Annotated in this window: 59 protein-coding genes, 21 tRNA genes, 1 rRNA gene, 1 riboswitch and 1 other annotated feature (1 of these 83 running past the window's edge); of the genes, 21 read left to right on the top strand and 60 right to left on the bottom strand. The window is 42.0% G+C overall.

The window, feature by feature from the left end:
- From AAZR19_RS03560 to AAZR19_RS03535, 6 genes are all read right to left on the bottom strand, one after another.
- A protein-coding gene (locus tag AAZR19_RS03560; protein WP_434702326.1) for an extracellular solute-binding protein crosses the window boundary here: on the bottom strand, positions 1–1379 show its 5' portion. Its footprint begins 121 nt before the window's first position; 1379 of the gene's 1500 nt are visible here — the first part of the coding sequence; the start codon lies at positions 1377–1379; its stop codon lies beyond the left edge, outside the window.
- Positions 1380–1404: 25 nt separating this feature from the next.
- Positions 1405–2265 carry a carbohydrate ABC transporter permease gene (locus AAZR19_RS03555; protein ID WP_087976618.1) on the bottom strand — a complete coding sequence of 287 codons (861 nt, stop codon included), beginning with the start codon at positions 2263–2265 and terminating at the stop codon, positions 1405–1407.
- 219 nt (positions 2266–2484) lie between these two features.
- Positions 2485–3237 carry an NAD-dependent epimerase/dehydratase family protein gene (locus tag AAZR19_RS03550; protein ID WP_041107341.1) on the bottom strand — a complete coding sequence of 251 codons (753 nt, stop codon included), beginning with the start codon at positions 3235–3237 and terminating at the stop codon, positions 2485–2487.
- A 47-nt stretch (positions 3238–3284) separates the two neighbouring features.
- Positions 3285–4187 carry a dienelactone hydrolase family protein gene (locus tag AAZR19_RS03545; protein WP_076839312.1) on the bottom strand — a complete coding sequence of 301 codons (903 nt, stop codon included), beginning with the start codon at positions 4185–4187 and terminating at the stop codon, positions 3285–3287.
- 130 nt (positions 4188–4317) lie between these two features.
- The gene (gene leuS / locus AAZR19_RS03540; protein ID WP_024424893.1) at positions 4318–6732 is read right to left on the bottom strand and encodes a leucine--tRNA ligase; all 2415 of its coding nucleotides are present in this window, start codon (positions 6730–6732) and stop codon (positions 4318–4320) included.
- A gap of 97 nt (positions 6733–6829) precedes the next feature.
- Positions 6830–7051: a binding site (T-box leader), on the bottom strand.
- Between the two features lie 103 nt (positions 7052–7154).
- Entirely contained in the window at positions 7155–7484 is a 330-nt protein-coding gene (locus tag AAZR19_RS03535) for a DUF4257 domain-containing protein (protein WP_008343006.1), read from the bottom strand.
- Between the two features lie 422 nt (positions 7485–7906).
- Here AAZR19_RS03535 and AAZR19_RS03530 point away from each other — a divergent pair, with 422 nt between their 5' ends.
- Together AAZR19_RS03530 and AAZR19_RS03525 are read left to right on the top strand one after the other, a co-directional pair.
- The gene (locus AAZR19_RS03530; protein ID WP_087976494.1) at positions 7907–8710 is read left to right on the top strand and encodes a PAS domain-containing protein; all 804 of its coding nucleotides are present in this window, start codon (positions 7907–7909) and stop codon (positions 8708–8710) included.
- An 86-nt stretch (positions 8711–8796) separates the two neighbouring features.
- Positions 8797–9495, top strand: coding sequence for a sunset domain-containing protein (locus AAZR19_RS03525; RefSeq protein ID WP_087976493.1), 699 nt, complete (start codon positions 8797–8799; stop codon positions 9493–9495).
- 67 nt (positions 9496–9562) lie between these two features.
- Here AAZR19_RS03525 and AAZR19_RS03520 read toward each other — a convergent pair whose 3' ends face one another.
- The 7 genes from AAZR19_RS03520 to AAZR19_RS03490 form a co-directional block, all read right to left on the bottom strand.
- Positions 9563–10873: an ABC transporter permease gene (locus AAZR19_RS03520; protein WP_087976492.1), complete on the bottom strand. Its 1311-nt coding sequence runs from the start codon at positions 10871–10873 to the stop codon at positions 9563–9565.
- A complete protein-coding gene (locus AAZR19_RS03515) occupies positions 10863–11561 on the bottom strand; it encodes an ABC transporter ATP-binding protein (protein ID WP_024424897.1) in 699 nt (232 codons plus the stop codon). The genes AAZR19_RS03520 and AAZR19_RS03515 overlap by 11 nt, the downstream gene beginning before the upstream one ends.
- 21 nt (positions 11562–11582) lie before the next feature.
- Entirely contained in the window at positions 11583–12569 is a 987-nt protein-coding gene (locus tag AAZR19_RS03510) for an ABC transporter permease subunit (protein WP_434702321.1), read from the bottom strand.
- Complete coding sequence (locus AAZR19_RS03505; protein WP_024424899.1) at positions 12563–13441, bottom strand: ATP-binding cassette domain-containing protein; 879 nt, start codon at positions 13439–13441, stop codon at positions 12563–12565. The genes AAZR19_RS03510 and AAZR19_RS03505 overlap by 7 nt, the downstream gene beginning before the upstream one ends.
- Positions 13434–13826, bottom strand: coding sequence for a GntR family transcriptional regulator (locus AAZR19_RS03500; RefSeq protein ID WP_019743690.1), 393 nt, complete (start codon positions 13824–13826; stop codon positions 13434–13436). Before AAZR19_RS03500 ends, AAZR19_RS03505 begins: the two co-directional genes overlap by 8 nt.
- Before the next feature lie 17 nt (positions 13827–13843).
- Positions 13844–14023 carry a hypothetical protein gene (locus tag AAZR19_RS03495; RefSeq protein WP_024424901.1) on the bottom strand — a complete coding sequence of 60 codons (180 nt, stop codon included), beginning with the start codon at positions 14021–14023 and terminating at the stop codon, positions 13844–13846.
- A 142-nt stretch (positions 14024–14165) separates the two neighbouring features.
- Positions 14166–14441: a YtzC family protein gene (locus AAZR19_RS03490; RefSeq protein ID WP_024424902.1), complete on the bottom strand. Its 276-nt coding sequence runs from the start codon at positions 14439–14441 to the stop codon at positions 14166–14168.
- 152 nt (positions 14442–14593) lie between these two features.
- On the opposite strand from AAZR19_RS03490, the gene AAZR19_RS03485 reads away from it, so the two are divergent.
- Both AAZR19_RS03485 and AAZR19_RS03480 read left to right on the top strand, forming a co-directional pair.
- A complete protein-coding gene (locus tag AAZR19_RS03485) occupies positions 14594–15559 on the top strand; it encodes a TIGR01212 family radical SAM protein (RefSeq protein WP_017358356.1) in 966 nt (321 codons plus the stop codon).
- The gene (locus AAZR19_RS03480) at positions 15556–16131 is read left to right on the top strand and encodes a class I SAM-dependent methyltransferase (protein ID WP_434702317.1); all 576 of its coding nucleotides are present in this window, start codon (positions 15556–15558) and stop codon (positions 16129–16131) included. Before AAZR19_RS03485 ends, AAZR19_RS03480 begins: the two co-directional genes overlap by 4 nt.
- 15 nt (positions 16132–16146) lie before the next feature.
- Here AAZR19_RS03480 and AAZR19_RS03475 read toward each other — a convergent pair whose 3' ends face one another.
- Both AAZR19_RS03475 and AAZR19_RS03470 read right to left on the bottom strand, forming a co-directional pair.
- Positions 16147–17226, bottom strand: a complete 1080-nt coding sequence (locus AAZR19_RS03475; protein ID WP_087976488.1) for a tetraprenyl-beta-curcumene synthase family protein — start codon at positions 17224–17226, stop codon at positions 16147–16149.
- Positions 17227–17256: 30 nt separating this feature from the next.
- Positions 17257–18036: an alpha/beta hydrolase gene (locus AAZR19_RS03470; RefSeq protein WP_087976487.1), complete on the bottom strand. Its 780-nt coding sequence runs from the start codon at positions 18034–18036 to the stop codon at positions 17257–17259.
- On the opposite strand from AAZR19_RS03470, the gene AAZR19_RS03465 reads away from it, so the two are divergent.
- Positions 18022–18597, top strand: coding sequence for a gamma carbonic anhydrase (locus AAZR19_RS03465; RefSeq protein ID WP_264082779.1), 576 nt, complete (start codon positions 18022–18024; stop codon positions 18595–18597). The two genes, AAZR19_RS03470 and AAZR19_RS03465, sit on opposite strands and share 15 nt — an antisense overlap.
- Positions 18598–18739: 142 nt before the next feature.
- Here the strand turns inward: AAZR19_RS03465 and asnB are convergent, their stop codons facing one another.
- Both asnB and metK read right to left on the bottom strand, forming a co-directional pair.
- A complete protein-coding gene (gene asnB / locus AAZR19_RS03460) occupies positions 18740–20638 on the bottom strand; it encodes an asparagine synthase (glutamine-hydrolyzing) (RefSeq protein WP_041107362.1) in 1899 nt (632 codons plus the stop codon).
- 148 nt (positions 20639–20786) lie between these two features.
- On the bottom strand, positions 20787–21989 hold the full coding sequence (metK, locus tag AAZR19_RS03455; RefSeq protein WP_024424909.1) for a methionine adenosyltransferase: 1203 nt from the start codon (positions 21987–21989) through the stop codon (positions 20787–20789).
- A 195-nt stretch (positions 21990–22184) separates the two neighbouring features.
- Positions 22185–22319, bottom strand: a riboswitch (SAM riboswitch).
- Between the two features lie 226 nt (positions 22320–22545).
- Between metK and pckA the strand changes: the two genes are divergently transcribed.
- Positions 22546–24132, top strand: a complete 1587-nt coding sequence (pckA, locus tag AAZR19_RS03450) for a phosphoenolpyruvate carboxykinase (ATP) (RefSeq protein WP_056768315.1) — start codon at positions 22546–22548, stop codon at positions 24130–24132.
- Positions 24133–24174: 42 nt separating this feature from the next.
- Here pckA and AAZR19_RS03445 read toward each other — a convergent pair whose 3' ends face one another.
- From AAZR19_RS03445 to AAZR19_RS03420, 6 genes are read right to left on the bottom strand one after another with little or no spacing between them, the layout of a single operon-like run.
- A complete protein-coding gene (locus AAZR19_RS03445) occupies positions 24175–24417 on the bottom strand; it encodes a DUF2584 domain-containing protein (RefSeq protein WP_025092385.1) in 243 nt (80 codons plus the stop codon).
- A 39-nt stretch (positions 24418–24456) separates the two neighbouring features.
- Entirely contained in the window at positions 24457–25251 is a 795-nt protein-coding gene (locus tag AAZR19_RS03440) for an alpha/beta hydrolase family protein (RefSeq protein ID WP_041107366.1), read from the bottom strand.
- Positions 25252–25277: 26 nt separating this feature from the next.
- Positions 25278–26759, bottom strand: coding sequence for a phytoene desaturase family protein (locus AAZR19_RS03435; protein ID WP_076839322.1), 1482 nt, complete (start codon positions 26757–26759; stop codon positions 25278–25280).
- The gene (locus AAZR19_RS03430; RefSeq protein ID WP_218677081.1) at positions 26756–27883 is read right to left on the bottom strand and encodes a glycosyltransferase; all 1128 of its coding nucleotides are present in this window, start codon (positions 27881–27883) and stop codon (positions 26756–26758) included. Before AAZR19_RS03430 ends, AAZR19_RS03435 begins: the two co-directional genes overlap by 4 nt.
- Positions 27868–28614 (bottom strand): lysophospholipid acyltransferase family protein, encoded by a 747-nt coding sequence (locus AAZR19_RS03425; protein ID WP_218677080.1) that lies wholly within the window; start codon positions 28612–28614, stop codon positions 27868–27870. The genes AAZR19_RS03430 and AAZR19_RS03425 overlap by 16 nt, the downstream gene beginning before the upstream one ends.
- Complete coding sequence (locus AAZR19_RS03420; RefSeq protein WP_218677079.1) at positions 28583–29311, bottom strand: carotenoid biosynthesis protein; 729 nt, start codon at positions 29309–29311, stop codon at positions 28583–28585. The genes AAZR19_RS03425 and AAZR19_RS03420 overlap by 32 nt, the downstream gene beginning before the upstream one ends.
- A 174-nt stretch (positions 29312–29485) precedes the next feature.
- On the opposite strand from AAZR19_RS03420, the gene AAZR19_RS03415 reads away from it, so the two are divergent.
- The 3 genes from AAZR19_RS03415 to AAZR19_RS03405 are packed head-to-tail and all read left to right on the top strand — an operon-like array spanning position 29486 to position 32054.
- Positions 29486–30487: an ABC transporter substrate-binding protein gene (locus AAZR19_RS03415; RefSeq protein WP_076839328.1), complete on the top strand. Its 1002-nt coding sequence runs from the start codon at positions 29486–29488 to the stop codon at positions 30485–30487.
- Positions 30488–30502: 15 nt separating this feature from the next.
- Positions 30503–31273, top strand: coding sequence for an ABC transporter ATP-binding protein (locus AAZR19_RS03410; protein ID WP_076839330.1), 771 nt, complete (start codon positions 30503–30505; stop codon positions 31271–31273).
- Positions 31274–31307: 34 nt separating this feature from the next.
- Positions 31308–32054 (top strand): ABC transporter permease, encoded by a 747-nt coding sequence (locus AAZR19_RS03405; RefSeq protein WP_370880888.1) that lies wholly within the window; start codon positions 31308–31310, stop codon positions 32052–32054.
- 31 nt (positions 32055–32085) lie between these two features.
- Here the strand turns inward: AAZR19_RS03405 and ytkD are convergent, their stop codons facing one another.
- The gene (ytkD, locus tag AAZR19_RS03400) at positions 32086–32562 is read right to left on the bottom strand and encodes an RNA deprotection pyrophosphohydrolase (RefSeq protein WP_025093666.1); all 477 of its coding nucleotides are present in this window, start codon (positions 32560–32562) and stop codon (positions 32086–32088) included.
- A 248-nt stretch (positions 32563–32810) separates the two neighbouring features.
- Between ytkD and AAZR19_RS03395 the strand changes: the two genes are divergently transcribed.
- Together AAZR19_RS03395 and AAZR19_RS03390 are read left to right on the top strand one after the other, a co-directional pair.
- Complete coding sequence (locus tag AAZR19_RS03395; protein ID WP_076839332.1) at positions 32811–33422, top strand: TerD family protein; 612 nt, start codon at positions 32811–32813, stop codon at positions 33420–33422.
- Between the two features lie 22 nt (positions 33423–33444).
- Positions 33445–34230 carry an AIM24 family protein gene (locus tag AAZR19_RS03390; RefSeq protein WP_024424922.1) on the top strand — a complete coding sequence of 262 codons (786 nt, stop codon included), beginning with the start codon at positions 33445–33447 and terminating at the stop codon, positions 34228–34230.
- Between the two features lie 28 nt (positions 34231–34258).
- Here the strand turns inward: AAZR19_RS03390 and AAZR19_RS03385 are convergent, their stop codons facing one another.
- The 4 genes from AAZR19_RS03385 to AAZR19_RS03370 form a co-directional block, all read right to left on the bottom strand.
- Positions 34259–34567, bottom strand: a complete 309-nt coding sequence (locus AAZR19_RS03385) for a hypothetical protein (protein ID WP_041107377.1) — start codon at positions 34565–34567, stop codon at positions 34259–34261.
- A 43-nt stretch (positions 34568–34610) separates the two neighbouring features.
- Positions 34611–35015 (bottom strand): phage holin family protein, encoded by a 405-nt coding sequence (locus AAZR19_RS03380; protein ID WP_076839335.1) that lies wholly within the window; start codon positions 35013–35015, stop codon positions 34611–34613.
- A gap of 351 nt (positions 35016–35366) precedes the next feature.
- Positions 35367–35558, bottom strand: a complete 192-nt coding sequence (locus AAZR19_RS03375; protein ID WP_024424925.1) for a hypothetical protein — start codon at positions 35556–35558, stop codon at positions 35367–35369.
- A gap of 127 nt (positions 35559–35685) precedes the next feature.
- Positions 35686–36123, bottom strand: a complete 438-nt coding sequence (locus tag AAZR19_RS03370; RefSeq protein ID WP_024424926.1) for a Dps family protein — start codon at positions 36121–36123, stop codon at positions 35686–35688.
- Between the two features lie 131 nt (positions 36124–36254).
- Between AAZR19_RS03370 and ytzI the strand changes: the two genes are divergently transcribed.
- Positions 36255–36401, top strand: coding sequence for a YtzI protein (ytzI, locus tag AAZR19_RS03365; RefSeq protein ID WP_003217544.1), 147 nt, complete (start codon positions 36255–36257; stop codon positions 36399–36401).
- An 8-nt stretch (positions 36402–36409) separates the two neighbouring features.
- On the opposite strand, the gene AAZR19_RS03360 is transcribed toward ytzI, so the two are convergent.
- Together AAZR19_RS03360 and AAZR19_RS03355 are read right to left on the bottom strand one after the other, a co-directional pair.
- A complete protein-coding gene (locus tag AAZR19_RS03360) occupies positions 36410–36847 on the bottom strand; it encodes a FixH family protein (protein ID WP_024424927.1) in 438 nt (145 codons plus the stop codon).
- Between the two features lie 118 nt (positions 36848–36965).
- Positions 36966–37439 carry an S-ribosylhomocysteine lyase gene (locus tag AAZR19_RS03355; RefSeq protein ID WP_003217624.1) on the bottom strand — a complete coding sequence of 158 codons (474 nt, stop codon included), beginning with the start codon at positions 37437–37439 and terminating at the stop codon, positions 36966–36968.
- 126 nt (positions 37440–37565) lie between these two features.
- On the opposite strand from AAZR19_RS03355, the gene yidD reads away from it, so the two are divergent.
- Positions 37566–37790 (top strand): membrane protein insertion efficiency factor YidD, encoded by a 225-nt coding sequence (yidD, locus tag AAZR19_RS03350; RefSeq protein WP_041107381.1) that lies wholly within the window; start codon positions 37566–37568, stop codon positions 37788–37790.
- A gap of 1 nt (position 37791) precedes the next feature.
- Here the strand turns inward: yidD and AAZR19_RS03345 are convergent, their stop codons facing one another.
- On the bottom strand, positions 37792–38358 hold the full coding sequence (locus AAZR19_RS03345; RefSeq protein ID WP_024424929.1) for a beta-class carbonic anhydrase: 567 nt from the start codon (positions 38356–38358) through the stop codon (positions 37792–37794).
- Between the two features lie 214 nt (positions 38359–38572).
- On the opposite strand from AAZR19_RS03345, the gene AAZR19_RS03340 reads away from it, so the two are divergent.
- Positions 38573–39562, top strand: coding sequence for a metal ABC transporter solute-binding protein, Zn/Mn family (locus tag AAZR19_RS03340; protein ID WP_434702304.1), 990 nt, complete (start codon positions 38573–38575; stop codon positions 39560–39562).
- Positions 39563–39639: 77 nt separating this feature from the next.
- On the opposite strand, the gene AAZR19_RS03335 is transcribed toward AAZR19_RS03340, so the two are convergent.
- The gene (locus AAZR19_RS03335) at positions 39640–39882 is read right to left on the bottom strand and encodes a type B 50S ribosomal protein L31 (protein ID WP_076839339.1); all 243 of its coding nucleotides are present in this window, start codon (positions 39880–39882) and stop codon (positions 39640–39642) included.
- Between the two features lie 176 nt (positions 39883–40058).
- Here AAZR19_RS03335 and AAZR19_RS03330 point away from each other — a divergent pair, with 176 nt between their 5' ends.
- The 4 genes from AAZR19_RS03330 to AAZR19_RS03315 all read left to right on the top strand — a co-directional run bounded on the left by AAZR19_RS03330 (position 40059) and on the right by AAZR19_RS03315 (position 42903).
- Positions 40059–41390 (top strand): cytochrome ubiquinol oxidase subunit I, encoded by a 1332-nt coding sequence (locus tag AAZR19_RS03330; RefSeq protein ID WP_024425783.1) that lies wholly within the window; start codon positions 40059–40061, stop codon positions 41388–41390.
- A 22-nt stretch (positions 41391–41412) separates the two neighbouring features.
- The gene (locus AAZR19_RS03325; RefSeq protein WP_170871266.1) at positions 41413–42459 is read left to right on the top strand and encodes a cytochrome d ubiquinol oxidase subunit II; all 1047 of its coding nucleotides are present in this window, start codon (positions 41413–41415) and stop codon (positions 42457–42459) included.
- 68 nt (positions 42460–42527) lie between these two features.
- Positions 42528–42686 (top strand): DUF1540 domain-containing protein, encoded by a 159-nt coding sequence (locus AAZR19_RS03320; RefSeq protein WP_008360682.1) that lies wholly within the window; start codon positions 42528–42530, stop codon positions 42684–42686.
- Positions 42687–42711: 25 nt separating this feature from the next.
- Positions 42712–42903, top strand: coding sequence for a hypothetical protein (locus tag AAZR19_RS03315; RefSeq protein ID WP_076839341.1), 192 nt, complete (start codon positions 42712–42714; stop codon positions 42901–42903).
- Between the two features lie 106 nt (positions 42904–43009).
- Here the strand turns inward: AAZR19_RS03315 and menC are convergent, their stop codons facing one another.
- The 6 genes from menC to AAZR19_RS03285 form a co-directional block, all read right to left on the bottom strand.
- Positions 43010–44134 (bottom strand): o-succinylbenzoate synthase, encoded by a 1125-nt coding sequence (gene menC, locus AAZR19_RS03310; RefSeq protein WP_024425781.1) that lies wholly within the window; start codon positions 44132–44134, stop codon positions 43010–43012.
- Positions 44121–45581, bottom strand: a complete 1461-nt coding sequence (locus AAZR19_RS03305) for an o-succinylbenzoate--CoA ligase (protein WP_076839342.1) — start codon at positions 45579–45581, stop codon at positions 44121–44123. Before AAZR19_RS03305 ends, menC begins: the two co-directional genes overlap by 14 nt.
- A gap of 70 nt (positions 45582–45651) precedes the next feature.
- Entirely contained in the window at positions 45652–46470 is an 819-nt protein-coding gene (gene menB, locus AAZR19_RS03300) for a 1,4-dihydroxy-2-naphthoyl-CoA synthase (protein ID WP_041107389.1), read from the bottom strand.
- Positions 46471–46484: 14 nt separating this feature from the next.
- Entirely contained in the window at positions 46485–47312 is an 828-nt protein-coding gene (menH, locus tag AAZR19_RS03295) for a 2-succinyl-6-hydroxy-2,4-cyclohexadiene-1-carboxylate synthase (RefSeq protein ID WP_076839344.1), read from the bottom strand.
- Positions 47294–49039, bottom strand: a complete 1746-nt coding sequence (gene menD / locus AAZR19_RS03290; RefSeq protein ID WP_076839346.1) for a 2-succinyl-5-enolpyruvyl-6-hydroxy-3-cyclohexene-1-carboxylic-acid synthase — start codon at positions 49037–49039, stop codon at positions 47294–47296. The genes menH and menD overlap by 19 nt, the downstream gene beginning before the upstream one ends.
- Positions 49032–50450: an isochorismate synthase gene (locus tag AAZR19_RS03285; protein WP_076839347.1), complete on the bottom strand. Its 1419-nt coding sequence runs from the start codon at positions 50448–50450 to the stop codon at positions 49032–49034. Before AAZR19_RS03285 ends, menD begins: the two co-directional genes overlap by 8 nt.
- Before the next feature lie 381 nt (positions 50451–50831).
- On the opposite strand from AAZR19_RS03285, the gene AAZR19_RS03280 reads away from it, so the two are divergent.
- From AAZR19_RS03280 to AAZR19_RS03270, 3 genes are all read left to right on the top strand, one after another.
- Positions 50832–51770, top strand: a complete 939-nt coding sequence (locus AAZR19_RS03280) for a 1,4-dihydroxy-2-naphthoate polyprenyltransferase (protein ID WP_076839349.1) — start codon at positions 50832–50834, stop codon at positions 51768–51770.
- Positions 51771–51888: 118 nt separating this feature from the next.
- Positions 51889–52623: a TraR/DksA C4-type zinc finger protein gene (locus tag AAZR19_RS03275; protein ID WP_326349504.1), complete on the top strand. Its 735-nt coding sequence runs from the start codon at positions 51889–51891 to the stop codon at positions 52621–52623.
- A gap of 86 nt (positions 52624–52709) precedes the next feature.
- Positions 52710–53186: a TspO/MBR family protein gene (locus AAZR19_RS03270; RefSeq protein ID WP_024424942.1), complete on the top strand. Its 477-nt coding sequence runs from the start codon at positions 52710–52712 to the stop codon at positions 53184–53186.
- A 76-nt stretch (positions 53187–53262) separates the two neighbouring features.
- Here the strand turns inward: AAZR19_RS03270 and AAZR19_RS03265 are convergent.
- From AAZR19_RS03265 to rrf, 22 genes are all read right to left on the bottom strand, one after another.
- A tRNA-Glu gene (locus AAZR19_RS03265) sits at positions 53263–53334 on the bottom strand.
- A gap of 7 nt (positions 53335–53341) precedes the next feature.
- Positions 53342–53432, bottom strand: a tRNA-Ser gene (locus tag AAZR19_RS03260).
- 3 nt (positions 53433–53435) lie between these two features.
- Positions 53436–53510: transfer RNA gene (locus AAZR19_RS03255), tRNA-Asn, on the bottom strand.
- A gap of 6 nt (positions 53511–53516) precedes the next feature.
- Positions 53517–53593, bottom strand: a tRNA-Ile gene (locus tag AAZR19_RS03250).
- 17 nt (positions 53594–53610) lie between these two features.
- A tRNA-Gly gene (locus AAZR19_RS03245) sits at positions 53611–53684 on the bottom strand.
- Between the two features lie 11 nt (positions 53685–53695).
- Positions 53696–53771, bottom strand: a tRNA-His gene (locus tag AAZR19_RS03240).
- A 27-nt stretch (positions 53772–53798) separates the two neighbouring features.
- Positions 53799–53871 (bottom strand) — tRNA-Phe (locus tag AAZR19_RS03235).
- Positions 53872–53889: 18 nt separating this feature from the next.
- Positions 53890–53966 (bottom strand) — tRNA-Asp (locus AAZR19_RS03230).
- A 4-nt stretch (positions 53967–53970) separates the two neighbouring features.
- A tRNA-Met gene (locus AAZR19_RS03225) sits at positions 53971–54047 on the bottom strand.
- A 21-nt stretch (positions 54048–54068) separates the two neighbouring features.
- Positions 54069–54161 (bottom strand) — tRNA-Ser (locus AAZR19_RS03220).
- A 7-nt stretch (positions 54162–54168) separates the two neighbouring features.
- A tRNA-Ile gene (locus AAZR19_RS03215) sits at positions 54169–54245 on the bottom strand.
- A gap of 4 nt (positions 54246–54249) precedes the next feature.
- Positions 54250–54323: transfer RNA gene (locus AAZR19_RS03210), tRNA-Met, on the bottom strand.
- Positions 54324–54348: 25 nt separating this feature from the next.
- Positions 54349–54421: transfer RNA gene (locus tag AAZR19_RS03205), tRNA-Ala, on the bottom strand.
- Between the two features lie 8 nt (positions 54422–54429).
- Positions 54430–54506 (bottom strand) — tRNA-Pro (locus tag AAZR19_RS03200).
- Positions 54507–54513: 7 nt separating this feature from the next.
- Positions 54514–54590 (bottom strand) — tRNA-Arg (locus AAZR19_RS03195).
- 10 nt (positions 54591–54600) lie between these two features.
- Positions 54601–54686 (bottom strand) — tRNA-Leu (locus tag AAZR19_RS03190).
- Between the two features lie 12 nt (positions 54687–54698).
- Positions 54699–54770: transfer RNA gene (locus tag AAZR19_RS03185), tRNA-Gly, on the bottom strand.
- Positions 54771–54800: 30 nt separating this feature from the next.
- A tRNA-Leu gene (locus AAZR19_RS03180) sits at positions 54801–54883 on the bottom strand.
- 8 nt (positions 54884–54891) lie between these two features.
- Positions 54892–54967, bottom strand: a tRNA-Lys gene (locus AAZR19_RS03175).
- Between the two features lie 37 nt (positions 54968–55004).
- A tRNA-Thr gene (locus AAZR19_RS03170) sits at positions 55005–55080 on the bottom strand.
- A 33-nt stretch (positions 55081–55113) separates the two neighbouring features.
- Positions 55114–55189, bottom strand: a tRNA-Val gene (locus AAZR19_RS03165).
- A gap of 520 nt (positions 55190–55709) precedes the next feature.
- Positions 55710–55825: ribosomal RNA gene (gene rrf / locus AAZR19_RS03160) — 5S ribosomal RNA — on the bottom strand.
- Between the last annotated feature and the right edge of the window lie 139 nt (positions 55826–55964).

Here is a 55964-nt window from a genome sequence, read left to right as displayed (position 1 = left end):
TACGTCGCATCATCGATGATTTTCTTCAATTCGTTTCCACGCTCTGATGCTGTTTCTGAATAAAGGCTTTCAGCAGGGTTGGCAACAATGATGTTTTGATTGTCTTCTTCTAGCTCTTCATATTTAGAACGAACTGCATCCCCTTTATTTTTCAAGTAACGTTTATCAATTCCTACAAGACTGACAAGCGGCTGTACATCTGTCTGCCAGTCTTTCACTTGGCTTTCTTCCCTGACAAATGTATTTCCTTCTTCTTTCTTATAATGCTTGCCATCTATACCGTACGTCATGAGACCATATACATCTTCTTCGGCAATACGGTCAAAGAAGGCCAAAATCCGCTTTAATTCCGCCTCTGATTTCACGCTTGTTTTAGGGAATGCGAAGATGCCATTATGCCCCCCTGATGCCCACACACGTTCTTTGCCATCTGGGCCTTTGATTCGGTTGATAATATCTACTTTCATGTTTTTATCTGTCGCATCATCTCTCAGGTTCACGGCATCTACCATATTTCCAACATAGATACCTGCTTTTCCTTGTGAGAATAATTCCTGCTGCTGTGTTTTGCTTGTCACTGGGAAGTCTTTGTTGATATAGCCATTGTCGCGCAGCTTTTTCATGTATTTCATTGTATTCATGTACTCATCTGTCATAAAGTCCGGCGTGAATTTCCCGTTTTCTTCTTTCCAGTCTGTCGGCATTCCTTCATATGAACCAAGTGTTTTAAATGCGCCATAAATTAAATCGTTACGATCCGTAAAGCCAATTGTATCGGCTTTTCCGTTTTGATTCGGGTCTTTTTCCGTAAAGGCTTTGGCTACTTCATACAAATCATCCAATGTTTTTGGTGTATCCAAATTTAAATTTTCAAGCCAATCCTTTCGAATGACAATCCCTTGTCTTGAAAGTGGTCTTTCTCTATAGATGCCATAAAGCTTACCGTCTATAGAGGCGTTTTTATTAATCAGTTCGTTCATCTTACTTAAATTTGGATAATCCTTTAAATACGGACCGACTTCCCAAAACATGCCTGATCTGAACGCATTAATCGCAGACGAATTTTTAATGTCTTGAATCGTCACAATTTGCGGCAAATTCCCTGCTGCAAGTGCGGAGTTTAAACGATCTTCCTTCACTGCATCAGGCACCCATGTAATATCAAGCTCTGTATTTGTGAGCTTCTCAATCTCTTTTAAAACGGAATCCTTCGGTGGCTGCTGATGATACAAAATCGCCATCCATGTCAGCTTTACCTTTTTGTCTAAATCAACCTTCTCATCTGATGAGTTTGCCCCTTTACTTGAACAGGCTGACAGAATACCGCTTGCTGCAAATAACAGGACAAACGCAATCAGCCATAATTTCTTTCTCCCCATAAGATCCCTCCGTTGTTCCATCTTTTTAACCCTTTACAGAACCTAGTAATGCCCCTTTGTTGAAATGCTTTTGAATAAATGGATAGACAAGCAGAACCGGAATGGTTGCCACAACAATGACAGCCATTTTAATCGTCTGGTCTGGCGGTGGTGTGGATGAGCCCATATCCGACATATCTCCCTGCATTCCGCTTGAGACAATGACAATCTGTCTCAGCAGCACCTGAATCGGCCACTTCACTGAATCATTTAAATACAAAATGGCGGTCATGTACGTATTCCAATACGTCACAGCATAAAAAAGTGAAATGGTTGCAATGGCAGGCAAAGAAAGTGGGAGCACAATTTTAAAGAAAATCCCTAAATCGTTACAACCGTCCATCTTCGCTGATTCCTCAAGGCTTGCCGGTATGTTTTGAAAGAAGTTTTTCAAAATGATTAAGTTGAACGCATTGATTGCAACCGGAAGAATAAGTGACCAATAGGTATCAAGCAGACCAAGTGTTTTCACCACAATAAACGTCGGAATCATACCCCCGCTAAACAGCATCGTGAAAACAACGAGAAACATCAGTGTTCTCCGGCCTTTTAGCTCCTGGCGAGACAGACCGTATGCCATAAGCGAGGACAAAAACATGCTGACAGCTGTTCCAACAAGCGTCACAAGAATGGACACAATGAGGCTGCGATACACAATATCTGTAGAAAAAATATATCGATATGCCTCTAAAGAAAACGTCGTCGGGAACAAGATAAACTTCTTCGTGATGACCTCTTCTACTGTTGCAAAAGAGGCAGCAATGACATGGATGAACGGAAGCACACATATTAATGCGAACATGAGTAGAAAAGAGTAATTAAATAAATTGAACAATCGGCCTTTAATAGAACGATCTATGTTCATCACGCCCTTTCCTTGAAAGCGTTATCATTTCATCTGAAAGTAAGCTGCAGCCTGTGACGATATCGTGATTAAAATGTAACAAACGGGGGAAGAAAGCGTCTATAATCATTTTGACAGACCAACTGGATAGATCATATCAGCCGTGCTTTTGTGCTCATGAAACAAAAGAATAAGATCATTAACTCATGACATGATTATGCCTTATGCTCGATCATTTTCTTCGAGGATTTCCGTCGTATTGACATCTGGTTCATAGCCTAACTCCAGCTTCGTTTTCTCAGTAGACCACGGCTTTTCTTCATTCTCTGATACAGCATAATAGGTCCCAAAGGGAATATCCGATTCAATCGCTGCCTTTATCATACCTGTAAGATCCTCATGTGACAGCAGAGTTCTTTTTGTTCTTTGCTTTTTATGCAATGCCTTCATCTCATCTGTTACAACTGTTCCAATTCTTAAATTGATGACAGACATTCCCGATTGATCGTGGAACAAACGTCCCAGCTGTTCGGAAGCAAACTTTAAAATGCCATAGACATTTTTAGTCGCAGGCACATCGTCAGTTGTAATCTGCCGTCCAAGTAAGGAGCGTCCATCCTCTTCATAACGATCCGTCACATGGTTGCTGCTTGCAAAAATGACTTTTCGTATGCCATGCCGGGCGGCTGAACGAAACATATAATAGGTACTCCTCCAAAAAATATCAGTCATTTTTGCAAATTCTTCATGATCCATCACATCATGCGTCATGTCCATGTTTAGAAGATGCAAAATGACATCTGTATCCCGCGGAATTGCCTCATATACATTCTGTTCATTCGCTGCATCGGCTAAAATGACTCCTTCTACACAGCTCGTTAGATCAATAATCGTGACGCTGTACTCAGTAGAGAGCACTTTTGTTAAAATACGTCCAATCACACCGCATCCGCCAATGATGGTGATTTTTTTCATCTAGTCTCCTCCTTTCTTTTGACGTAGTATGTCCAAGCGTTTCTTGATTACAGCCACTTTTTCAAAAATCGTGTCGCCTCGTGACGCATAGCGGCTGTTTCAAAATGACCTGCATGAAGACGGGTAAGCTGATATCGTTCTTTCAATGAAGCAGCTTCATAGGTTTGACTCAATACCTTTTGAATCCTTCCAACGCCTTCAGCAGGCGTGAGCTGATCAAGTTTTCCAACTAAGCTTAAATGCGGTCTTGGAAAAATCATTTCTTGAATGTCCGCTGCTGTAAAATGCTTCGCCAAACTCGGTACATAGTAATAAAAGCCATGTCTGTCCAAATTGTTCGTTTCAATTAATGTATGATGGTCCACCTGTGCGCAAAGATCAATACACACACTGACCCTCTCATCAAGTGCAGCCGTCCACCAGGAAAGAAGACCGCCCATTGACATCCCAAAGACAGCTAACCTGTCCGCCAGCACATCAGATCGAGACAGCAAATAATCAATCGCACACATACTTTCATACAGCATCATGCCCCACATCACTTTTCCTGTTAAAAGCATTTCCTTAAAAATTTCACTTTCTGTTCTTCCTCTTCTCTCACCAAACCCTGCATGATCAATGGCCAGTACACTATATCCTTTTGATGTAAACTCTTTTGCATATGAAGGCTCTTGCAAATAATGGGCACCCTTTAACAGCTCTTCCTTCCCATTCACGTAATTCCCGCCATGAGAGTGCTGGAACAGCACAACGGGTCTTTTTTTCACTGTATCCTTCGGTTTCACGAAATAAGCAGGTACTTCCTCTACACCATTCATGGAGAGAATGAGTGTTTCCACTACATATGATTCACGTTCCTCCATTTTTAACGTATAAGCCTCCACGCGATGACGTTCTGGCATTTCTCCTAACAGACTGAGCAGTTGTTCACGTTTGCTTTCCTTTTCCATTGACGTCACTCCTCATTTTCTTGATCACCTGTTAAAATACGAGACCGATGCGGGAATCACCTTGTTTTCGACAAAATTATGTCCCGGGAAATAAAGAACACCCATCGGTTCATACCGATGGGTGTCATCATTAGTTCGCAACAATATTGACAAGCTTCCCAGGAACTGCAATCACTTTACGAATGGTTTTCCCTTCAAGCTGTTCTTTTACACGTGCATCATTTTTCGCGAGCTCTTCTAACTGCTCCCTTGTTGCATCAGCAGGAACGGTTAATTTTGCTTTTACTTTACCGTTAAGCTGTACGACAATTTCTACTTCATCGTCGACAAGCTTTGACTCATCATATTGAGGCCATGCTTCATAAGAAATAGATCCTTCATGACCAAGTTTATTCCAAAGCTCTTCTGCTAAATGCGGTGCAATTGGAGAAAGAAGCTTTACAAAGCCTTCTGCATATTCTTTCGGCAGTGTATCCGCCTTATAGGCATCGTTGATAAACACCATTAATTGTGAAATGCCTGTATTGAAACGCAAGCCTTCATAATGATCCGTTACCTTCATGACTGTTTCATGATAGCTGCGTTCTAATGCGCCGCCAGATTGCTCTGTCACTTTATCACTGAGTGAGCCATCTTCATTTGTAAAGAGACGCCATACACGATCAAGGAAACGACGAGCGCCATCAAGTCCTGTTTCAGACCAAGCAATTGACGCATCTAAAGGTCCCATGAACATTTCATAAAGTCGTAATGTATCCGCACCATGAGATTCTACGATATCATCTGGGTTGACCACATTTCCTTTTGATTTACTCATTTTTTCATTGTTTTCCCCAAGAATCATACCTTGGTTGAACAATTTCATGAAAGGTTCTTTTGTTGGAACAACACCGATATCATACAAGAACTTATGCCAGAAGCGTGCATATAGAAGATGCAGTACAGCGTGTTCTGCTCCGCCGATATACACATCAACTGGAAGCCATTTCTTCAGCTTCTCAGGAGAGGCAAGCTCTTCTGTGTTATGAGGATCAATATAACGTAAGAAATACCAGCAGCTGCCTGCCCATTGCGGCATTGTATTCGTTTCGCGGCGGCCTTTTTTACCTGTAACAGGATCTACAACCTCAACCCAGTCTTTAATATTGGCTAATGGTGATTCACCTGTACCACTTGGCTTAATCTCTGTCGTCTTAGGCAAGATCAGTGGAAGCTCTTCTTCTGAAACAGCTGAAGATGTTCCGTCCTCCCAATGAATGATTGGAATCGGCTCACCCCAGTAGCGCTGACGGCTGAACAGCCAGTCTCTTAAACGATATGTGACTTTCTTTTCACCTTTTTGATGTTCTTCAAGCCATGCAATCGCTTTTTCAATCGCTTCTTCTTTTCCTAAGCCATTTAGGAAATCAGAGTTAATGTGCTTTCCATCACCTGTGTAGGCTTCTTTTTCAATGTCTCCGCCTTCTACAACTTCTTTAATTGGAAGATCAAAGGTTTTGGCGAATTCATAGTCACGTTCATCATGGGCAGGAACCGCCATAATGGCTCCAGTTCCATAAGTCGCCAGCACGTAATCGGCAATCCAGATCGGCATCTTTTCACCATTTAAAGGATTGATGGCATACGCTCCAGTGAAAATACCTGTCTTCGTTTTAGCAAGATCTGTCCGCTCTAAGTCACTCTTTGATTGAATCTCTTTGATATACGCTTTGACAGCTTCTTTTTGAGCATCTGATGTAATTTTTTCAACAAGTGCATGCTCTGGTGCAAGCACTGCATATGTTGCGCCAAATAGTGTATCAGGACGCGTTGTGAAAACCGTAAACTGTTCGTCATGTCCTTCTACTTCAAAATGAACGTGCGCACCTTCAGAGCGTCCGATCCAGTTACGCTGCATATCTTTGATGCTTTCAGGCCAATCAATGTCCTCTAAATCTTCTAACAGCCTGTCCGCATATGCTGTAATCTTTAGCATCCACTGCTTCATAGGACGTCTTTCAACAGGATGGCCTCCGCGTTCACTTTTTCCATCAATGACTTCTTCATTTGCAAGCACTGTGCCAAGCGCTGGGCACCAGTTCACTGGTACTTCATCAATATAGGCCAATCCTTTTTCGTACAATTTTAAGAAAATCCATTGTGTCCATTTGTAGTAATTCGGATCTGTCGTGTTAATTTCTCGATCCCAATCATACGAGAACCCTAGTGATTGAATTTGGCGGCGGAAGTTATTGATGTTCTCTTCTGTAAAGGCCGCCGGGTCATTTCCTGTATCAAGTGCATACTGTTCTGCGGGGAGACCAAATGCGTCCCATCCCATTGGATGAAGAACATCATATCCCTGCATACGTTTCATGCGTGATAGAATATCCGTTGCTGTATAGCCCTCAGGGTGCCCGACATGAAGCCCTGCTCCTGATGGATATGGAAACATATCAAGTGCATAAAACTTCGGTTTATCTTCCGAGTCAGATGTGGCGAATGTTTTATGTGTCAGCCAATAATCCTGCCACTTCTTTTCAATTTCCCGATGCTGAAAACTCAATGTGAAAACCTCCTTTAATATGTACGGCTTTATCTGCTTAGATGACCACTGCAAGAATTCAGATTTTTCTAAAATCAACAAAAAACCCTCATCCCTGGAAAGGGACGAGAGATTTTTTGGTTCCCGCGGTACCACCCTTGTTAGCGTAACATGCTGTTCGTACGCTCACTTAATATCTTTAACGCAGACATGCGACAGAAGCTTTAACGCAACTGCAACTCTGAGGCGAGTTCAGAAGCAGATTTGATTGACTTTCACCAGCCGTCAATTCTCTAAAGACAAATACTGCTTTCCTACTACTCCTCTTCACTGTTCTTATCGTAACCGTCATCTAAGTAGTATTTTATAGAATTATGATCATAAGTGCAAGCAGGTTTGTATACAATGGAAATGTACCCTAGACTAGGGTAAAGTAGAGGATATTATTCGTGTGGAGATCGGTTATGACGGTTGGAGCCTGCATCCTGTGAACGTTCTTCTCTCACAAAATCGAAGCTTCGCAGAACTGCTTCTCCTCCGTAACCTGAAATAATGGATAAGATGATCAAGTGCAGACTAGATTCGGGATTTGAGGATAAGACAAGCAGTGTAGCGGCAATCATCCCAACGAGCCAATCTTCAATAAACCCTAAGTAAATAAACTTTTTTGTCATTCTGGGCTTCTCTAGCCTGCCTTTTTTCTTTACGTGACCGAGAATGCCCATGACCCCTCCAATGGCGCAAGCAATAATGACTTGTTGCAGCATTTTCATCACCTTCCTAAAGCCCTTAGAATAGTAAAGCGACTTCAGGCTGTCCAGCCCCCTGTAATGCCATTCTGCTGTTCCGTCATAATCCATGTAAAAGGTCTATTCTCTCTAACGAAGAAAAAAAGCTTGTTTCTTCCATTATATGTGAATGACCTAAAAACAATCTTGATGCATTGGAATCATTTTTACCTAATCCATATTAACTATTTTTGTCATTTTATGAATGATGAGTAATTGATCCCTTCTTTTTCTAATGAAAAGTCTCCTTACTTACTCTATTCTAATGGAGGACAAACTATGATGACAAATTTAACAAAGCGTTTGCAATCGTTGAAACAGAACATATGTTATGTTACGTTTAAAAGGATTCGTTTGGTTGAAAAGACAACCATTTGATATGTCTTATAGCAGCAAAGGAGGGTAATATGGTCAGCTCGAACATTTTCGGCTTGCAAAAACAGCTTGAACTCATCAAAAAAGCGCTGGATCATGCGCGGATCGGTGTTGTCATTACAGACCCTTCCTTAGAGGATAACCCTATCGTTTATGTGAATCACGGCTTTACACAAATGACTGGATACAAACCAGATGAGATTCTTGGTCGTAATTGTCGATTCCTTCAAGGAAAAGACACGGATCAAAAGCAGCTTGCTTTAATTCGTGATGGAATTCAAAACAAAACACCTATTACCACACAGCTAAAAAATTATAAAAAAGACGGCACTTTTTTTTGGAATGAACTCAATATAGATCCTCTATACATTGAACAAGATGACAAAACATTTTTCATTGGTTTTCAAAAGGATATTACGAAACAGAAAGAATATGAACAGCTCCTAGAAGATTCCTTACAGGAAGTCACCTCTCTTTCGACGCCAATCGTCCCAATCAAAAATGGTGTATCTGCTCTTCCGCTTATCGGAAAATTATCTGAAGAACGCTTTGATGCCATTGTCGCTAAGTTAACCTGTATATTAGATGATTCAAAGGATGATTATTTAATTGTCGACCTTTCTGGTTTAATCGAGGTCGATGATTCCGTCGCAGCACGTATTTTCAAACTGCATCATCTTCTCAATCTAACTGGAACCGAACTGATCATCACTGGGATTAAGCCGCAGCTTGCGCTGAAAATGAAAGACCTCGATACAGATTTCCAGAAGACGATCACTTATTTGACAGTAAAAGAAGCCATAAAAGGATTACCATTAGCTGAAAACCCTGTGTAAACAGGGTTTTTTTAATTGAACCGCTCCCCAAAATGGAAAAATGAGGTATGATAGGTGTAAATAGCAATTTAGGGGGGCTGTTAGATATGTTGTTACTCATATTAGGACTTTTATGTGTTTGTTTTGCCATCGGATATGCCGTCAATTTCTTCTTACTCAAACGCAAGAACGAGCTGATTTTTTCAAAGAAACTTTTTTATCCTTTTTTGATCATTGGTCTCTTCTTTTCCATTATGTCATTACCGCTTACTGCTGGAAATGCGCCAAAGGCACAAGCCGATCCATCTTCTGAACAGCTGTTAAAGGATCAAAAGGAACTCTCATCTGACATTTCGCGCTTAAAAGCTGATAAAGAGTCGCTTATCTCCTCTTTAGAAGATGCAGAGAAGGAAAAAGAAAAGCTGGAAAAAAAGCTGGAAACCATCACCTCAGAAAAAGAAACGGTCAAAAAGCAAGAGAAGACCATTCAATCGCTTGAAGAGAAAATAGACAAGCTCACCTCCAGCAATGAAACACTCAAACAAGAAATCAAGAATAGCAGCAGCGATACGAAGTCTTCCACCGTCCAGCGCTCCGCACCTAAAGATGAAGGAAAAAGCACAGGCGGTCATGAATCACAAAAGGAAACAAAAAAAGAATCGGCTGCCTGTAACATTAAAGGGAGTGTCAACGGCATTTACCACACACCAAGCAGCAGATACTACTCTAGAACAAAGAATGTAACCAAAATGTTCTGCTCAGTAGAAGAAGCAGAGCGTGCCGGATACAGGGCACCTAAGCAATAGCGATGTTTAATGAAGATAAAAAAAAGAACCTCCTGAGCGCCCAATCGGGTTTACAGGAGGGTTTTTTTTAGATTTCTCTTCTTAAAGCTGCTAATACATTCGTTTTTGTTGCCTTACGTGCCGGGTTAAGCCCTGAAATGATCGCTACCCCTGCGCTGATCACTGTCGCTGTAATGACAAGGCTGAGTGGAATATAGGAAAAAGTAATCGAGAATTGATCGCTTGATCCTCCCTCAGACATGGACGACAAAATGGGTGGGATGATTAAATTAACGGCGAAACTAATCAAATATGAGATGATAATACCGATGATTGATCCGATTACTCCAATATAAGCACTTTCCATTAGGAACATCCGCTTGATAATGGATGGATTCGCGCCAATGGCTTTCATAATCCCAATCTCTTGTGTTCGCTCTGTTACCGCCATGGTCATCGTATTGAAAATTCCGATGGCAGAAATAATGACTGCAATACATCCGACAAAAATGAGTCCAATTTTGAAGACCGTAAAGAACATATCCATTCCTTCAAGCTGGTTCGTCACAGAGATGACTTGATAGCCCTCATCTGTTAGTTTATTCGTGAGCGTACCGACATTGTCGAATTTATCTGCATAAACAGAGGTCTTTTTCTCGACATTTCCTGCTTCAGGAGACAGGTCGAGTATTTGACCAAATTCTTTTTCATAAGCATTCGGAATTAGAATTTTATGATCCTCCTGCCACTCCAAATTCGGCTTTTTCAAAACACCTACTACACGGAAATCAAATGTTTTTTCTTTAACGACTTCACCTTCTTCATTTAGTTTTGGCACTTTGATTTGAATCACTTTATTTAAAATATCCTTCGTGTAGCCTTTTGGCTCCTTCGGTGTTTCTTCCCCATTTGACGTCTGGTTTAATTCTTTTTCATAGGCTTCGCGTTCTTTTTTTGTCCACAATTGCTGCGCCATATGATACCCAACCACAATTTCGTTCGCTGATGTTGGGACTTTTCCTCGGTCTAGTTCAAGACCTGCTTCTTTTTCTTCTTTCATATCAGTCAAAGCAGCCTGCGTTTCACTTGAACGGTTATCGAGCTCGACGTTAACCGATGGATTGATTGCCGTTCTTGAGACGACAGATTTCACATGATCATATTTCTTTAAATCATCAATCTTAACGTCTCCTTTTTCTTTTCCTAACACTTTAATTTCTGTGATGATTTGCTGTTTCATAATTTCATCTTGAGCTGATTTTTGCAAACCAAAACCGACAGACGCTAGAACGATTAAGAAAGAGCATGCCATTGTCGTCGCAAGAATGGTCATAAACACACGCAATCTATTTTTCTTCATATTTCTTCTAATGAATTTGACCTGATCTCTAAATTTCAATGGATTGTTCCCCTTTCTTTAATACACCATCGTGAAGCTGGAACGTTGTGTCTGCAATTGAAGCGACTTCATCGTCATGTGTAATGATGACAAATGTAATTCCTTTTTCACGATTGAGCTGCTGGATAAAGGCTAAAATTTCCCCTTCAGTTTCTGAATCCAGACTGCCTGTTGGTTCATCCGCTAAAATAATTGATGGATTTAAAATCAAGGCTCTTGCAATACTCACACGTTGCTGCTGTCCGCCTGACAGCTCATTTGGGTAATGTCCTGCGTGATGTTCAAGTCCTACTCGTTTCAGCATTTCTTTTACTTTCGCCTTTCGTTCAGACGGCTTCACCCCTTTTAAAGTGAGCGGAAGTTCAACATTCTCATACGTTGTTAAGCTCCCGATCAACTGAAAGCTTTGAAAGATAAAGCCAAAGTGATCTAAGCGAAAGTCTGCCCATTCTTTTTCATTAAAGCCGGTCACATCGGTGCCATCAATGACAATTTTTCCGCTCGTTGGCGTAATATAGCCTGATATTAAGTTCAATAAAGTTGATTTCCCCGAACCACTTCGTCCAACAATACAAGCAATATCGCCTCTTTTGATGGACAGGTCAATTCCTTTCAGCACAGGAATTTCATTTTCCCTGCCCTTTTTACCAATTTTAAATACATGATCTAATGCTTGAATCTGAATCATCTCTACTCCCCTGCTCTCTGTTTATCTTTTTCGATAGATTAAGAAATAACTCGTTAGTGCGCCCACAGCTCCACCGATGAGCATGCCAACGATATAACCAAATATGGAATTATCTGAAGAAAAACCAAACCATCCAAACCCTAGAACACCGAAGACAATGACCATAATCTGAATAGGTCTATTCAGATTTGAATAAAGAAAGAAGCGGCCATTTCGTTCAATTGGATGTTTTATAAAGCTAATTAAGCCAATTAGATAAAACAGAACCACCATGACAATAGGTATAATGATTTTTTCGCCTGAGAACCAAAGAGGATAATCAGATCGGAAAGGTTCATCTATAATATAGTTGATTGGAGACATAGGCGATATCAAATAAGCGAAGCTCTTATCTAACCAACTTCCACTTGTCTTGATAATAAAATCTAAATGAACAAGCGGTAATCCGATCACTAAAAAGGGTAAAATAGCTGTGCTGAACCCAACGATTGATTGCGCAATGGAACTTCCGGTTAAAGTACCCGCTGCAAAAAATAAACTATAAAACATTAAAGAGGACACAAGCGAAATGACATAACCGCTATGAAAACCAGGTATCTCTAGTGGGTTAAGTCCTAAAATAAGTAAATAAGTAAGAATATAAGAAACGGCATGAACGACTGCAATAATTCCAGCACCTAAGAAGAACTTAGTATGATAGATCGAACTTCTGCTAAATGGCAAGGATAAGGTAAAGTCCATATGCCCTTTATTTCTCTCAAATCCTAGCTGAATGACAGCAAAGAAGAGCCCCATTAACCAGGAAAGGGAAAGAAAAGCATCTGTTTTAAAGATATAAGAAAAGCGTGGTGAATCCGTAATACACTCTGTATCATTTAGACATGTTTGAAAAGACGAATATTCCATTAAGAATGCGAAGGGCGTCGCAAGCGCAGCAACAAGCATCACTAAAATGAATGTCAGCTCTGATTGCTTCCACTCCTTATATAATAATTGCCGCTTTACCATCTGCGTTTCCCTCCAAACTTCGCAATGAATACTTCTTCTAAATTCACAGGCAGTTCATGCCATACTTTTGGTTTCAGTGACTTCAAGTACTCTTTAGCTTCTTCGTCGGTTTTTAGAACAAGCGCTGTATAGAAAACGCCCGCTTGATCCAAAATCGCCACGCCATTTTTTCGAATACTTAAGTTCATATCTTCTTCAAAGGCCATTTGGATTTTGACATAGTCATTCTTTAATTCATCTAAATCCATGACACTTGTGAGTTCATTTCCTTCTAAAAATCCAATTCGATTACACATGCGCTCAATGTCCTCTAAGCGGTGAGATGTAATTAAAATCGTTGTTTGTCGTTCTGCCACCTCGTCAATCATCAGCTGAAGAACGTCATTTCTTGTGACGGCGTCAATTCCATCAGTCGGCTCATCTAATAAAATGACCGCTGGTTTGATGGCAAAGCTTAAAATTAATGACAGCTGTTTCTTTAACCCTGTCGACAACTCACGATACTTCACTTTTTCCGGAATTTCATAGCGGTTCACAAGCTCATTGGCATAGGTCACGTCAAACTTTGGATATATATGCTTTAACAGCTGGACAAGCTGTCCGTAATTGTATCTATCAAAGTAAGGATTCACGACTGGCATGAATACAATATTTTGCTTTACTAAAGGGTGGTCTTTCACCAGCACATCTTTAAAATAAATCTCTCCTTCATCCGGAAGAAGAATTTGCTGAATCAATCTGAGAAGTGTTGTTTTCCCAGAGCCATTACGGCCAAGCAGACCGAAGATCTCACCTTCGCCTATTTTGAAGGAAACGTCGCTGAGTACTTCGCGTCCATTTAATTTCTTCGATACATTTCTGACCTCAATCAACTTGTTTTCCTCCTTTTAGACTTGAGCCGATCTCTTCCAGCCATTCCTTGAGCTGATGAATATCAATACCAGCATAATGAGCTTCTATGATGAGTTGTCTTAACTGTTCTTTCATCTCGAGCACCTTCCCTTCATTCAGCTTTAACTGAGCACCTTCTGTTACATACGTACCGCGGCCCCGCAGAGTTTCAATAATCCCTTCCCGTTCCAGCTCTTTATACGCTTTACTGACGGTGTTTGGGTTGGCAATAATAATGGTGGCGAGCTCTCTGACAGAGGGCAGTTTGTCACCTGGCTTCATCACGCCTTTTAAACATAAAATTTTAAGCTGCTCAATGATTTGTTCATATATTGGCGCAGCGCTTCTTGGATCTATTTGAATCATGATGACTCCCTCTTTCCTCATTCATGCTTTTGCAGTCCTATCGCTTGATCATGTCCTTGCATTAAAGGAACTGAATTGGGTATCAAATCTTTTTGAACTTCAAAACCAATGAAAACAAGAACGAAAAAAAATGTACATGCTAACGCAACAGCCAGCACCATCCACTTCAAATTGATTGGTTTTTTTTCTTTTTTCATGGTTGAACACCTTTCTTCACTTTTTAAGCGTCTGTAGTGTATTAGTTGATGTAGTACACTTAATACAATATAGACACCCAGCATAAAAGTCAATAGCTTATTAAAAAATAAAAAACAGACCCTTAAAAGAAGGATCTGTTCATCATTCATTATCGTAGGAAATCCCTAAAATCATTTGGTTTTGCAAGCTCTGAATTTGAACACGCGCCCTGTCTAACCGTTCTCTTTGCTGGTCATTGGCGACATCTTTTAATTTTTCTAATTCATTGACCGTATTCTCAAGCATGAGCTGTGCTTTTGAAAACTCTTCCTCATTATAATGTTCCTGACGTGAGCTCAAATCAAATTGTTCATTTGCAAACTCAAGGGTTTCCGTACTTTTTTGGATAAATTCATCGATCGACTGCCTTGTTGCCATCTTACATTCCCTCCATTTCATCATCGCTCCCGCCTATTTTGCCCATGTAACGCTTTTTCACTAAAGAAAATGTTGGACAGATTCAATTGTCCTCCTTCGTGATTTTTGTTAAACTTTAAGGATGCCTATTATTATGCAAGGAGGTTACTGACTTGGATCAGCATAACCCTTTTTTATATTCAAACAGTGAAAAACGTTATCACACATGGAACTACCATTTGCGTGAACACTTTGGTCATAAAGTATTTAAAGTAGCCTTAGACGGCGGCTTTGACTGCCCAAACCGTGATGGTACTGTAGCCCACGGCGGCTGTACATTTTGCAGTGCCGCTGGATCTGGTGACTTTGCAGGAAACCGGGCTGATGATCTCATCACTCAATTTAACGAAATCAAAGACCGGATGCATACAAAATGGAAAGACGGAAAATACATGGCGTATTTCCAGGCGTATACAAACACACACGCTCCGCTACCTGTCCTAAAAGAAAAATATGAAACCGTTATGAATCTGGATGGTGTCGTAGGTCTATCCATTGCAACAAGACCTGACTGTCTGCCGGATGACGTAGTGGAGTATTTAGCCGAATTAAACGAACGCACTTACCTATGGGTAGAGCTTGGTCTTCAAACAGTACACGAACGGACAGCTATGCTCATCAACCGTGCTCATGATTATGAATGCTACGTTGAAGGTGTAGAAAAACTGCGAAAACACGGAATTCGTGTCTGCTCACATATCATCAATGGACTGCCTCTTGAAAACCGGGACATGATGATGGAAACAGCAAAAGCTGTTGCGGATTTAGATGTGCAGGGAATTAAAATTCATTTGCTTCACCTTTTAAAAGGGACTCCAATGGTCAAGCAATATGAAAAAGGAAAGCTTGAGTTTTTAAGCCAGGAGGAATATGTTCAACTTGTTTGTGATCAACTGGAGATTCTGCCGCCAGAAATGATTATTCACCGTATTACAGGCGACGGCCCAATTGAATTAATGGTTGGTCCAATGTGGAGTGTTAATAAGTGGGAAGTACTCAATGCCATTAATGCTGAGCTCGAAAGACGTAACAGCTACCAAGGGAAACGTTTCGTCAGATTGGAAGAAGCAGCCAAATGATTTTGAAACGCATGCTTCCTTTTAGTAAAGAGCTGTTAGAACGCGCTTGTCAAAAAGGCGACATCGTTATAGATGCAACAATGGGCAACGGCCACGATACACTCTATTTAGCTGACCTTGTAGGAACTGATGGACAAGTGTTTGCATTCGACGTGCAAGAGGAAGCCTTGCAGCAGACAAGCAAAAGACTTGGCGGTCAATATCCTTACGTTCACCTCATCCATGATGGGCATGAAAAACTGGCGGATCATCTTCCGAAGGATGCTTATGGACAAATAGCCGGTGCAGTGTTTAACCTTGGGTATCTGCCCGGAGGCGATAAAGCCGTCACCACTCAGGCTCATACAACCATTGAAGCCATCAAGCAGCTCCTCGAATGGCTCAAACCCGGAGGTCTGATCGTCCTTGTGATCTACCACGGACATCCCGAAGGAAAAAGAGAAAAAGAAGTGCTTCTCGACTATTGCAGATCACTGCCTCATGAAGAGGTACAAGTTTTATCATATCAATACATGAATATTCAAAACGACCCGCCGTTTGTGGTCGCCATTGAAAAAAAGCTCAAATCCTAATGGATTTGAGCTTTTTTATGATGATTTCATCCAAGGCATTTTCTGATAGGTCCGATAGGCTCTTCCGTTAATATAGAAAAAGAACGATGTTTTCCCGCTTGATTTGATCAGCCGCTTTGCCAGCTTGTTCATCTCTTTTTGGGCTGTCACTTTTTCATCGGACAAATAGACCGCCAGTAATCCTCTGTTAATCAATTTGTGAAAGTTTTCATGCGGAATGCCTTTCAGCTGCTCATCCGCTTTTTCGATAAAATGCTGAAGTCTATCCATCATCTCATGATGAGAATCATAGTATGAGCAAAAGTTCAGATCTCCCCCAAGCCGGTCCTCTTCTTGGTCTATTAAATAATCGAGTAAAATGTGCAGACCTTGAATATAAGGGAAATAGCTTTCGTAAATCTGCTTCGCCTGCTTTTCTGTAAAATCAGGCTGCAGCGCATACGCCACAAGACAGAATATCCCTAACGTTGATCCCGCACAAGCTGAAAACTCATACCACTCCATCTTCGGCAAATCCTTTTCATATTGACGGAACCACGACTCTAATCTTGGCACACGTTCATGAGGAACGACATGCTTATGTACTTGCAGGTCACTATAGTAGTCACACAGCGTGTGTAAATATGGCTGAATGATCGGATAATGCCGAACGCGCGTAAGCACGTTTTGACATGTGCGGACAAGCGCATGTAAATATCCATGATCCTCTTGATCATCACGGAATTGATAGTATGGCTTGAGCTCAGCATGAATATCAAGCGCATCTCTCATCGCTTGATGCAGCATCTGGAAATCCTTTGGATCAAGCGACGTGCTGCGGTCACATAGGTTATCTAAGTAATCACTAATGGTTTGATACGCAACAATGAATTCAATACACGTTTCTTTCTCTTCACCTGCTAGAAGAGATAAAATGCCTCCGCCTTCACAGTGAAACGTTTTACTCGATATGCTCGCTAGTGCCTGCGTTCTCAGTTCTTCATTTTCAATCATTTCGGCATGAGCCCGCCACTTTTTCAGCTCCTGATGAACAAGCGGAAAAATATCTTTATACACCTTTGTCATCAGTGCAAAAGGACGCTCTGGTACTGACAAATCACTCCACCCCCAACTTAAAGCTCACAATCAAATATATTGATCTGTAAAGGCTCTTGCCGCCTTAAACACATCTTCTCTTTCTGGTTCATTAAAAATTTCGTGATACAGCTCTTCCCATTCACGGTATGATTTATTGGTTGATTCTATGCCATTGAACCATTTGATCACCCTCGATTTATCCACGATCTTATCATCGCCCGCCTGCATTAAAAGGAGCGGGATCGATTTAAAGACATTCGTCGGCTGCATCGCCGCATCGATATTTTTGATCAGCTCTCGATACCAGCGAACCGACACCTTTGTCACGTAAAGAGAATCATTTGAGTCTGCCTCAATGACCGCCTGATTTCTTGTGGCTAGTTCAATCGACAGCCCTGACTCCACTTTAAAAGACGGTGCCAGCACATTTAGACCTTTTGACGCAAAATCCATCAGCTTCTTCGGTTTAAATTGCAGACCTAAACAAGGTGATGATAAAATAAGGCCATTCAACTTCGTATGGGTATACTGTTTCATCCACTCAATTGAAATGAGTCCACCCATACTGTGTCCAAGTAAAAAAGTAGGAAGCCTGAATGATTTCGCATGTTCGATCCATTCATCGACTGTATCAATGTATTCTTGAAACGAACGAATGTGGCCTCGCGCACGTGTCGATGTTCCTTGCCCAGGCAAGTCACCCATGACGACGTGATAGCCTGCATTCCGCCACATTTCAATCAGCCATTTATATCGGCCGTGATATTCACTCGCACCATGTACAATGACAATTGTACCAACTGGTCTTTCAGCATGCCAAGTCCACAAAGGAAACACCTCACAAATGTTGTATTAAGAAAGGAAGTCGAAAAAGTGATTTATCCATTTCATCAGTTTACACCTGAGATTCATGAATCGGTCTTTGTCGCAGATAACGCCACCATTACCGGTGATGTCACAATTGGAGAATATTCGAGCGTGTGGTTTCAAACCGTCATCAGAGGCGATGTTGCACCTGTGAGAATTGGAAAGAACGTCAACATTCAAGATTTATCGTGCCTGCATCAAAGTCCTGGAAAAACACTTCTTATTGAAGATGGTGCTACCATTGGACACCAAGTCACATTACATAGCTCAATCATTCGAAAAAATGCCCTCATTGGCATGGGTTCCATCATTCTCGATGGTGCGGAGATTGGCGAAGGCGCCTTTATCGGTGCAGGAAGTCTTGTCCCTCAAGGAAAGGTCATCCCAAAAGGATCACTCGCTTTTGGCCGTCCAGCCAAAGTCGTTCGGCTGTTAACAGATGAAGATATTCAAGACATGGACCGAATCCGCAGAGAATATGTAGAAAAAGGACAATACTATCGTTCCCTTTTATCTCGTTAACATCATACGTGTATCTTCACTTTATCACGTTTTTTTCAGGATATTAAGCAATAACTATGAACCGCTTGTTATTTTACCCTTTTCCGCCACTTTCTATCATGACAAAAAAGGTTTTCAGCACAAAGCTGAAAACCTTTTTTCATTAACTAAAGATGACTTCTTTCGGTTGATGATTCAATTGCTCTGGATCAATACTGCGCTCGACATAAATGCTGTGCCAAATCATAAAGATCAGGACGGTCCAAATCTTACGGCTATGATCTGCTTTACCAGCACAATGTTCATTTAATAAATCAAGCACATACGCTTTGTTAATATACTCGTCAGTTTGACTGTTTTTAATGATGTCTTTCGCCCAAGCGTTCATCTCATTTTTCAGCCAATGACGAATTGGAACAGGGAAGCCCAGCTTCTTGCGGTTTAACACATGGTCAGGCACAATGCCTTCTGCTGCTTTACGCAATAAATATTTCGTTGTGCCATCTTTTGTTTTCAGCTCTTCTGGAATTTTAGAAGCCGCTTCAAATACGACCTTATCAAGGAAAGGAACGCGAAGCTCAAGAGAATTCGCCATTGTCATCTTATCTGCTTTCAGTAAGATGTCCCCGCGCATCCACGTATGAATATCAACATATTGCATTTTGTTAATATCACTGTAGCCTGCACTTTCCTCGAAGTATGTCTTCGTCACATCACGATACGTAATGTTCGGATCATACTGCTTTAAGAGGTTTTTCTTTACTGGCTCTTCAAAGATTTTCGCATTACCGATATAACGTTCCTCTAATGGTGTACAGCCGCGGACGATAAAGCTTTTTCCTTTCATTCCTTCTGGCATTAAGCGCGCCAGACGAAGAAGAAGCTTTTTCAGCATAGATGGAACAGATTCAAATGGTTTAAGAGAAAGCGGCTCACGGTAAATATTATAACCACCGAACAGCTCGTCTGCTCCCTCACCAGAAAGAACAACCGTCACTTGTTTTTTCGCTTCCTTTGCCACGAAATACAATGGAATCGCCGCCGGATCAGCTAAAGGATCATCTAAATGCCAAACAATCTTCGGAAGCTCATTCATATATTCCTCAGGAGAAATCACAGCGCTGAAGTTTTGTAAGCCCAGCTTGTCAGCCGTTTCCTTCGCTACATCAACTTCACTAAAACCATCCTGCTGGAAGCCAACAGAGAATGTCTTCAGCTCAGGATGAAATTCCTTTGCAACAGATACGATGAAAGAAGAATCGATACCACCTGATAGGAATGAACCAACAGGTACGTCACTTCTCATATGAATTTTCACAGAATCATAGATTGCATCGCGTACTTCTTCAATCAGCTTCTGTTCTTGTGTTTGCTCAGGCTTGAATTGAACTTTCCAGTAAGTCTTAAATTCAATCTCCTGTCCTGGGCGTAAAGTAAACTGATGACCTGGCTCTACTTTGTGCACCTTTTGATCAAGTGTATTTGGCTCAGGTACGAACTGGAATGACATGTATTGCTGCAAAGCAGTCTCATCAAATAAAATGTTCTCGTTCACTGCCATCAAGCTTTTGCGTTCAGACGCAAAGTACACTTGCTCATCCATTTGTGTAAAATAAAGCGGTTTGATGCCGAAAGGATCTCTTGCGCCATATAATAATTGCGCTTCTTTATCCCAAATTAAAAATGCAAACATGCCGCGAAGCTTAGAAGCCGCTTCTTCTTTATAATGACGGTATGTAGCAAGAAGTACTTCCGTATCAGAATCTGTGCTGAACGTATAGCCTTTTTTCACAAGCTCTTCCTTCAGCTCCACATAGTTATAAATTTCTCCGTTGAAAATAATCCAATACTTTTCATCTTCATAAGAAAGCGGCTGCTTTCCGTGCTCAACATCTATAATACTTAAACGTCTAAATCCAAATCCTACATGCTCATCATGAAAGTAACCCTCATCATCCGGACCACGATGAACGATGAGACGATTCATTTGTTTAATTAGCTCTTCCTGTTCAGTAGTTTCGGACAATGGACGGTGATTAAATACACCAACAAACCCACACATATTATTGCCTCCACGTTATGTTATTTCTTAAAAGTAGACCTATAATTAGACAGTATTTTGTCCGATTTTGTTTCACATTTTTTCGCTTTTTGAAGATTTTTTTTTAATCAAAAGGAAAACCGCTTAAAATAAGCGGTTTTTTATGTTGTTATTGTCCCAATGCTTCTTTGCGAAGTGTATCGGCTTTATCCGTTTTTTCCCACGGAAGATCTAAGTCGTGACGGCCGAAATGTCCGTATGCAGCTGTTTGTTTGTAGATCGGACGGCGCAGGTCAAGCATTTTAATAATGCCAGCTGGACGAAGATCAAAGTTTGCACGAACCACTTCAATTAATTTTTCTTCTGAAGCTTTTCCTGTCCCGAATGTATCAATTGAAATCGATACAGGCTGTGCTACACCAATTGCATAAGCAAGCTGTACTTCACAAGAATCTGCAAGGCCGGCAGCTACGATGTTTTTCGCTACGTAACGAGCAGCATATGCCGCAGAACGGTCAACCTTCGTTGCATCCTTACCTGAGAAAGCACCGCCGCCATGACGAGCGTATCCGCCATACGTATCAACGATGATTTTACGTCCAGTTAAACCAGCATCCCCTTGAGGTCCACCGATCACGAAACGGCCAGTTGGGTTAATGAAGTATTTTGTCTGTTCATCAATCAGTTCACTTGGAACGACAGGACTGATGACATGTTCTTTTAAGTCACTTTGAATTTGTTCAAGCGTCACTTCTGGTGCATGCTGCGTAGAAATAACCACTGTGTCAATACGAACTGGTTTGTTTTGCTCATCATATTCAACTGTGACTTGTGTTTTTCCGTCTGGACGAAGGTATGCAAGTGTTTCATTCTTGCGTACTTCTGTTAAACGGCGAGATAATTTATGCGCTAGTGAAATTGGCAGCGGCATGAGCTCTTCGGTTTCGTTATTGGCAAAACCAAACATCAATCCTTGGTCACCTGCACCAATCGCATCAATTTCTTCTTCAGTCATTGTTCCTTCACGTGCTTCAAGCGCTTTGTCTACACCTTGCGCAATATCAGCAGACTGTTCATCAATTGATGTAAGTACCGCACATGTTTCCGCATCAAAACCATATTTCGCACGTGTGTAGCCAATTTCCTTAATTGTGTCACGCACCGTCTTTGGAATATCGACATAAGTAGACGTTGTAATTTCACCGCTTACTAATACGAGACCGGTTGTAACAGAAGTTTCACAGGCAACACGTGCATTTGGATCTTTCTTTAAAATTTCATCCAAAATGCTGTCTGAAATTTGATCACAGATTTTATCCGGATGTCCTTCTGTCACTGATTCTGAAGTAAATAAACGACGATTTTGACTCATAATGGCTATTTCCTCCTGTACAAGACCACATCATCCCAAGATGAGGCCTCCAATATGATACGGAACTCGTTCCCTCTTATATTTGAAAACGTTTATATTAGAGATGTTATTGGCAATTTGTTCATATGATATCCCAAAAATAAAAAAACCATTTCCTTCATTGCGAGGAAAGGGTCTGAGATCGCATGCCTTTCACTCTTATCGCTCAAGGTGTTCTTGTACCTTGCATCAGGTTAGCACCTTGGTTTCTCAGCATTTTCATGCCTTTTAAATAAGAAACCGGTTGCTGGGCTTCATCGGGCCTGTCCCTCCACCAACTCGGGATAAGAGTATCCGTTCAATAAGATATCTTATCTTAAACCCTTGCGTCATGTCAATGCTTCATAAGAATTATCTCCCTCTTTTTTCTCCTCACCATTAGCATCACCAAAAAGCATATTTTCATAGCAGAAATGAAAAAACACACACAAAAATTTTTAAATAGTATAGACTATTATTATTAATGTGTTATACTAATCGAAACAAACAAATTCAACGGTAAAGGAAGGGTTTTTTTATGAACTCAGTGGATTTAAAAGAAGATTTGCAGTCATTGCTCTCATTAGAAAATACGCACCAAAATTTATCTGTTCCGAAACTTGTTGAAAAGATTTTGGCACGTAATGAAGGCGTTTTAACATCAACTGGAGCTGTCCGCGCCACAACTGGAGCCTATACAGGACGTTCGCCTAAAGATAAATTTATCGTCAAAGAAGAAAGCTCTGAACATAAAATCGATTGGGGTCAAGTCAACCAGCCGATCTCCAAAGAAGCATTTGACCGTTTATATACAAAGGTTGTGTCATACTTAAAAGAACGTGATGAACTATTCGTCTTTGAAGGGTTTGCAGGCGCTGATGAAAGATATCGTATGCCGATTACAGTTGTAAACGAATTCGCATGGCACAATCTTTTTGCCAAGCAGCTATTTATCAGACCTGACGGGTCAACACCTTCTTCAAACGAAAAACCTTTCACCATCTTATCTGCACCGCACTTTAAAGCAGATCCTGCAACAGATGGCACAAACTCTGAAACGTTTATCATCGTTTCTTTTGAAAAACGCACGATTCTTATCGGTGGAACAGAATATGCAGGAGAAATGAAAAAGTCCATTTTCTCTGTGATGAACTACCTGCTTCCTGAGCAAGACATTTTATCCATGCACTGCTCAGCAAACGTAGGTCAAGAAGGCGATGTAGCCTTATTCTTCGGGCTTTCAGGTACTGGGAAAACGACGCTTTCTGCAAGCGCAAGCCGCAAGCTGATCGGAGACGATGAGCACGGCTGGTCTGGCACAGGGGTCTTCAATATCGAGGGCGGATGCTATGCGAAATGTGTGAACTTAAGTGAAGAAAAAGAACCTCAGATCTACAAAGCGATCAGCTTCGGATCAGTTCTTGAGAACGTTGTGCTTGATGAAGAAACACGTGAAGCGGATTACGATGATACCTTCTTTACTGAAAATACACGCGCTGCTTACCCAATCGAAATGATTGATAACATCGTGAAACCAAGTATCGCAGGACATCCATCTGCCATTGTCTTCTTAACAGCTGATGCGTTTGGCGTCTTACCTCCAATCAGCCGTTTAACAAAAGAGCAGGCAATGTACCATTTCTTGAGCGGGTACACAAGTAAATTAGCTGGAACTGAGCGCGGTGTCACATCACCAGAAACGACATTCTCTACTTGCTTCGGTTCACCATTCCTTCCGCTTCCAGCTCACGTCTATGCTGAAATGCTTGGCAAAAAGATTGATGAGCACGGTGCAAAAGTATTCCTTGTGAATACAGGCTGGACTGGCGGAGGCTACGGTACAGGCAAACGAATGAATCTCGCTCATACAAGAGCAATGGTGCAGGCAGCAATCGAAGGTGACCTTGACAATGCCGAGATGATTACTGATGACATCTTTGGCTTACACATCCCGCTTCATATTCCTGGTGTACCAGATGAAGTGCTTCAACCTGCTAAAACATGGGAGGACCAAGAGGCTTATCAAGAAAAAGCACACTTCCTTGCCAATGAATTTAAAAAGAACTTCCAAAAATTCAGCCACGCGGCAAGTGACATTGAAGCCAAAGGCGGTCCACTCGTATAACCAAATGAAAAAAGCTGAGGAGAATAAAATTCCTCAGCTTTTTTAGTTTGTTGAATGCAATGACACAAGACGGTACGTCACCTTCGTGACATTGTCTGTCAGCTCCAGTTTTTCAACATGTGCTGTCCCTGTTTTTTCTCCGTCTTTCGTTTTGCGCACCTCAAGTGGAATATTTAATGGATAAATGCGGTATCCATCCTTCATGAGTTCAAATACATTTTCTTCAATTCTTGTCTCTTTTCCCTTTGTTACAATCATTGTATTAAATTCAACAGGCATTCCCATAATGAAAATCCCCCTACTTTCTATATTTCGTTATACTGCTTATTTTACCACATTTCCGCTTTTTCGGCTGTGCATCCATGTGGTCAGCCTTCTCACAATTTCTCGATTATGCTGCGGCGGGAAATAGTGGTTGTATCCATGGAAATACCATGTCTCCACGGACTTTCCGTGCTGGCGCAGCGCATCTTCTAACAAATACGCATGCTCAATCGATACATTTTGATCCTCTTCTCCGTGGATGATAAGGACAGGTGCTTCAATTTTGTCCACATCATTTAAAGGGGTTCTGTTCTCATATGCCTCTGGCACCTTATGCGGCGGACCGCCAATCACACGCTTCATCATCCGTCTCATATCCACACGCTCTTCATAAGTCAGTTTCATGTCACTGACGCCTCCCCATGTGACAAAGGAAGCTGCCTCCTGTTTCATTTCAACAGCGGTCCAGATGCCCATAATACCGCCTCGCGAAAAACCAAAGATATGAATGCGGTCCTTCTTCACTTTTTTGTGCTGTTTTAACAGCTGAAAGGCAGCGAACGCATCTTTTCGATCTTCTCCGGCAAAATCTTCGTTCCCTTCGCCTCCTTGGTTTCCCCGGTAAAAGGGAGCAAAGACGACAAAGCCCTGCGCGGCAAATTGCACAATCCGGCCAGGTCTGACCATCCCCACATTTTTAATGCCGCCTCGTAAATACAAAAAGCCGTCGTAGAAACCTTCCCCGGCTGGTTCAGCGAGCAGGCCTTTCATCCGAAGTCCATCTGCCTCATAGGTCACTGTATATAAGTGAATATGCGGATGGGGCGACGGAAACCTTCTTTTTTCCACAATCACTTGATTTCTCTCCTTTTCATCTTTGATTACGTCCATTGCTTCAGTATCGCTTCTGCGACAAGCTGGCCTGATTTTGTCACCATCGGCGTGCCGCCGCCTGGATGACTTGTTCCACCAACAAACCAAAGTCCTTCAATATCCTTTGACTGATTATTGATGCGAAAGAATGCCTGTTTGAACGAGTTTGAAGACATGCCATAAATGGCTCCACGATATGCCCCCGTTTTCTGCTGCAGATCGAGCGGGGTTTGAACCGCTTCATATTCGATAAGCTCATCCAAATCAAAAAGACCTTTTTCCATTAATTTGTTTTTTACATGCTGACGATATGTCTCCTTTAGCATGTCCCAATCTTGCTCTTTTGTCACATAAGGTGCATTGGCCAGTACAAACAGGTTGCTTCTTCCCGGTCCTCCGCTTAAAGCTGGTTCTGAATGGCCTGAATAGCATATGTATAGCGCCGGGTCTTGAGGCAATTGTTTTTTCTGAAAAATATCCTTGAATTCTTGCTCATAATCCTCAGGGAAAAACACATTGTGATGGACCAGCTGTTCATAGACTTTAGGTACCCCTAATAAGAGAACAAAGCCCGACAACGACGGTTCAATGCCAGACAGTTTTTGATTTAAAAAACGAGGACGGTCTTTTTCATCTATGAGATGACGGTATACAGTCAGCGCATCTGCTCCTGCAATGACTTGATCTGCCTCATACATCTGCTGATCCGTCTCCACTCCTTTGATCCGCCGATCCTTCACATGAATCTTGTTCACTCGTTCATTGAGGTAAATCTGAACGCCTAATTCTTTTGCCAGTGTCTCAAATGCCTCAACTAAACGATACGTACCGCCCTGTATTCCATAAATCCCTTTCTCCCCTTCTAAATACGCCATCATATTAAAAATAGCCGGCGCCTCGTAGGGAGAAGAGCCAATATAAGTGGCATACCGTCCAAACATCGCCAATGTATGGGGATGACGGAAATATTGACGCAGCAGGCGCTGAACCGATGTGAACGGTTTGACAGCGAGAAGTGCTTTCATCAGCTTTACATCCGCCTTATCCTTCCAGCTCAATAACAAACGATTTAAAAACTGCTCCTCTGCCTTTTGAAAAAGCGTCTTTGATTCCTGCAAAAATGCGCGGTATTGCTTCGCATCTTCAGGACTGAATGCAGCAATTTGTGATTCCATTTGCTCAATATTCGGCGTAAACTCGACCGTATGTCCATCTGGAAAAATATTTTTGGTAAGCGGAGAAATCGGATAAAAGGTCACATAATCCTCCATCCGTCTATGACAGGATGTAAACACTTCTTCAAAATAGGCCTTCATTGTAATGGTGCTCGGTCCTAAATCAAAAGAGTAGCCTGCCTCGTGATGGCGCTGCAATTTCCCCCCTAAAGCCGCTTCTTTTTCTAAAATGGTGACCTGAACCCCGCGTGACTGTAGACGGATCGCTGCTGATAATCCGCCAAGTCCGCCGCCGATGATGATCACTTTTTTCATTCGTACCTTCTCCCTTTCCATTCATACCCTTCTTTTTTCAGACCGATTTTCATAGAAGCAAAGCCAATGGCGATCAGGCTTAAAATACTGACCGGCAATAAAAAAGCCATCGCAGATGTCCGCCCATTTTCAGTATCAATTGCTGCTTTAATCGATACACCCAGCCCATAGCAAAGAATGGCTAAGCATATGCTCAAAACATCCAGCTGAAACAAGGCGATCATGAAACAAATGACAGGAGCCAAATAAAGGAGGGTGTATAAACAAAAGACACTGCTTAACAAAGCAATGCTTCGATTCACCCCCGGGAACAAATTTTTCCGGTAACCTTCCCAAACCTCTTGTCCACTTTCATACATTCTCATATACACAAATGGATGAATGCTTGCAAGTGTGAACGGAAAGCCTTTTTCCTTCACCCTTCTAGCCAAAGCCATATCATCAACGAGTGAATCCTTGATCGCTTCATGCCCGCCAATGTCGTGATAACAATTCTTTTCAATGGCAATAAAACCACCATGTGCTGCAGCAAAAGCGGGGTTCTTTGATTTTCTTACCCATTTCACTGGCAGATGACAGCCAATGGTAAACATCATCATAGGAACGACAAGATGCTCAAAAAATGTACCTGTTTTTTGTTCTGGAAAACCTGACAGCATGCCCGTTTTTTGCATACATAACTGCTTGTAAACTGATTCAACTGCCCCTTTTTTTAACCGGACATCCGCATCTAAAAATAGCAGCCAATCAGAAGCTGCTGCCTCTGCGAGCTGAGAACAGGCATATGATTTACCAAGCCAGCCCCGCTTTAATGGCTGACCTGACTGGACTCGGATCCACGGATATGTTTCTGCGAAGCGCTCCACCAGCGCTCTAGTCTGATCTGTCGAATGGTCATCAAGTACGATAAGCTCTTTCGGATAAAAGCGTTGATCAACGATCGACTGAAGACAGGCTTCTATTCGTTTTTCCTCATTTCTCGCTGGAATCAGAATTGATAACGAAATAGGTTCACCTGGCGAAAAGGGTGCTGGCTTTAAAACAGGAAGCTGCCTCATATTCCATATGGTGAAAATAAACTGACAGAGCAAGAGTACACTGATTACGGTTAAGAAGACCGCCATGTTTTCACCCACTTTTTAAAGGAATCAAACGCATCACTTGTTGATTGACTTGTCCTTGTCATCTGTCTAAATTCTTGATTAGTTGAAAAATCAGGATCTGTGATGACCTGTGCTTGATGTGTATTTAGCTGCGTTTCAAGCAGATCTCTAAGCAGATGCGTCACGTCCTTGCTTCGAAATTCTCCGCCAGATACTAAGGTATCTTCACCAAACACAGCAGATACTGTCGGCTTTTGAAATTGATTAAATGTATAATGCAAGGTCACAGGCTTCACCACGACTTGCTCAAATTGTCTCACTAAAAATGAAGCCCCGCCCTCCAATTCAAGCGGCCGCATATCCTGATGCATGATTTTCCCCTGTGGAAAAAGCCATACAGCCCTGCCAGCCTGCATGTTCTCTTTTGCCGTCATTAATGCTTGCTTCACACTTTTCAGATTCTCTTTCTGAACCGGAAAGGCACCAAGCTTTCGGAAAAAGGCATATTGCTTCAGCTGTTTCTCCTCCATCATCATATAGTGATCGAGTTCGGACGCTTTTTCTGTTAAAAGAAAGATGATCAGTCCATCCCACCATGAGCTATGATTGGCGATATAAAGAACAGGCAGCTTCTCGTTTGGGTCCACAGTGCCTTTCATCATCACGCAGCGGAAATGTTTATGAAGTAAATACCGCTCAAGATAAAGAGAAAATATACGTCTAAACGATCGGCTTTTGTCGCTTTCTTTCAAATTGAACCCTTCCTTCACACAAAATAACAATGATCAGTGCTAAATAAAAAATGACATCGAGCCCGCCCTTTAATGCCAGCACACCAAAAAAGAACACCATTGCCTGATAAATACGGCTCGTCCAGCTCAGAGCCTTTTGATCAATCTGAACAAGCGGGAAGAGAAAGGAAAGTCCTGCTCCAATCATACCCCAGCTCACAAAATTCTCAAAAGGAATACCATAAAAACCGCCGCCGTCATACCACACCCAAAATTTCCGTTCAGCCGCTACTGGGTCTAATATGAGGTCAAGCAAGACAATCCATATCCCCGTTTCGACAGCTCGTTTCCATTTCGACTGCTGATTGGATAAAAAAAGGCTGTTTAAAAACACACCAACCCATGCAAAAGCAATGGTTAAAGGCACCCCTGCCACTAGAAAACCTAACGTCGGATAATAGTCATAGGCCCCAAAAGGAAAACCGGTTGTGATCCCAACCCATTCAACCGTAAATGTCAGCACCCCGACAACGGCTGCCCTTTTGATCACACCCCCCCATGCCCCATAAATATTTCGCCCAATCTCTATCACACAGCAGGCATAAAGCACAAGGAAAATGCCATTTGCAAACTGAAGCCATGCTGGCACTTCAAAAGAGACCATTAATATGAGCCCTACTAAATACCATCCAAGAAATACCCAACTCACTCTATACACGAAACCGCCCCTTTATTTCTTCCAAATTCAAGAAAGTATTCATGCTTCTAGTATAGAAAAAAAGACACGTTCTATAAATAAACAATGCGCTTCTTATTTTCATCTAGGCACTCACCAAAAATCCCTTTTGACATACTTTAATTAGTGATCTAGAACAAAGGAGGCGAATTACTCTTGAATCGTTCCATCAAAGTCAGACTTGCATTCATCGTCGTTGTCCTGCTCTTTATTCCATTTGTCGCCTGTAAAAAAGAACAAGAGCAGACCGTACAAGTAGCCGAGGTGACCCATTCGGTTTTTTATGCTCCGCTATATGTTGCCTTATCTGAGGATTTCTTCAAAGAAGAAGGGCTAGAGGTTGAATTAAAAACGACTTGGGGCGGTGATAAAACGATGACAGCTCTCTTATCCGGCGGTGCAGATATCGCCCTGACCGGATCTGAATCCTCTATCTATGTAGAGGCTCAAGACACAAAAGACTCTGTCATCAACTTTGCACAGCTGACACAAACAGACGGTACATTTCTTGTTTCAAGGGAGAAAGTGAGCGAATTCTCTTGGGATCAATTAAAAGGAAAAGACTTTCTTGGACAGCGGAAAGGCGGCATGCCGCAAATGGTCGGTGAATATGTCCTGAAAAAGGAAGGCATTGATGTAAAAAAGGATCTCCGCATGATTCAAAATATTGATTTTGCCAACATTTCAGGCGCTTTCTCCTCTGGAACTGGCGATTTTGTGCAGTTATTCGAACCGACAGCATCCTTAATTGAAAAAGAAGGCAAAGGGTACATTACCGCCTCCTTTGGAGAGGCTTCCGGAAAGGTGCCGTATACCACCTTCATGGCAAAGAAGAGTTACTTAGAGGAAAACAAAGAGACAGCTGAAGCCTTCACTCGCGCCATTTACAAAGCGCAGAAATGGGTAGAAGCCAAGCAGCCGGAGGAGATTGCCAAAACCATTCAATCTCATTTTCCTGACACAGAACTTGATGTCTTATCAACTGCCATCAAACGCTACAAACAGCAAAACTCCTATGCAGCAGATCCCCTTCTGAATGAAGAGGAATGGAACAAATTGCAGGAAATCATGAAGGAGAGCGATGAATTGCCGAAATTTATCCCGTACAAACAACTTGTCGATTCATCCATTGCAAAGAAGGTCACAGAACACAAATAGAATAGGAGGTAGCACATGTCTTTCCTTCAAATTGACCATGTGACCCACACGTACTTCTCTTTAAAAGAAAAAACAACGGCCATACAGCACATCAATATGGAGATAGACCAAGGAGAATTTATCTCATTTATTGGTCCCAGCGGCTGCGGAAAAACCACCCTGCTGTCTATCATTGCAGGAATAACGCCGCCCTCTGAAGGCCGAATTTTAATCGAAGGAAAAGAACCGAATCAAAAAGAGCATCAAATCGGCTACATGCTCCAGCAAGATTATTTGTTTCCTTGGAAAACCATCAAGGAAAATATCATTCTCGGGTTAAAAATTACCAAGCAAGATTCACATGAAGCCACCTCCGCCGCTCTTGGCTTACTGCCTAAGCTTGGCCTTCATGATGTAGAGGAAAAATACCCGAAGGAGCTGTCAGGCGGTATGAGGCAGCGTGCGGCTCTCGCCCGAACGCTTGCAGTGAATCCCGGTCTGCTTTTACTAGATGAACCCTTTTCAGCTCTAGACTATCAAACCAAACTCACTTTAGAGGATCTCGTCTTTCATACACTCAAAAACTATCAAAAAACAGCGGTCCTTGTGACACATGACATCGGCGAAGCCATTGCGATGAGTGACCGCATTTTCTTATTCTCTAAGCATCCTGGCTCAATCAAGCGAATGTTTACCGTTCCAGATGAACTGAGGACTCTTTCTCCTTTCGAAACAAGACAGACCCAGAGTTTCCAAGAGCTCTTTCAAACGATTTGGAAGGAGCTGAAAACCGTTGAAACACAGTGACCTTTTACATGAAGCCTATCGCAAAAAATACCGAATGGAAAAACGCATGACCCGAATCTATCAGTTCATTATTTTCGCCAGCTTCTTTTCGCTTTGGGAGCTTGCCAGTCATTTTCGTCTTATCGATCCACTGATATTTAGTTCACCATCAGCAGTCTGCCAATTGTTTGTACAAAAAATATCCGATGGGTCTTTAATGAATCATATGAGTATTACATTATTTGAAACAGTGCTCGGATTTCTACTTGGTACCTTTTGCGGCATTTTGCTCGCTGCCGCCTTATGGTGGTCCACCCGCCTGGCAAACGTTCTTGATCCTTATTTAGTCATTTTAAATGCCATGCCAAAAGTTGCCCTCGCCCCGATTTTAATTGTTGCCCTTGGGCCTGGCATGATCAGCATCGTTGCCATGGGCGCAATCATTAGTGTAATCATTACGACGATCGTCATATATACAGCCTTTCAAGAGGTCGATGAGAATTATTTAAAGGTGATGAAAACCTTTGGTGCGAAAAAAAGCGTCGTCTTTCGCGAGGTCATTTTGCCAGCTAGTATTCCAACGATGATTTCTGCGATCAAGGTCAATGTCGGCCTTTCTTGGGTAGGGGTTATTGTAGGGGAATTTCTTGTTTCCTCAAAAGGGCTCGGCTACATGATCATTTACGGCTTTCAAGTCTTCAACTTTACACTCGTGTTCTTAAGTCTTTTCATTATTGCCGTGTTTGCGACCATCATGTACCAGCTTGTGGAATGGCTCGAACGTCGTTTTCTTCAAAAATAAAAAGCACAGGGATTGTCACCCTGCGCTTTTTTTAACGAATCAAACCGTTCTTTTCTAAATAAGCAAGACTTTGTCTTAACACATCATCTTTCATAATAAAACTGAAATTCTTATTTTTTGCGATGGATCTTGGCAAGTCTGCGAAAAGAACGGGTCCTTTCGTTTCAAAATACGTGTCTTGCTTCACTAGTTTTTCAATATCAGCGAAATAAATATTCTTGACAATGACCTTTTCTCTGCCCAGCACCTGATATTGACCAATATACGTTAATTCACGAACAACAGCACCCGTCTCTTCTTGAATCTCCCGTATAGCGGCTTGATCTGCTTCTTCATCCGGCTCAACTTTCCCTCCTGGAAACTCATAGCCCCGATCCTCATGTTCAGTGAGCAGCCATTTCCCTTGGTAGCGGCAGATGGCCCAAACATGCTTAGGATGACTTGAAAAAGGCTTCTCCTCAAAAGAGAGCTTGACCGTATTATGATAATAGTCTTTAAATACATGCATGTGAAATCCCTCATATCCTGTCCTTGCTTCTTGTAAAACATCATACCACAGATCACATTTATCTGAAGAATTTTTATCAAAAGTGAAACAAACAAGTGGTTCCAACTCGTCTGTATCTAAAATGAGGTATTGTTGCTAAAACCTTTTTATCATCTCCAACTTCACCCAATTTTAATCATGAAACCTTTTATCCCTATATGACGTAAATGAATCAGTGTTTGTCCTATGACAACGAGGAGGAAATCAGCATGAGTATAAAAAATGGGTCAAAACAAGACTCACCCCATGAGGTGATCAAGAAACACCTCGTGAAAGGACAAAAGTTAGATTTAACAAAAGACAATCCATCGGTCGACCAAATTCATATCGGGCTTGGCTGGGACCTGGCTGGTCAGCCAATTGATTTAGATACGCAAGTGTTTCTTTTAAATGAAGAGGACAAGCTGTTGTCTCCTAAGCATCTGATCTATTATCACCAGCAGCAAAGCTTAGATGGAGCTGTTCGTCATCTTGGTGATCATCAATTTGGCGGAGGGTATCGAGACAATGAAATGATTATTATGCAATTAAGCAGAGTCTCACCTGATATTCATAAAATTGTCGTCACAGCCACGATACATGATGCACACGAACGCCAGCATCATTTTGGACAAGTCACCAATGCCTACGTGCGACTTACGGATCAAATCTCGCAGCAAGAGATTTGCACCTTTCAGTTAACAGAGGATTATTCGTATTGTACATCCATTATATGCGCTGAACTCACGAGAGACCAGGAGGAATGGAAAATCACCGCGACCGGGCAAGGGACTACTCTAGATTTAAATGATTTATGCCGCATCTACGGATTTACATCTTGACGCAGGAAAGGAGCCGGCACCTATGGGATTTCATTTCAACACGATAGAAGAACTTACCTTACAAGCAGAAGGCAGCGGAATCTTTTTTGCCAAAAAAGGCGCCATGATTGCTGATCAAGGAAGTTTCCAATACCGCAAGCGATTACTTGGAACGAATAAAGGAAATATGGTCAGCCAAGTATTTAACCATATCAGCAGAAAATTCACAGGTGAAAACCTTGAGATGATGGAAGTGAGTGGACAAGGTACTTGCTACTTGGCGGATGCAAGCGAGCATGTAACCGTGATTAACCTTGAGCCAAGCGGTCCTTGGCAGCATGTAAGTGTAGAAAGTGAAGATTTACTTGCCTTTACTGAGGAATGCCATTACGGCGTCACACCAGTGGGCGTTGGTATTTTATCACAGAAAGGACTGTTTACATCAAAACTCTCTTATCAAGGGCACGGAGCGCAGGTCGCTATTAAAACGAATGGAAATCCGCTCATTTTAAAAGCCCCCTGCCGTGTAGACCCTGACGCAATTGTTGCTTGGACAGGCAAAGCACCGAAGGTCAAACTAGATGTGAACTGGAAAACTTTCATTGGACAAACATCTGGCGAATCCTACTTATTTGAGTTCCAGGAACAAGATCAAATCGTCATTATCCAGCCATCTGAGCGCACATCTGGCTTACGGGTGGGCTTAGATGATAATCGCTACAAACCTCAGAGCCAGAGCTCCTCTCATGAATTCACCAATTCACAGCAAGAAAATAGAGGCGGCGGGATCAGTGATTTGATCGGAGGCATTTTACAACCGCGAAAATAAAGCATGTAGAGATTCTCTACATGCTTTTTCAATTCATCAAGCCATTTGTCTCAATAAAGCTCCTTGTTTCTTCATTGCCGAGCTCATAAATCATTGTGTAAATCTCTTTTCTTTTTCTATCCATTTCATCATTTGGACTATCAAAATGATATTCAAGAAACGGAACATGCGCCCGAAAGAAGCCTTTCCAATCTGTCATATACTGTTCATCGAAGTAGTCTCTCAGCTGCAAAATTTGATCATCATCTGCTTCTATTTGAAATTGCCAAGCCGCTGCATCTCTATGCTGCGATATCGATCCATCTTGTACGGATACATAGTATGTGTGTCTCGCCATCTGAATCATCCTTTTTCCTTTAGTATGACCAGATATGAGGAAATTACGGCTTTTTGCGCAATTTATTTTTCAACATGTCCAATACATCAATAAACAACTGTGGAATGGGAACTCCAAGGGCTCTGGCTGTCGAGACGATTTGGTAAGATTCATAAATAATATAAAAGATGATCGCTAAATCCTTAATCGTCCCATTTGTCTTCAGCATGACATCGAAGAAATGTGCCATAGATATTAAGGAGACTGTCACGACCTTTCGAACAATCCGTGTCAAAAACCGTTTCATTGTGAGCTGCCCAGTCAAAGATTCTCTTAGGCTTGAACAAATTAATTCAATAGCCATCAACGTCACTAAAATCATCAGTAAATATCCTGCTCCACCAAACAGAAAGCCCATCGCCGACAAACTCACTGTAACCAACGAAAAGATGCCTAAATCCTTGCTCACTTGGCATCAACATCCTTTCAAAGTGGAACTCCTTACCTCAATAGTATATGCCGAATTCTCGCAATAGCTTGGACGACAAAAAATAAAGGCGCTGTTATGTATTCAGGGAGACGAATGAGACCAAAAAAGCCGCCCATGAGGCGGCTTTAGACTGTTGACAAAGGGCTAAAATGATCTTGATTTTAGCCCTTTGTCTTCTTTTCAGAGTGATAGAAAACCTTTGCAGCCCTAGGAAGGGCGAGTACCGGAGCGGAGCGAATTGAAACATTCGTGAGCACCGGAGCGCAGACCTGACACCGAATGCGAGGGTTTGTCTACACGCTGAAGCCGCCCATGAGGCGGCTTCTCTTTTTAGACTCTGACATCAATAAATGAAGCATCTGAATCCTTTGGTTGAACAGCTTGAGGCTGCTGCTGCACTTGATCCAGCATCACCATAGCTTGTGCTGTATTCGTAGCAAGCTGTGAATTCAACAAACTAATATTGAGTGTCTTTTGAATGCTCGCTACTTGCTGACTCATCATTCCTGCAATAGAAGACATCTTCTTCCCTCCCTTCTCTTTTCTCTTCGGCTGAAAGCCCTATGATTTCAATGGGCTGTCTGTCCCGATTCCAGTAAAAAAAGAATGTCGGCCTATTTATGACCGACATTCTTTTCACATACGTGTATTATCCTAAATATGCTTTAAGCATCCAGTTGTGTTTTTCAATGGATTGATGAATCGCAAGCAGCATATCACCTGTAGTTTCATCGCCAACCTCTGCAGCTAGCTCCATTCCTTGCTTTAATTCCTCAGCGATATTGGAGAAATCATCATATAGATTTTTCACCATTTGCTCCGCTGATTCTTTGCCCTCTGCTTCTTGAATGCTGGAAATTTCTAAGCACTCTTTCATTGTCGCAACAGGCTGTCCATTTAAAGCAAGCATACGCTCAGCCAAATCATCAATATATGTAGCTGTTTCTGTATATAGTTCTTCAAATTTCTCATGGAGTGTAAAGAAATCTTTCCCCTTTACATACCAATGATAGTTATGTAATTTCACGTAAAGCACAGTCCAATCAGCTACTTGTTTATTGACGACGTTTAATAATTGTTCAGACATATTTATTCCTCCTTATGTAATTGCGTTTAGTATGAGAATACCCTTTTCTTATTATACTGAAACCTGCCGTCAATTTCTTCTATTTTGACTGCATGAAATATATGTTAATATGGAAATAAGGAGGGAGTTAGATGCTGTTACTTGGGATTATCAGCTTTATCATTATCTCAATCGTTGTCTTTTTATCATTGTGGACGACATCGAAGGCTTATGAATATAAGCATAAAGTCGATTCACCACAGGATGCAGAACCAAATCAACGTCCTAATCCAAAATAAATCCGCTTTTAATGATGTGAGGTTTCTTCTTCTGCAGTAGTTGAACTCTCTTTTTTCACCTCACCTACGTGGATGTTCGTTTTCGGCATATTATGCTGCTGTTTAGCTGTCACATGGACTTGTATGATATAAAGGCCATCTTTTTTGAAGGCTGTGTGCAATTCGTATACACCTTTGTTTTCTTTCTTTGGCTGAATCATCTTGCTGTTATCCTTGTCGCCATCTTTCCACACTTCAAATTGAACATCATCTGCATCATCAACAGGCGTATCACCGTATGTGACAGCTGCTTTTACTATAACGCTTTCATTTTTCTCCACTTGTTCAGGTCCTGTGAGCTTTACTTCTAATAGCTCAGGCACTTCCCCTTTGCCGCTATTTGCTGCAGAGTTTCCACATGCACTCAATAACGTGAGCATCAGAATCATTCCCAACATTTTTCGCATCCTGCGTTTCCCCCTTCTTTTACTGACATGTCCATTTTAACAAATATCCCCTATTTTGACATCTCTGTTTGAATTCAAATAAAAAACCGGACATCTAAATGTCCGGTTCATCATTCTATTAACCAAATACTTTTAAAAGCTCTTCTTGATCCTGAGAAAGCCAGAAACGCATTAAACGTTTTGCCCCTTCAAGATCATGAAGCTTCGCTTGGCCGCATTGCTCTTCGTTTGCAGCAGGTATTTCTGTTACTTCAACCGCATCCTTGAATGTTGCATCAAGAAGTTCAACGATCTCTTTTGGAGTTGGTGCACCACTGACAACTAAATAGTAGCCTGTCTGGCAGCCCATTGGAGAAATATCGATGATATCAAAATGATCATATTTCTCTGAGTGTGTTCTAATATTAAACGCAAGCAAATGCTCTAATGTATGAATCGTATCAGGTTTCATCGCCTGCTTGTTGGGCTGACAAAAACGAATATCGAATTTATTTACTTCCCCATCTGATCCCACTTTATGAACGCCGCAATGACGAACATATGGCGCTTTTACAGCATTATGATCAAGTTCAAAGCTTTCGACTGAAGGCATAATCACCACTCCTATAATTGCAATTTCCTATATTATAACATATTTCTCCGACCAGTTTAGTTTATAAAACTTTCCTTCCTTGTCCTTTTTTCTTATACTGTGGAAGACAGACAAGGAGGAAGCTCTATGAAACAAATTTTTATCGGCATGATACGCTTTTATCAAAAATGTATATCCCCTCTGACACCGCCAAGCTGCCGGTTTTATCCAACATGCTCAAACTATGGACTAGAGGCAATCAAAACGCATGGCGCGATCAAGGGCGGCTGGCTCACCATAAAACGGATTTTGAAATGTCATCCGCTTCATCCTGGAGGCATCGATCCTGTTCCGCCTAAAAAGGAAAAATAACTTACTTTTCTTCATATCCGTTGACAACTAAGTCAAGCTTCCCTGTTCCAGGGTCAATGACAAGCCCATGTACAGGTACATCTGATGGAAGAAGCGGGTGATTTTTTACTACAGACACACTGTCCTTCACGCTCTCTTCAACTGAACTAAAGCTTTTGAGCCACTGTTTAAAATCAATTCCTGAGTATTCCAGTACTTCAATACGTTTTTCTGGAATACCGCGCTCAACGGCTTTATTTAAAAGTGTCTGGCTGTCTATTTTACTCATCCCGCAATCATGATGCCCAATGACATATACTTCGTCAGCATTTAATTCGTAAACAGCAACTAAAATGCTTCGCATAATACTTCCAAATGGATGAGAAACAAGCGCCCCAGCACTTTTGACAATCTTAATATCACCATTTTTCATGTTCATGGCACGTGGAAGCAGTTCAACAAGTCTTGTATCCATACACGATAGAATGACAGCTTTTTTCTGTGGAAACTTTGTTGTTGTAAACTCTTCGTATTTCTTCTCTTCAATAAATTGTTGATTATATTCGATGATTTCATCTAAAAGTTTCATACGTTTGTCCATTCCTTTATCTTTTTTTAAAAATAAATATAGCACAATGTAAGAAATTTCGTCACGTTTTGCAGCTTATTTTTTTAAAGAAAACATCTGCTGATGAAAATTTTTTATTTTCCTCTTTTCAAATCGTAATTATTACGATACAATAACTCAGGACATTAAATCGTAATCATTTCTATCTATTAGATTGAGAGGAGACATTTTCTACATGAAAAAAATCTTTTTTATTTTAACAGCTGCTTTATTCGCGATCGGTCTTGCCGCTTGCTCAAGCAGTGCGGGCCCTAATGCTTCAAAAGGAAAGGCAGACGGGAAACTAATCATTTACACCACGATCTTCCCAATTCAAGATTTCACTGAAAAAATTGGCGGCTCTCACGTTCATGCTCAAAGCGTGTATCCTGCAAATGCAGATGCACACAGCTTTGAACCAAGTTCAAAAACAATGGTTGAAATGGCTGAAGGTGATGCCTTTATCTATAGCGGCACAGGGGCTGAAGCATTCGCAGACAAAACTGCTGCCACTTTAAAAGACCAAGGTGTGAAAACAGTCAAAGCAGCCGAAGGCATCAAATTGTTATCGACAAAAGAAGAACATGCACATGAAGAAGGCGAAGATCATGACCATGAAGGTCAAGACCACGACCATGATCATGACGGGCACGATCACGGAGATAAAGACCCTCATGCATGGTTAGACCCAGTTTATGCACAGCAAATGGCGAAAAACATTAAAGACACACTCGTCTCTTTAGATCCAGATCATAAAGACGAATACACAAAAAACTATGAACATCTAAAAAAAGATTTGCAATCGTTAGATCAAGAATTTAAAACAACGTTATCTAAAGCTAAACATAAAGAAATTCTTGTTTCTCACGCAGCTTATGGTTATTGGGAAAAGCGCTATGGCATTGAGCAAATCAGTGTTTTAGGGTTATCCGCTTCTGAGGAGCCATCACAAAAACAGCTCGAAAACATTGTACAAAAAGCGGAAAAGCATCACATTCAATACGTTATTTTTGAAAACAATGTCAGCAGCAAAGTATCAGATACAATCCGCAGTGAAATTGGGGCAAAAAGCTTGACCCTTAAAAATCTAGAATCCATTACTGAAGATGATGCCAAAAATGGCGAAAACTACGTCAGCTTAATGAAACAAAACTTAAAGACCTTAAAAACTGCATTAAATGATTAATGCTTTTGAACCCCGGGTGATCAACCGGGGTTTTTTGCTGTAAAAAAAGCACACCGTTATCGGGCGTGCTTTTTTGATTACATTTGATATTTTTTCTTAAACTGCTCAGCTCTTCCGCCTTTTTCTCCGAATTTTTGACGTCCTGTATAAAAAGGATGCGTATCAGAGCTTGTTTCTACTTTAATGACAGGATACGTTTTCCCATCTTCCCACTCTACTGTCTCGTTTGATGTCTTTGTTGATCTACTCAAGAAGCGGTAACCGCTGTTTACGTCCATAAATACAACTTCATGTGAGGTTGGATGAATATCTTTTTTCAATGTCAAAACTCCTTTCGTTAATAAAACGTAATTGTTACGTTTTATATTTATATTCTACTCCCTCTTTTACAACTTGTCAAAAAACAAGCTTTCTTAGTCAGGAAGAATAATCTAAAAATGGTGGAGAATAATAAGCATCATGAAAAAGAGAAGCGATAAGAAAGGCGGAGAAAAAATTGACTGATCTCGTTTTAGCTAGAAGCCTGTTCGGCACAACCATGGGCTTTCATATTATTTATGCCTCGCTTGGCGTTGGCATCCCGCTAATGATTTTGTTAGCTGAACTCATCTTTCAAAAAACGAAGGACCCGCATTATGCCATCATGGCCAAGCGGTGGACAAAAGCACAGGCTGTTCTGTTAGGGGTCGCCATTCCAACAGGCACCATTGCTGGTACGCAGCTTGCCCTTTTATGGCCAGGTTTTATGGAGGTCATCGGAAAGGTCATGTCACTGCCATTCCAGATTGAAATCTATGCGTTCTTTATAGAAGCATTATTTATGTCTATTTATGTGTACGCAGCGGACCGCCTATCAAATGCAATGCGCATCATTACGGTTATTTTTATCGTCATTGGTGCAGCTGCATCAGCGATTCTAATTACAAACGTACATGCTTTTGAAGGAACTCCTGCTGGCTTTCAGATGGTAAATGGAGAAATCACAAATATCGAGCCTTGGAAGGCCTTTTTCAATCCAAGCTTTGCTGTAACTGCTACACATGTTGTGCTGTCTGCTTTTACAACAGGTGCTTTTGTGATTGCTTCAGTTGCAGCTTTTAAAATGCTCAAAACGAGAAAAAATGAGAAGCTCTATACATTTCATCGAAAAGCCCTTTTTCTTGGACTCATTGTAGGAGGACTTTTCTCTTTTCTAACAGCCTTAAATGGCCACGAATCCGCTCAGCTTCTGTATGAATATCAGCCTGAAAAGCTGGCTGGAGCTGAAGGTTTATTTGAAACGCAATCACATGCGCCTCTTGCAATAGGTGGTTTTACGGATGCTGATTCGCAGGAAATTAAAGGTGCGATCGAAATTCCTTGGGCGCTCAGTTTTCTGGCAGGAAATAGCTTCGATACAGTGGTCAAAGGCTTAAATGATTTTCCTCGTGACGAGTGGCCGCCTTTATTTATACACACATTATTTAACGGCATGGTCATTATTGGATCGGTACTCATTCTATTTGCGGTATTAGCGCTGCTTTACCGTAAAATTTTAAAACGGGACAAATTTCCGAAGTGGCTTCTTTTTCTTTACTTATTCGGCGGGCCTCTTAGTCTTTTGGCTATTGAATTTGGCTGGATCTTTGCTTGTACAGGCCGCCAGCCATGGGTCATTTATCGAATGCTCAAAACGTCAGAGGTTGTCACATCATCAGGCTCGATCGGGACACTTTTTATCCTTTTTGCCATTGTCTATCTCATCTTAGGCATAGCAACCGTTATTGTGCTGACGTACTACTTTAGAAAACATTCGATTGAAGAAGACCTACGGTTAACAGAATCTTAAAAAGGGAGCGATCTTGATGCAAATGGATGTTACAACTGATGCGCTCATTGCAATCACCATCTTATGGGGATTCGTTTTTATCTATGCAGTGATGGCATCAATGGATTTCGGCGCAGGATTTTGGTCGATGATTTATATGAATAGAGAACAAACAAAGGCCGCTAATATCGCAAATAAGTACCTTTCTCCAACATGGGAAGTGACAAACGTCTTTATTGTCGCCATCGTTGTCGCATTGTTCAGCCTGTTTCCAGGTGCGACCTTTGTACTTGGTACCGTTTTATTAATACCCGGCAGCATTATATTATTGCTTCTTGCACTGCGAAGCGGGTTTCTCGTGTTTTCTCATTCACTGCCTAAGAAATACCGAAAAGCGGTGACGTATATTTCAGGGATCAGCGGCTTTATCATTCCGTCCATCCTGATCATGGTTCTCCCAATCACCCATGGTGGCTTTATCTTTCAGGAGAACAACGTCTACTCATTAGATCTTGGACTGGTCTTTACAAGTGCAAATGTCTATTCTTTTGTCGGCTTTGCCATTTTCAGCACCCTTTTTCTTTCGTCCTTGCTTTTAGCTGATTTCTCTAATGTTGCTGATGAAGATGAAGCTTACAGCATTTATAGAAGAGGGGCGCTCATTACGGGTCCACTTTCACTCATGATGGCCTTTTTTATCATGCTGACATTACGAAGCGAGGCCAATTGGCTGTTCACAAAAATGATGCAGAACATTCCTATTCTTCTTGTATCTCTCTTAATGTTTCTGCTCGCAGGACTGGCTCTATTTTTACCAAACAGCCGGTTTAAGCATCGGAAAGGGAGACCACGCCTTGCCGTCATTGCAATTACCATTCAATATTTCTTAGCAAGCTATGTGTATGGGCGTGCCCATTTGCCTTACATGGCTTATCCAGATATTACAATCATGTCTGGATTTACAGACCCTGTCACATTTAGGGCATTATTTATCACCTATATTGTAGGGTTTATCATCTTGTTTCCCGGATTTTATTTCTTCTGGAAATTATTTATGAAGGATAAGCGCTATATTCGCCAGGAAGATTAACATGAATGGACGAGCTTCATTTCGGTTACATTATAGATGAAAGACATACTCAAAAGGAGGTCATCTGTATGAGTCAAAAAATCCTTTGTGAAGTCAATAACTGTTCCTATTGGAATGCTGGAAACCGCTGTGGTGCAGATGCAATATATGTCGTCAGCCACACAGGAAATACGGCTGAGAAAAGTGAAGAAACGGATTGTAAAACGTTTAAACCACAAGACCTTTAAGTCTCATTAAAGGAGGCGCTTCAATTTGAAACACGATCGGCTGCTTCAAACGTTTTTTGACGAAATTCATGACGCGGATGAAGCCGCATTCCACCAAGCCGCTCACTCCTTTTTAAATCTTTGGGATTATGAATATGGACATGCATCAAACATGCCAAGTGAAATTCATCAGTATATCGGACAGCTTGCTTTTGACAGCGAGCTGGTTGAAGAGTAAGAAAGAGCGGATCACCGCTCTTTCTTTTTTGTTCAGACAGGAAGGAAAAACTTTCTCTCACTATACCTAGATTATATTGGGGATGCAAAAGGTGATTCCTTCGTTTTTATCTCACAAAATCATGTTTTGTAAACACGTCGATTTTATCTGAAAACGAACGGAGCGCTTGGTAATCAACTTCCACGCCCATTCCTGGGGAGCGGGGCACCTCAATAAACCCATTTTCAACCTTAATTTCAGGAAAAATGATATCCTGCTCCCAAAATTTTGACGAAGCTGAAATATCACCGGGAATCGTAAATTGAGGAAGCGAAGCAAGTGCTACGTTCTGCGCTCGGGAAATACCTGTTTCAATCATCCCTCCGCACCATAATGGAATTTGATGCTCCTTACTGAACGTATGAATTTTAAGAGCCTCTGTCAATCCGCCAACTCGTGAAGGCTTCACATTAATAATTTGACAGCTGCCAAGCTCTACAGCTTTTCTAGCATCATCTAAAGAACAGATACTTTCATCTAAACAAATCGGCGTTTTTAAATGCTTTTGCAAATGGCGATGGTCCACAATATCATCTGCAGCTAAAGGCTGTTCAATCATTAATAAACGAATATCGTCGAGCTGCTTAAGCTTGCTAATATCTTTTAATTCATAAGCAGAGTTTGCATCTGCCATTAATGGCAGATCAGGAAAAGACTCTCTGATCTTTTGAAGAAGTCCAATATCTTGTCCTGGTTTAATTTTCACCTTCACCCGCTGATAGCCTTGGTCAACAAATTGCTGAATTTGCTCAAGCATATCGTCAATAGGGCCTAACCCCGCCACAACGCCAGATGGTATTTTATCTTTTGTACCGCCTAATACATCGCGTAAAGACTTATTCTCACGCTTCGCATAAATATCCCAAACAGCCGCTTCAATGCCTGCTTTCGCCATCCTATTGCCTTTAAAATGATACAGACTGTCAGGGATTTCTGAAGGATGTGTAAAGGTGCGCGTCAGCACGTTCGGGATAAAGAAAGCCCTCAGCATATGATAGCAAGTCTCAATTGTTTCTTCTGTATACCACGGAGAAGAAAAAGCAGAAACTTCTCCCCATCCAGTCAATCCTGTCTGATCTTTGACTTCAACAATAATAAACTCACGCTCTGAAATGGTTCCAAGACTTGTTGTAAATGGCTGTTTAAGCTTCATCGTGACATGATATAAAATTACTCGTTCAATTTGAATCATTTGAAAACCCCTTTGATCTGAGTCTGTGCCTTTGCAATTTATTCGACGCATTTCTTGGCAGCTCGTCCACAAAGTGAAAAGCTGCGGGCCATTTATATTTGGCTAAATGCGACCCACATAAAGCATAGAGCTCATTCTCCGGTATCTTATCATCTGTTACAAGGAAAGCAGCAGGTACCTCTCCCCATCTATCATCATACATACCCGTTACTCCGGCTTCCTTTACATGCGGATGTGTTAGCAGAACCGCTTCAATTTCCGCAGGATAAATATTTTCTCCGCCAGAAATAATTAAATCTGAACGGCGGTCAAGCACAAATAAGAACCCTTCCTCATCCACATAGCCAATATCGCCCGTTTTCAGCCAGCCCTCATCAAAGGCATCCGAGGTCGCTTCTTCACGGTAAAGGTATCCTTTCATCACATTTGCACCTTTCACCATAATTTCGCCATGCTCAAAAGGACGGCAAATGCGATCACCATCTTGAATTTTCAGCTCACACCCAAAAAGAGGTTTTCCCGCTGAACCAAGTTTCTCTACGCTAAATTCGGGCGCAAGGGTCACAATTTGTGAACAGGTTTCCGTCATCCCGTACGATTGAAAGACAGGAAAGCCCTTCTCTTTGCTTTCTTGGAGCATCGCATAAGGCGCAGGCCCTCCGCCTAATAAAAGACAGCGCAAAGAAGATGGACATTCTTCCAGTCTGCTTAATAAACGAGATAACATCGTCTGAACAACAGAAATCATCGTCACACGATGCCGTTCAATAGAATCCTTTACTTCATCAACATCAAACTTCTGATGAAGCACGACTGTCATCCCATATATCACAGACTTAAATAAAGCGGATAAGCCGCTAATATGAAAAAGAGGCAGGGAAATGAGCCAGCGGTCAACCTCTCTGAGACCCAGATTCAGTGCAGAGGAAACTGCACTATGAAAATGATTGCCAAACGTTTGCTCTACCCCTTTTGGACGTCCTGTAGTCCCAGATGTATACATGATGGTCGCTGTTTCATTCAAATCAAATTCGCTCTCGATCTTCTTGTCATGGCCTTGCCCTGGTTCAGGTAAAGTTTCCATTGTATAAACGGGTAAATCACCCTCATGGTCGCTTGCATAAATAGATTCCGTTAATAAAGCCGCTGCTTTTGCATCTTCTAGCTGATAGCGTCTTTCAGCTTTTGTCAGCTTATTATTCAATAGCACAATTTTTAACCCTAATAAAAAACAGGCATGTACAAGCATCACCATGTGAGGATGATTGTTCATCAAAAGGGCAACCGTTTCCCCTTTTTTCAATGATGCCTGTGCAAGTCTATTTGAAAGCTCGTCCACTTCATGAGCTAATTCGTGAAATGTCCACTCTTTCTCTTGATAAATAAGTGCGACTCGATCTGGCGTTAAATAGGCACGGTGCAGCAGCCAATTAGGTTGCTTCATCATGACACCTCCTTTTCGTAAAAGAAAACAGCTTAGTCTGATGCACTAAGCTGTTTTCATTAATATCATTGAATCAAGGGAAACGCGGGAACTGGCCGAAGTCCGGCTTGCGTTTTTCCTTAAAGGAATCGCGTCCTTCTTTTGCTTCATCTGTTGTGTAATAAAGAAGAGTCGCATCTCCTGCAAATTGCTGAATTCCAGCTAATCCATCTGTATCTGCGTTAAATGCAGCCTTCAAGAATCGTAAAGCAGTCGGGCTCTTTTCTAGCATCTCCTCACACCACTTCACGGTTTCCTCTTCAAGCTGATCTAATGGTACAACTGTGTTAACAAGTCCCATATCAAGCGCTTCTTGTGCATTGTATTGACGGCATAAGTACCAAATTTCTCTTGCTTTCTTATGACCAACAATACGTGCAAGGTAGCCTGAACCATAACCAGCATCAAAGCTGCCTACTTTTGGACCTGTTTGTCCAAAAATCGCATTATCTGCTGCAATCGTCAGGTCACACACAACGTGAAGAACGTGTCCTCCGCCAATCGCATACCCTGCCACCATTGCGATAACTGGTTTTGGAATGACACGAATCAAACGCTGTAAGTCTAATACATTTAGACGTGGAATTTGATCGTCTCCTACATAACCGCCATGGCCGCGAACTTTTTGATCTCCACCAGAACAGAATGCTTTTCCGCCAGCACCTGCAAGTACGATCACACCAACTTCTGAATGATCACGAGCTCGTGAAAATGCATCAATTAATTCACTAACAGTCTTTGGGGTAAACGCGTTATGTACGTGTGGACGATTAATCGTAATCTTTGCGATCCCATTGTACGTTTCATATAAAATTTCGTCATACTGACGCTCAGTTTGCCATTCAATAGCCATCAATATTTCCTCCTCTAATCTTGCGCTAAAATAAACTCACTTACTATTTTACCAAAAAAATGTGGTTGTTCCACATGAACTGTATGCCCAGCATGCTCCGCCAAAATGAATTGACTTCCTTTCAGCTCCTGCTGCATACGTTTCCCGATAAGGCAGAACTTTTCATCAAGCGTTCCGCAAATGAATAATACAGGCAAATGAATATGCTTTAATGCCTTCCAAACAGACGGCTGTGAACCTGTTCCAATTCCTTCTAAGCTGCGAGCCAGCCCAAGAGGATTGGCCTTCAGTCTTCCCTCTCTCAGCTCAGTCTGCCTTTCAGCTGATAAAGTTTTCTGCGAAGCAAACAAAGGAATGCTTTCCCAAAAATCCACAAACTTCACTAAGCCCTCATGTCTGATTTTTTGAGCGAGCTGATGATCATGCTTCAGTCTTGCCATCCGCTCTTTAAAAGTGCGTAGCCCTGGAGACGTACTCTCAAGGATCAATTTATTGACACGATCTGGATAACGAGCGGCAAATGATAAAGCAATACGTCCTCCCATAGAATATCCGAGAATATTCACTTTGTGAAGCTTTAATTGGTTTAAAATCTCTGCAAGATCTGCCAGCTGCTGAGACATTGTATATCTTCTCACACTTTCTGGCGAGTCCGTACGCCCATGTCCGAGCAAGCTGACCTGAATCAGTCTTGTATTCTCCAAATAAGCATTCAAGAACGTCCAAGACGCTGCACTTCCAGTGAAGCCGTGTAAGCATAGTGTGGCATTTGCTGCCGAAGGGTTCTGGTCCACCACTTCGTACGCTACCCCATCACGCATTCTTATGATGAGAGAAGGCATTCTTTTTTCACTTCTTCCAATATGTCATCCATCATTTGACGATGCTTGTCTACACGGGAATGACGATCTGTTTCAATTTCAATTAAATGAAGCCCAGGTTCATCGATGTGTGCCATATACACATCATGTAACTCTTGTTTCGATGCCGGTTTCGAATAGGTTCCCCCATATAACTTCGATGCATACTCAAAATTCAGTCCTGTCGGCGTACCGAAGAGCTTTTCATAATACGGTTCATCAGACGCCTGCGGAAGGAAAGAAAAGATACCTCCCCCATCATTGTTTATCAAAACAACTGTCAGCGGAATGTCCATCAGTTTAGCTGCAAGCAGACCGTTCATATCATGGTAAAATGATAAATCTCCAATGACTAAAGTAACTGGCTGCTTTAAAGCTGCATACGTGCCAAGTGCTGTGGATACAACGCCGTCAATGCCATTTGCTCCGCGATTCGCCATCATTCGAAAAGGCTTGGACTGAGTTTCAAAAAATGTATCTACATCACGAATTGGCATACTATTTCCGATAAAAAGGACACTCTCCTTTGGCAAGAGGTGCTGAAGCTGACGGTACACATTCCCCTCGAAGGACAAATCCTCATCTGAAAAGCGGGCTGCATGCGTTCTAAATGAAGAATTAGCATTCTGCCAGCGTTTTAAGAAACTTGTCTCCTCACGTTTTTCTGCTTGATTTAATGCTGCTTCTACAAAAGCAGAGACAGTACTTTCAATGACGTATGAAGCACTTAACCCAGGATCACGGAAGCCCCCGGCAGCATCTACAACAACCTGCTTTACTTCCGCATGTTTTTCCAGCCACTTGAATAAGGGCTTAGACACAGGCATCGGGCCAAAACGAATGATCATATCCGGCAATAGATGCTGTTGCAATGCTTCATCTTTCAATAAAGAATCATAAGCATCGATAATTAGCTCTTTATTCTCATGCCCGTTGCGCAAAAGAGAAAGCGGGTCAGCTAAAATAGGAAAATGCAGGGCTTTCGAAAGGCGTAAAACTGCCTCTTTTTCTTCCTGTGTATGAAGTTCACCAGCCACAATCATTCCCTTTTTAGATTGGTTCAAGGCAGTCACGATTTCAGACATCACTCGATCATTTGGGAAAGCCTGACCTGATGCTAATACCTTTTTCGTGTCTGATTCTTCTCGCGCGAAAGGATCAATAGACAGATCAGGAAGCAATGGTTCTCTCAGAGGTACATTGACCTGAACAGGCCCCTTTGGCTCCTGCATCGACATGTGATTTGCTCTCGCAGCTGCCGTCTGAACATAACGCAGCATCGTTTGACTTTCCTCTGGCAACGCTAAGTCTGTGAACCATTTAACAAACTTACCGAATAAGAATTGCTGATCAATCGCTTGAGGTGCCCCAACTTCTCTCAATTCGTGCGGCCGATCAGCAGTTAAAACAATAAGAGGTACACGAGAATAATGCGCCTCTACAATGGCTGGGTAAAAGTTAGCTGCTGCCGTACCTGATGTACAAATAAGCAGCACTGGCGATTGACTTGCTTTTGCAAGACCAAGCGCATAAAAAGCAGCAGACCGTTCGTCCACTAAAACATGGACATGGATGTCCTGATGAGCAAGGGCCAGCATTGCAAGCGGAGTTGAACGAGAACCAGGACAGACTACTGCCTCTTTCACACCACCTTGGACAAATTCATCCATCAATCTGCCTATATATGTTGTCATGATGTGATTATTCAATAGGATGACCTCCAAGAGCAGACAGCATTGGTCTTAACTTCACTTGTGTTTCCTCATACTCCTGCTTTGCAAGGGAATCCTCTACAATTCCGCAGCCAGCGAATAAACGAACATGATCTTCCTCAATAAGACCAGACCGAATGGCTACAGCAAATTCTCCATTATCCTGAGAATCAATCCAGCCTACCGGCGCTGCATACCAGCCGCGCTTGAGCGGTTCGATTTCACGAATCACTTCAACCGCCTTTTCCTTAGGATATCCGCCTAGTGCCGGCGTCGGATGAAGCTGCTCAATTAATGAAAAGAGGGAACAGCTGCTTTTGATTTCTCCCACAATCGGTGTAAACAAATGCTGAATGTTTTTTGTTTTATAAAGACTTGGTTGATTTGGTTTATGCACGTGAAGGCAATTCGCTTCAAATGCTTGCTCAATCATATTGACGACAATTTGATGCTCAATCAAATTCTTCTCATCATGCAGCAGTTCCTCGCCTAATGCGTGATCCTCCGCTTCATCTTTTCCGCGAACAATGGAACCTGCTAAACAGGATGAAAAGACCTCTCCGCCGCTTTTTTTCACTAAGCGCTCCGGCGTGGCTCCGACAAATGCTTGTCTTCCTTGTTCAACCGCAAATACATAACTCGTTGTTTGATGCTTTAATAATTCTGCTAATAGTGGAGCGAGTTCAATTTGATTTTTATAGTGAAGCAAGACTTCTCTTGCTAAAACAACCTTTTCATATTCATTTGCACGAATGTGGTCTGTCGCTTCTTGGATCGCCTTCATCCATTCCTTCACATCCAGCTCTTCCATATGAACAAGTTCAGCTTGTCCACCAGTCCGTACTGGCAATGTCTCGAAACGAGAGGCTTTTTGTTCTAATTCCTGAATAAGCTGATGAACATTCCCGTCCACCTGCTTCCACTCATTGATCGTAAGAAAACTGCCTTCTTTTGAGACAGTCAGCATGATCGATGGCACGAAAAAATGAGCCTCGCCAAATGCTTCCCAATGACGCGCCTTCTCTTCATACGGATCAAACGAAAATCCTCCAAATAAAAGCGGACCAACAGCCGCTTGCTTTAACTCCTTCTCATCATGAAAATGGAACATGTGCTGCTTGAGCTGTTCCCATTCTTGATGGATTATATCGAATCGTTCCTTGCCTTGCTCAGATGATTTAATGACGGCCGCTCTGCCAAGTCCAGAAAATATCATTTGGCTTTCTGGATCAGACCAAAAAAACCGCTCGCCTAAAAAATCCGCTTCGCCGCTTTGGAAAAAGGCAAGAGGATCCAGATCGTCAACTCTTCTGGAGTAGCTTATCAAAACAGCATGGTTGACGTTATTCGCTTCTTCTAATGTCGCAAGCGCTTCCTGCCGGAAAGTACTTTGCACTGTTGTCACCATGATACATTCCTCCAAAACCCATGAAATAACATAAAAAAATAAAACCATAATGAAAAAATACATGAACATTCGAATATGTCGAATGACCTGCTTTTCTATTATAAACCTTAACAGATGAACTTAGTAAAGAAAACAGCTTTTAAAACCTCGAATCCTTATTATATCACGCTTTCAAGATTTTTTCGCTCCTGCTTATTGAAACGAGAGCATCTAAGGTAAAATGGCCGGACCTCGTTCGAAAATCAAGTTTCCTTCGATATGGCAACGATTAGCAAACATCTTTTTCCCGTTTCATCGCATCAATATATTGACACCTTTTTGAACTTTGCTAAACTGGAATTTGGACGTGTACGTATTTTTTTATTTAAAGGAGTATATTTTATGCAGCATCATTCGATATCAGATCAGCTTTCACCAATTAAGCCTGATAAAAACTGGCGAATTTGGTGGAATTTACTACGACCGCATACACTAACAGCGGCATTTATTCCCGTTACTTTAGGAACTGTTTTAGCACTTCCAAGTGGTCAAATACATGTTGGGCTATTTTTAGCCATGCTATTTGCATCTATGTTTATCCAAATCGCAACAAACATGTTTAATGAGTACTTTGATTATGTTCGCGGGCTCGACAACGAGAAATCTGTCGGCATCGGCGGAGCCATTGTAAGAAACGGTGTGAAGCCAAAGACAGTTCTCAGCCTCGCTTATGCACTATTTGCGCTTTCTTTATTACTTGGGGTATATATTTGCATGATGTCTAGCTGGTGGATTGCACTAATAGGACTTATTTGTATGGCAGCAGGCTATTTCTATACTGGCGGGCCTGTACCAATTGCATATACACCATTTGGAGAACTTGTTTCAGGTGCTTTTATGGGATTAGGAATCATCCTGATTAGTTTCTATATCCAAACAGGCACACTGACGTCTAAAGCTGTTCTCGTCTCACTACCAATTTCTATTTTAGTTGGTGCCATTTTACTGTCGAACAATATCCGTGATTTAGACGGAGATAAGGAAAATGGACGAAGAACACTTGCCATTCTTGCTGGACGTAAAGCTGCAGTGAACATTTTACTTTCTATGTTTTTGGTATCATATGTACTCATTTTTGTTTATATCTTCACAGATATCGTCGGTCTTTGGAGTCTTCTTGTTTTACTCAGTGTGCCAAAAGCCTATACAGCCATTAAAGAGTTTAAGCAAAAAGAAAAACCGATTGAATTAATGAATGCCATGAAGTCTACAGCTCAAACCAATACATTTTTTGGTTTTCTGCTGACGATCGCTTTGATCTTACAATACTATATCGCGTAACAAAAAACGCCTGCAGCCGCAGGCGTTTTTTTAATAAGGAATTGCTTCAAATTGGAACTAGTCTTACATACAAAATTGCTCATACTAACAATATGTTTGATATGAAAGGATGATCGCTTTGTTGTCTAAAGACGAATTACATCATTTGAAGCAGCGCCTTCTCGATGAAAAGAAAGAACTTGAAGCCAAAAGCCATGACGATGAACAGAAAGTATCCTTTCCTTACGATTCGATCGGTGAATTGTCTGCCTATGATAACCACCCGGGTGATCAAGGGACAGAGCTATTCGAGCGTGGGAAAGATATTGCTTTAAACAGTTTGGAACATGAACATATGTTAGACATCAATGAAGCACTTCAAGCCATTGCAGACGGCTCTTATGGTCTGTGCAAAGTCTGTAAAGCCCCTATTCCAAAGGAACGCTTAGAAGCCTTGCCTACTGCCGTCACATGCACAGAGCATTCAAAAGAACAGACCGTTTCACAAAACCGTCCGATTGAAGAGGATTTATTAAGTCCGCCAGCGGGACAATTTGAAAATGAAGAAAGTGCTGCGTACGATGGAGAGGATGCCTACCAAGACGTAGAACGCTACGGAAATTCTGAAACCCCGTCTGATATGGAATTCCCTCCTCTGACATACGATGATGTGTATACACAATCAGAAGATGAAGATTATGTGGAGGACTACGAAGGATTCGCAGCTGCTGATATAGAAGGAAAATCAAGCAAGGTGTATCCGAACAAAGCACACGAGGCCTATGAAGATGCATTAGACGAAGAAGGTGTCATGACGGTATTTGGTGACTTGAAACCGTACGAGGAAGAACCTTATACAGAAGAAAATCATTAGTCCCCTCATATTGGGGGCTTTATGTTTATATCATGTAATTATTGGGAAATTACTTTAAGAGTGAATTTGATTGGAGGAGATTCTTGATGGCTAGAAAAAGTATTATTTGGGCGATTGTCGTCTTCTTTATTACATACGCACTATTCTCTATTGCCGGATTCTTGTTCCCCATCGACAGAGAATGGTATGACGCATTGAATAAACCAGAATGGACGCCTGGTGGCGGTGTGATTGGTGCTGTATGGGCTGTCTTGTTTGCACTCATCTCATTGTCCGCAGCGATCATTTATGGAAAGTATGGATTCCAAAAAATCACATTACCGTTTTGGATTCTTTTCCTTTTAAATTATGTATTCAATCAAGCCTTTAGCTTTTTTCAATTTACACAAAAGGATTTGTTTGTGGCTACGATCGACTGCCTGCTCGTCGCACTGACAGCACTCGCACTTGTCATCGTATCGCGTAAACTAAGCAAAGTCGTTCCAATTTTACTGATTCCTTATGTCTTATGGGGCTTCTTTGCGACATACTTGTCTTATACGATCTATTCCATGAATATGTAAAAAAAGACCGCTATCATAGGGTCTTTTGTTTTGAAGAAAATAAAAAAGAGATCTTTGACAAGATCTCTTTTAAAAATGACCCGTACGGGATTCGAACCCGTGTTACCGCCGTGAAAGGGCGGTGTCTTAACCGCTTGACCAACGGGCCAGAACAATGGCGGAGAAGGAGGGATTTGAACCCTCGCGCCGCTTGCGCGACCTACACCCTTAGCAGGGGCGCCTCTTCAGCCACTTGAGTACTTCTCCATTTGGCTCCGCAGGTAGGACTCGAACCTACGACCGATCGGTTAACAGCCGATAGCTCTACCACTGAGCTACTGCGGAAGATCATGGTGGGCCTGAGTGGACTCGAACCACCGACCTCACGCTTATCAGGCGTGCGCTCTAACCAGCTGAGCTACAGGCCCATGAACAGATATACAAATGGAGCGGGTGATGGGAATCGAACCCACGACATCAGCTTGGAAGGCTGAGGTTTTACCACTAAACTACACCCGCAAAAATATGTATGGGGCGATTGATGGGAATCGAACCCACGAGTGCCAGAGCCACAATCTGGTGCGTTAACCACTTCGCCACAACCGCCATACTATGAATGTTTTTTTATAAAAGTGGCTCGGGACGGAATCGAACCGCCGACACACGGATTTTCAGTCCGTTGCTCTACCAACTGAGCTACCGAGCCATGTATTCTTTTGAAAAATGGCGGTCCGGACGGGACTCGAACCCGCGACCTCCTGCGTGACAGGCAGGCATTCTAACCAACTGAACTACCGGACCATTTTGGTTGCGGGGGCAGGATTTGAACCTGCGACCTTCGGGTTATGAGCCCGACGAGCTACCGAACTGCTCCACCCCGCGATGATATGAATTTAAAAAATATGGCGGAGGAAGAGGGATTCGAACCCCCGCGGGCTTTGACACCCCTGTCGGTTTTCAAGACCGATCCCTTCAGCCGGACTTGGGTATTCCTCCGTATAGATGGTGGACCTTGTAGGACTCGAACCTACGACCGGACGGTTATGAGCCGTCTGCTCTAACCAACTGAGCTAAAGGTCCTTTATAGCGGCGGAGGGGATCGAACCCCCGACCTCACGGGTATGAACCGTACGCTCTAGCCAGCTGAGCTACACCGCCATGATCAAAATATACTTTTATAAAGTGGAGCCTAGCGGGATCGAACCGCTGACCTCCTGCGTGCAAGGCAGGCGCTCTCCCAGCTGAGCTAAGGCCCCATAAAAGATGGTCGGGAAGACAGGATTCGAACCTGCGACCCCTTGGTCCCAAACCAAGTGCTCTACCAAGCTGAGCTACTTCCCGATCTTAATGGCGCGCCCGAGAGGAGTCGAACCCCTAACCTTTTGATCCGTAGTCAAACGCTCTATCCAATTGAGCTACGGGCGCTTATTTATAATGCCGAGGGCCGGACTTGAACCGGCACGGTAGTCACCTACCGCAGGATTTTAAGTCCTGTGTGTCTGCCAATTCCACCACCCCGGCGTGGATGGTATAAGCGGAAGACGGGATTCGAACCCGCGACCCCCACCTTGGCAAGGTGGTGTTCTACCACTGAACTACTTCCGCATTACAGGATTTCTTTATTTTATTTGGCAATGCGGGTGAAGGGACTTGAACCCCCACGTCATAAAGACACTAGATCCTAAGTCTAGCGCGTCTGCCAATTCCGCCACACCCGCATGAAACATGGTGAGCCATGAAGGACTCGAACCTTCGACCCTCTGATTAAAAGTCAGATGCTCTACCAACTGAGCTAATGGCTCGCTTTAAAAGCGACTTGTCTATCTTACCATATGAAAGTGGTGCCGGCAAGAGGACTTGAACCCCCAACCTACTGATTACAAGTCAGTTGCTCTACCAGTTGAGCTACACCGGCTTTATCTATCCTAACATTATGTAAGAATAAATATGGTGGAGGATGACGGGCTCGAACCGCCGACCCTCTGCTTGTAAGGCAGATGCTCTCCCAGCTGAGCTAATCCTCCACTATGTAGGAATCTCTCGATCCGACAAAGATTATTATATACAGGTTTTAATCATTTGTAAAGGCTATATTAAAAAATTTTTATTTCAATTTTCATTGCGTATTTCTTTTAACAAATGATCGTCATTTCACCTATTCAAACAGCTACTATTCCACGTTCAGCAGCTGAACTTCTCTCTTCTATATTCTCTTTTAAAACGTTCGATTCCTTCAGAAATATTAGCAGTCCCTTATTTTTATACTTTAATGATATATGTAATCTCTTAGCCGTAAGCATTTATAAAAATCATAGAGGCTTACACATCTTTAATTTCCCTATATAAGCTGACACTCTGTCTCTCTATTGTTTTTTTATAGATAATGTTTTATGCGATAGGCTCATTTTTTCTTTATATCCAAGTATTTCACACGCTGCTTGTGGACATAAAATGAAGCCACGATCTTTTATCAAACAAGTGAATGTATGTACCCTCAACTTGCACAAAAAAGACCAGTTCCGACTGGAACTGATCCTTATAGAAGCTTGGCGGCGTCCTACTCTCACAGGGGGAAACCCCCAACTACCATCGGCGCTGAAGAGCTTAACTTCCGTGTTCGGTATGGGAACGGGTGTGACCTCTTCGCTATCGCCACCAAACCTGATGGAGAGAATGTTCTCTCAAAACTAGATAACAATGTTCATGCTTCACATTAGAATATAGGTTAAGTCCTCGATCTATTAGTATCTGTCAGCTCCACGTGTCACCACGCTTCCACCTCAGACCTATCAACCTGAT

The organism is Bacillus sp. Je.9.29.b, assembly GCF_051129925.1.
Lineage (GTDB): Bacteria > Bacillota > Bacilli > Bacillales > Bacillaceae > Bacillus > Bacillus safensis.
This window is presented reverse-complemented; position numbering and strand designations above follow the sequence as displayed.

Bases quoted from the DNA above. Each gene is read 5' to 3' on its own strand.
- AAZR19_RS03550 (WP_041107341.1), bottom strand. From the start codon at position 3,237: ATGAAAAAAATCACCATCATTGGCGGATGCGGTGTGATTGGACGTATT.
- AAZR19_RS03545 (WP_076839312.1), bottom strand. From the start codon at position 4,187: ATGGAAAAGGAAAGCAAACGTGAACAACTGCTCAGTCTGTTAGGAGAA.
- AAZR19_RS03535 (WP_008343006.1), bottom strand. From the start codon at position 7,484: ATGAAAATGCTGCAACAAGTCATTATTGCTTGCGCCATTGGAGGGGTC.
- AAZR19_RS03530 (WP_087976494.1), top strand. From the start codon at position 7,907: ATGGTCAGCTCGAACATTTTCGGCTTGCAAAAACAGCTTGAACTCATC.
- AAZR19_RS03525 (WP_087976493.1), top strand. From the start codon at position 8,797: ATGTTGTTACTCATATTAGGACTTTTATGTGTTTGTTTTGCCATCGGA.
- AAZR19_RS03515 (WP_024424897.1), bottom strand. From the start codon at position 11,561: ATGATTCAGATTCAAGCATTAGATCATGTATTTAAAATTGGTAAAAAG.
- AAZR19_RS03510 (WP_434702321.1), bottom strand. From the start codon at position 12,569: ATGGTAAAGCGGCAATTATTATATAAGGAGTGGAAGCAATCAGAGCTG.
- AAZR19_RS03500 (WP_019743690.1), bottom strand. From the start codon at position 13,826: ATGATTCAAATAGATCCAAGAAGCGCTGCGCCAATATATGAACAAATC.
- AAZR19_RS03495 (WP_024424901.1), bottom strand. From the start codon at position 14,023: ATGAAAAAAGAAAAAAAACCAATCAATTTGAAGTGGATGGTGCTGGCT.
- AAZR19_RS03490 (WP_024424902.1), bottom strand. From the start codon at position 14,441: ATGGCAACAAGGCAGTCGATCGATGAATTTATCCAAAAAAGTACGGAA.
- AAZR19_RS03480 (WP_434702317.1), top strand. From the start codon at position 15,556: ATGATTTTGAAACGCATGCTTCCTTTTAGTAAAGAGCTGTTAGAACGC.
- AAZR19_RS03465 (WP_264082779.1), top strand. From the start codon at position 18,022: ATGCCAAGTCCACAAAGGAAACACCTCACAAATGTTGTATTAAGAAAG.
- asnB (WP_041107362.1), bottom strand. From the start codon at position 20,638: ATGTGTGGGTTTGTTGGTGTATTTAATCACCGTCCATTGTCCGAAACT.
- metK (WP_024424909.1), bottom strand. From the start codon at position 21,989: ATGAGTCAAAATCGTCGTTTATTTACTTCAGAATCAGTGACAGAAGGA.
- pckA (WP_056768315.1), top strand. From the start codon at position 22,546: ATGAACTCAGTGGATTTAAAAGAAGATTTGCAGTCATTGCTCTCATTA.
- AAZR19_RS03445 (WP_025092385.1), bottom strand. From the start codon at position 24,417: ATGGGAATGCCTGTTGAATTTAATACAATGATTGTAACAAAGGGAAAA.
- AAZR19_RS03435 (WP_076839322.1), bottom strand. From the start codon at position 26,759: ATGAAAAAAGTGATCATCATCGGCGGCGGACTTGGCGGATTATCAGCA.
- AAZR19_RS03430 (WP_218677081.1), bottom strand. From the start codon at position 27,883: ATGGCGGTCTTCTTAACCGTAATCAGTGTACTCTTGCTCTGTCAGTTT.
- AAZR19_RS03410 (WP_076839330.1), top strand. From the start codon at position 30,503: ATGTCTTTCCTTCAAATTGACCATGTGACCCACACGTACTTCTCTTTA.
- AAZR19_RS03405 (WP_370880888.1), top strand. From the start codon at position 31,308: ATGGAAAAACGCATGACCCGAATCTATCAGTTCATTATTTTCGCCAGC.
- ytkD (WP_025093666.1), bottom strand. From the start codon at position 32,562: ATGCATGTATTTAAAGACTATTATCATAATACGGTCAAGCTCTCTTTT.
- AAZR19_RS03395 (WP_076839332.1), top strand. From the start codon at position 32,811: ATGAGTATAAAAAATGGGTCAAAACAAGACTCACCCCATGAGGTGATC.
- AAZR19_RS03390 (WP_024424922.1), top strand. From the start codon at position 33,445: ATGGGATTTCATTTCAACACGATAGAAGAACTTACCTTACAAGCAGAA.
- AAZR19_RS03385 (WP_041107377.1), bottom strand. From the start codon at position 34,567: ATGGCGAGACACACATACTATGTATCCGTACAAGATGGATCGATATCG.
- AAZR19_RS03375 (WP_024424925.1), bottom strand. From the start codon at position 35,558: ATGTCTTCTATTGCAGGAATGATGAGTCAGCAAGTAGCGAGCATTCAA.
- AAZR19_RS03370 (WP_024424926.1), bottom strand. From the start codon at position 36,123: ATGTCTGAACAATTATTAAACGTCGTCAATAAACAAGTAGCTGATTGG.
- ytzI (WP_003217544.1), top strand. From the start codon at position 36,255: ATGCTGTTACTTGGGATTATCAGCTTTATCATTATCTCAATCGTTGTC.
- AAZR19_RS03360 (WP_024424927.1), bottom strand. From the start codon at position 36,847: ATGCGAAAAATGTTGGGAATGATTCTGATGCTCACGTTATTGAGTGCA.
- AAZR19_RS03355 (WP_003217624.1), bottom strand. From the start codon at position 37,439: ATGCCTTCAGTCGAAAGCTTTGAACTTGATCATAATGCTGTAAAAGCG.
- yidD (WP_041107381.1), top strand. From the start codon at position 37,566: ATGAAACAAATTTTTATCGGCATGATACGCTTTTATCAAAAATGTATA.
- AAZR19_RS03345 (WP_024424929.1), bottom strand. From the start codon at position 38,358: ATGAAACTTTTAGATGAAATCATCGAATATAATCAACAATTTATTGAA.
- AAZR19_RS03340 (WP_434702304.1), top strand. From the start codon at position 38,573: ATGAAAAAAATCTTTTTTATTTTAACAGCTGCTTTATTCGCGATCGGT.
- AAZR19_RS03325 (WP_170871266.1), top strand. From the start codon at position 41,413: ATGGATGTTACAACTGATGCGCTCATTGCAATCACCATCTTATGGGGA.
- AAZR19_RS03320 (WP_008360682.1), top strand. From the start codon at position 42,528: ATGAGTCAAAAAATCCTTTGTGAAGTCAATAACTGTTCCTATTGGAAT.
- menC (WP_024425781.1), bottom strand. From the start codon at position 44,134: ATGATTCAAATTGAACGAGTAATTTTATATCATGTCACGATGAAGCTT.
- AAZR19_RS03305 (WP_076839342.1), bottom strand. From the start codon at position 45,581: ATGATGAAGCAACCTAATTGGCTGCTGCACCGTGCCTATTTAACGCCA.
- menB (WP_041107389.1), bottom strand. From the start codon at position 46,470: ATGGCTATTGAATGGCAAACTGAGCGTCAGTATGACGAAATTTTATAT.
- menH (WP_076839344.1), bottom strand. From the start codon at position 47,312: ATGCCTTCTCTCATCATAAGAATGCGTGATGGGGTAGCGTACGAAGTG.
- AAZR19_RS03285 (WP_076839347.1), bottom strand. From the start codon at position 50,450: ATGGTGACAACAGTGCAAAGTACTTTCCGGCAGGAAGCGCTTGCGACA.
- AAZR19_RS03280 (WP_076839349.1), top strand. From the start codon at position 50,832: ATGCAGCATCATTCGATATCAGATCAGCTTTCACCAATTAAGCCTGAT.
- AAZR19_RS03270 (WP_024424942.1), top strand. From the start codon at position 52,710: ATGGCTAGAAAAAGTATTATTTGGGCGATTGTCGTCTTCTTTATTACA.